Genomic DNA, 55,610 nt, shown 5'->3' on the forward strand with positions numbered 1-55,610 from the left:
TTCCATGTCGCGTCTGTTAACATTAATCTTGGCATGAGGGTTCGGTGTAACGTTTTTTAGCGAATTCAATTATACCTTATCCTCATGCTGTTTGTTTTTTATACCGCAAAGATCAACACGCCCTAGTATCAGTTAAATTACCCGAGAAAAACGCGTCGCATTTATTTGTTTTTGTAAATGAGCATCAAAGCACATGCAAATAATACGAATAAATAAGTTACCGCGTGGCGTTACGCTAATTTTATTATCAATTATAGTGACTAGTTCATCTTTTATAAGTGGCGCAAGCGCTACTAATGCATCCTCAAAGTAGTCATTAAATATAAGTGCATGCTTTTCGCTAAACACTTGTATATCTAATTCAAATTGGCAAATGAGCTGTTTAATTGCATCAGCACGAATTACATCATCACGTGTTAAGTGCATACCTTTATTAAGAGCACAGCCGCTTTGTGTTTCTACGCTGTGGTAATAATGTTTTAATTCTTTTTGATTTTGTAAAATAGCAGTGCCAATTTGCGAAATTGATGACACGCCCAAGCCTAATAAATCGCAATTTCCATGTGTTGTATAACCTTGAAAATTACGATGTAGCTTGCCTTCATTTTGTGCAACAGCTAGTTCGTTATCGGTTTTTGCAAAGTGGTCCATACCAATAAATTGATAGCCAGCTTGCGTCATCTGCTCTAGCGTATTTTTAAACATGGTGAGTTTATTGTGTGCATTAGGTAAATCTGCATCTTTAATTTTACGCTGTGCGGCAAAGCGCTCTGGCAAGTGCGCGTAATTAAAAACGGACACACGATCAGGGCTTAGCTCAATAAGTTGCTCTATAGTTTGCTTAAAGCTCTGTGGTGTTTGCAGTGGTAGCCCGTAAATCATATCTGCATTAATCGATTGAAATCCCAACTCGCGAGCTTGTGTAATTAATTGCTTAACCGTATCTGCATTTTGCGGGCGATTAACAGCAAGTTGCACGTCGTCGTTAAAGTCTTGAATACCAAACGAGACACGATTAAAGCCAAGCATCCTTAAATCAACAAGCATATTATCAGCAAGTGAGCGTGGGTCTATTTCAATGCCGCGCTCCGTGGTACTTGTAAAATTAAAGTGCTCCTCTAAAAGCTTAATTAGACGGGTCATTTGTTTTGCGGTTAAAAAGGTGGGAGTACCGCCACCTAAATGTAATTGCTCAACCGTGTAGCTTTTAAATAAATGCGCTTGGGCAGTAATTTCTTTTGCTAAAAAGTCGAGATACGTATCTGCTTTAGATTGATGGCGGGTAATTATTTTATTACAGCCACAGTAGTAGCAAAGCTGACTACAAAACGGGATATGAATATATAAAGAAAGTGAACGACTCGTTGACGATTCTATAGCGCTTATTAAGTCTTGTTGCTGGTACCCGTCACGCAGTGATAGAGCGGTGGGATACGAGGTATAACGCGGGCCAGACACATTATATTTGTTTATTAGGGTTTGATCCCATTGTGGAAGTTTAATCATCACGCGCACCTAAGTAACCAGAGTTCAGGTTAAGTATTTATTTAGATGGTGATTATAAAAAAGTATGTAAGAAGGTGGTTTGATCTATAACAAAAAAGGCGCCGAAGCACCTTTTTTAATAAATATAATTTAATACGACCTAATTAATACGTAACGGTATGAGCATCTTTGAGATATTGAAATAACTCTTTATAACCTTTACCTGGCTTTTCAGCTTTCGCTTCTTTTGCCGCATTACGAACCAGTTGACGCATTTGCTGACGATCAAGAGACGGAAACTGCTCAATAGTCTCATTGATAAGGTCATCGCCTTGTTCAATTAAATCTGAACGTAATTGCTCAATTTTTTTGACCAATACTTCAGCTTGGTTATTTTTATTAAGCATTACATCGATAATCGCTCTAATAGCGTCAATGTTTTCTACAGTACGCAACGTTTTAGCAATGTAGTTTAAGTGACGGCGGTACGCGTCGCTTTTATTGCTAATTTTATCCGCAACCACCATTGCTGCTTTTAAATCGTCATTTAATGGCAGGCGTTCGCGCTGTTTTTTACCCATTTTGGCAATTTCAGTACCTAACTGATGAAACTCTTGCGCTTCGCGCTTAAGCTCCGTTCTTGATACATATTCAATTTCTTCTTCAATTTCAGCAGGCTTGCCTTTTTTCTTTGCCATGGGGTGCTCTTAAATAAAAATAACTTTTACCATTATACATGAATATGATACTTAGGAATATTAGCTGATGTGATGCATTGAGTGTGTTAGCATTTAAATATAAGAAATGTGTGCATTATGCCTCTAAGGCTCAGGACTTAATTTATGAAAAGCCAACAAAACGATCCAATATATTCTCAAATATCGCAAGTTAAAGATGCGGTAGCAGAAGTACTCGAACATGCTAAAAAATTAGGCGCTACAGCTGCAGAAGCGGCAATGTCTAGTACGTCTGGTTTATCGGTTAGTACACGAATGGGTGAAGTAGAAACCATTGAGTTTAACCAAGATGGCGGCTTAGGCATTAGTGTATATGTTGGTAATAATAAAGGCTCGGCGTCTACGGCTGATTTAAACCCAAAAACATTGCGCATGGTAGTCGAAAAAGCGATTGATATAGCCAAATTTACATCTGATGACCCATTTAACGGCGTTGCTGATAAAGAGTTACTTGAATTTAATCCTAAAGATTTAGATTTATACCATCCTTGGGATGTAAGCCCTGAGGAAGGCATTGAGCTTTGTCATGCTGCTGAGCAAGCTGCACTAAATGCAGATGAGCGTATTGTTAACTCTGATGGTGCGAGCTTTTCATCGCATCAGGGGCTACGTGTTTATGGTAACAGCCATGGTTTGATAACTGGCTTTCCACGCACTCGTCATAGTATTAGTACGATGGTAATAGGTCAAGATGGTGAGCAGATGCAACGCGACTCTGCTTATACTGTTGCACGCGATCAAGCGGGTTTAAATGACGCAGCGGCAGTTGGGCTTGAAGCAGCAGCTGAAACATTGGCTAAATTAAATAGCCAAAAGTTAGGCACAATGAAAGTGCCTGTTATTTTTAGAGCCGATATTGCAAATTCATTGTTTGGTCACTTAGTGTCGGCAATTGGTGGTGGTGCGCTTTATCGTAAATCAAGTTTTTTACTTGATAGCTTAGGCACACAAGTATTTAGTAATTGTGTGAATATTGCCGAGCGCCCACATATTTTAAAAGGGTTGGCGTCGTCACCGTTTGATAGCGAAGGTGTTAAAACATTCGATAGGGAAATTATTCAAGGCGGCGAGCTACAAACTTATTTATTAGCAAGTTATGCCGCGCGTAAAATGAATATGACCCCAACAGGGCATGCTGGCGGTATACATAACTGGCTTGTTGAGCAAACTCATAACGATTTAACTGCACTATTAAAAACGATGGGCACCGGCTTATTAGTTACAGAGCTAATGGGGCAGGGCGTAAATACCGTAACGGGTGATTACTCTCGTGGTGCTGCTGGTTTTTGGGTTGAAAATGGTGAAATCCAATATCCTGTAAGCGAAATTACCATTGCTGGTAATTTAAAAGATATGTTTAAAGGCATATCTGCTATTGGTGGTGACATAGAACGCCGTGGTGGTATTCAAACTGGCTCAGTATTAATAGAGCAAATGCAAATAGCCGGCGCGTAGTATTAATACGCAGTGTATACTTAGACCTAGAGTATTATCTCTGGGTCTAAGTGAGCTTTTACGAGGTGTAAAATGGCTAAAGATAGATATGCACCAAAACCGCTAACCGATATTATGGCGGGGTTAAATAATCGTTTATCAGCTTATGCAGGCAAAAGCCAAGCACTTGATACACAGCAAACCCTATTAAAAGATTTTTTGGGTCCTAAGTTGGGTGATAAATGCCGAGTCAGTAATTACCGAGACGGCACGCTAATGATAGAGGCTGTATCTGCACCTATCGCGCTTAGACTTAATTATTTGAAAATGGATATGCTTTCACATTTTAGAGCTGCCGGAATGGCAGAGCTCGGGCAAATAAAAATAACTGCAAATCCTCAAGCAACTCAGAGATTAAGTACAGCGAATAAGTCGGGCAGTCCTGCAGTTACCAACTCACGTAAAATGAGTGAGCAAACAGCGGATTACTTAAACGCGATAGCATCTTCTGCACCCCCTTCTTTAAAAGAAAAACTAGAGCGTTTAGCGCTTCACGGAAAAAATAAAAGTAAGTCTTAACTACCCACCATCTTGTTATTGGTGGGGCTAATTTGGCAGCTCACCGCATTCAAAATACTTTGTTACATATTCCATTTTATTGTTGGCTTAATGAGGTTTATGATACTGCGTGGGCTTTATATTGATCGAAAGCTCTTTGATACCCATTCCATTAAGTAAAAGCGTGTAGGCAGTGCTATTTTTACTCCTGCTATATTCAAGAATTTAATGGAGTTGGTATTAAATTCTAACTAACAAACGGAATCATTATGAATAAAGTAACAATGGCTGCTGCAAGTATCGCACTTGCGCTTGGCTTAGTAGGTTGTGGTGAAAAACAACAAGAAACTAAAGTAACCGACACTCCTGTAGTAACAGCACCCGCTGAAAAACCACTAGAGCTTGGTATTGAATTAGCTAATATGGATAGTTCAGTACGCGCACAAGACGATTTTTACTACCATGTAAATGGGCAGTGGTTAGCTAAAACTGAAATACCAGGTGATAAATCTAACTACGGTTCTTTTTCGCAGTTATATGATGAGTCGCAAAAAGCGATGAAAATAGCCCTTGAAAGTGCAGCCGGAAACAAAGCCGCTAAAAAAGGCAGTGATGAGTACAAAATTGGTGCATTTTATAAAAGCTATATGAATAAAGATGCGCGTAATGAGTTAGGTATTACGCCATTACAACCGTCATTAGATACAATTGATAGCGTTAAATCTAAAGCTGATTTAGTGGGTTTAATGGCTAAAATTCAAAAACAAGGCGGTACTTTACCGTTTGGTTGGTTTGTAAATAACGATGCTAAAAACTCAAGCGAGTATGCATTGTATTTATCTCAGTCGGGTCTTGGTTTACCTGATCGTGACTATTACTTAAAAGATGACGAAAAATTCACTAAAATTCGCGCTTCTTACGAGCAATACATCACTGATGTTTTAACAAAGTCAGGCGTTAAAAATGCAGCAGAAGCTGCTAAGAGCGTACTTGCATTTGAAAAAACACTAGCTGATGCTCAATGGAGCCGTGTGCAAAGCCGTGATGCAACTAAATCTTATAACAAGATGACAGTAGCAGATGCAAGCAAGTTGATGGGTGACCTTGATTTAGCTGCATTCTTTAAAGATGCAGGCGTGAGTGCAAGTGACATTATTGTACGTCAACCAAGCTACTTAGAAGCACTTGCTACTATTTACAAAGACACTGATTTAGCGACGTGGAAAAACTACTTAAAATTTCATTTTGTAAGTGGTTATGCAGAGCTACTTAGTGAAGATTTAGTTAACCTTAACTTTGACTTTTACAGCACAACACTTCGTGGCGTAGAAGAACAAGCACCTCTTTGGAAGCAAGCGGTTGATGCATCTAACAGTGTACTTGGTGAAATTTTAGGTAAGGTATACGTTAAAGATAACTTCCCGCCAGAAGCGAAAGCACGCATGGAAGAGCTAGTTGATAACGTAATTAAAGGTTACGGCGTTGCTATTGAAAATCTTGAGTGGATGAGCCCTGAAACAAAGCTTGCAGCGAAAGAAAAACTAGACAAATTTACGCCTAAAATTGGTTACCCAGACACGTGGAAAGATTACTCAGAGCTGGATATTAACTCAGATGAGCTAGTAGGTAATTACATTCGTTATAGCGAATGGGCATACGCAGACATGATCGCAAAATTGGGTAAACCAGTTGATCGCTCTGAGTGGCATATGACTCCGCAAACAGTAAATGCGTATTACAACCCAGTAAACAACGAAATTGTATTTCCAGCCGCTATTTTACAACCGCCATTCTTTAATTTAGAAGCGGATGATGCAGTAAACTACGGTGCAATTGGCGCAGTAATTGGGCATGAGCTTGGTCATGGTTTTGACGACCAAGGCGCTAAATACGACGGTGACGGCAACTTACGTAACTGGTGGAGTGAGACTGACCTTAAGCAATTTGAAGAGCGTACAGCGGCTTTAGTTGCACAGTATAACGAATATAAACCGTTTGAAGATGCAAGTGTTAATGGCGAGCTAACGCTTGGCGAAAACATTGGTGACTTAGGTGGCTTAACGGTTGCGCATAAAGCGTATATGTTGTCTTTAGGTGATAAAAAATCACCAGTGATTGATGGTTACACAGGCGATCAACGCTTCTTTATGGGTTGGTCACAAATTTGGCGTCGTAACTATCGCGATGAAGAGTTACGTAATCGTTTATTAACAGACCCTCATTCACCAAGCCACTACCGTGTAATCGGTATCTTGTCGAATATGCCTGAGTTTTACGAGGCGTTTGACGTAAAAGAAGGTGATAAAATGTATATCAAACCAGAAGATCGCGTAAAAATTTGGTAATTTACTAAATAGACCGATTTAAAGTTAATAAAAAACCAGTAAGTTTTTAGCTTACTGGTTTTTTTGTATCTTGAATTTGTAAATAACCTGAACTATGGATAATAAATCTATCTCAAGCAGCTATTTTCAGCGCTAACTGCGTTGAATTTACTTGCAATAGGCCAGCTATTGACGCGTAAATTCGCCTTGTTTTCACTAAAAATCTCTGGCTAGAGAAAATAAATTTAAATATCACCATGATTCAATACGTTAATAAATCTCTTAACCAGAGTTCAGGTTAAATAAGCTTTAGCTCATCAAGCACTCATGCATCCATTTTTCGTTACTGAGTATGTTTTTATAAAGCGCTAGTTGGTTTTGTGCTCGCTCTAAATTATGCTCTGCATGAGCCACTTTAAAGTACACATCGTTATTTAAGTAATCAGTTAAAAAGCGCACACTTAACATGAGCGGCATTATTTTAGCGCCTAGTAGCAGGCTTTCTTGTTCTTGTTTACTCATGCTACTTTTTAATGGCGTTACATAGCCTTTAACAATGGCTGAAAATATATCTTTTCGAATAACAACGTTGTGTAAGTTTGTTGAATCCTCGGCTTCGGGGGAGCAGAAAGTGCGTACCATGTCGCCAAAATCATAAAGCCTAAATCCTGCCATACAGGTATCTAAATCAATAACCGCCTTTGCTTTATGAGTTGTATTACAAAATAGCATATTATTTATTTTTGTATCGTTATGACACACTCTAAGCGGTATCTGCTTGGCAATGTTGCTAAGCTCGGTAATTAAATGCTGCTGCGATAAGCAATATTCTATTTCGTCAGCGCAGTGCTTTACTCTATTTACAGGGTTATTTGTGATTGCGGTATTTAATTGCTCAAAGCGCATCGCTAAGTTATGAAAATCAGGAATTACAGAGTGTAGTTGTTGTGCATCAAAATCTTGTAATGCATGAGAAAATACGCCAAAGGCATAGGCTGCTTGCTCGCTCTGTTGCGCATTTTTAACAACGTCTTCGCTGTAACTGTCACTAATATAGTTAAGGATACGATAGTACGCGCTATCAATTTTTATTAAGCGCTCGTCGCTTTGTGTCGCTATATGTTTGATTATTTCAAGAGGGTAATTATTTTGCAGTTGTTTAGCATTTAGATGCTGCTCAATTAGTTTTGCATTACTTACTAACTGAGCAGGGTTTTTAAATACTTCAATATTAAGTTTTTGCACAATAAACTGTTTATCAATACATCTAAGTAGCCATGTACTATTTATATGACCGCTACCAATTACACTAACTTGAGTTAACTCAGGGGGCAGTGCTAACAGTTCGCTTAGCTTATTTTGTATTGAGATGTTCATTGTGCTCACTTATGCCCATTTATTATGCGTATCGGGCAACTATTTTTTCGATAATTCCAGCATTCGCTTCAGGAAAATTATAATTTTCTAATTCACTAATTGCTACCCATTCACTAGGTTGCCCTTCAGCGCCATGTGCTTCACCGCTAAAGTTACTTACTATGTGTACATCTAATTTAACGCACTTATCGCCGTAGTCATGTTCAATCACCATAAGTTGGCTAGAGCTATGAATTGTTAATCCAACTTCTTCAATAAGCTCGCGTTTAAGTGCGACAAATACACTTTCACCTGCTTCTACTTTGCCACCAGGAAATTCCCATAAACCGCCTTGATGTTGTTCATCTGCGCGTTTACAAATGAATATAGCGTTATTTTTCTTAATAACGCCAACAGCTACATGTACAATTTCTATAGTCATTACTTTAAAACTCCATAAAAAAAAGCGACGCTAGCGCCGCTTTTTAATAAGCTAATGACAATATTGGGCTATTTTAATTTACCGCAACATTGTTTGAATTTTTGACCTGATTTACAAGGACAAGGGTCATTACGACCTACTTTTGGTTCTGTACGAGCCATAACTGTGGCTGTTTCAGGTGCTTCACCACCTACTTTCTCAGCTTCTTCATGTTGGTATTCACGAGGAGCACTTTCACTTTTACGGTGTTGCTCTTCTACTTTCTCAACATCTTCTTCTGCACGTACTTGTACTTTACTTAGAATGCTTACAACATCTACTTTTAAGTTTTCAAGCATTTCAGAGAATAGCTCAAACGATTCACGCTTATACTCTTGCTTAGGATTCTTTTGCGCATAACCACGTAAATGAATACCTTGACGTAAGTGGTCCATAGCAGCAAGGTGATCTTTCCAATGCTGATCAAGACTTTGTAACATAATCGCTTTTTCGAATTGACGTAAAACAGAGTCGCCAACTTGCTCTTCTTTTTGCTTGTAAGCTTGCTCAACAGATTCTTCAATACGCTCACGAAGTTTTTCTTCGTATAGTTTATTGTCATCTGCTAACCACTGAGTAATTGGTAATTCAATTAAGAAGTCTTGTTTTAAGCGTTCTTCAAGTCCATTAATATCCCACATTTCAGCAAGGCTTTGCGGTGCAATATACTGGTCAATTAGATTACTAAGAACGTCAGCACGAATTACAGTAATAGTCTCTGAAATATCGCCTTCTTCAAGTAGTTCATTACGTTGAGAGTAAACAACACGACGTTGATCGTTTGCTACATCATCGTACTCAAGTAATTGTTTACGAACATCAAAGTTGCGTGCTTCTACTTTACGCTGTGCATTTTCAATTGCACGATTTACCCATGGATGTTCAATTGCTTCGCCGCGTTGCATACCTAGTTTACGCATCATGTTAGTCATGCGCTCACCAGCAAATATACGCATTAACGAATCGTCCATCGATAAGTAAAAACGGCTTGAGCCAGCATCACCTTGACGACCAGAACGACCACGTAATTGGTTATCTATACGACGAGACTCATGACGTTCAGTACCAATGATATGTAAACCGCCGGCATCAATTACTGCATCATGGCGAATTTTCCAAGCTGCTTTAATGTCAGCAATTTGCTCAGCAGTTGGGTTCTCAAGTTTTTCAACTTCACTGTTCCAGTTACCACCTAACACGATATCGGTACCACGACCGGCCATGTTAGTTGCAATAGTTACTGTGCCTGGTAGGCCTGCATCTGAAACGATATCAGCTTCTTGCGCATGAAATTTAGCATTAAGTACGTTGTGCTTAATTTTTTCTTTACGTAAAAACTGTGATAAATACTCAGAGCTTTCAATCGAAATAGTACCTACAAGCACCGGTTGTCCACGGTCTTGGCAGTCTTTAATATCAATTAAAATAGCTTCGTATTTTTCTTCTTGCGTTAGGTAAACTAAATCAGCGCGATCATCACGAACCATCGGCTTATTAGTTGGCATAACGACAGTATCTAGACCGTAAATAGATTGAAACTCAAAAGCTTCAGTATCGGCAGTACCTGTCATACCTGCTAGCGTTTCGTATAAACGGAAGTAGTTTTGGAACGTAATAGATGCAAGTGTTTGGTTTTCGTTTTGAATATTTACACCTTCTTTAGCTTCAACAGCTTGGTGTAAACCTTCTGACCAACGACGACCTTCCATTGAACGACCAGTATGCTCATCGATAATGATTACTTCGTTTTCTTTTACTACGTAATCAACATCTTTTTGGTATAGCTTGTGAGCACGAAGGGCTGCATAAACATGGCTTAGTAGCGTAATACTTGCTGCTGAATAAAGCGAATCGCCTTCTTCAATTAAGCCGCGTTCAGTAAGTAGCTCTTCTACTTTAATTTGACCGCGTTCTGTTAAGTGAACTTGTTTAGACTTTTCATCGATAGTGTAATCGCCGTCGCCTTCAACACCTTCTTCGTCTTCTTTTTCTTGAAGTTCAAGTAAAGGAACGATGGTATTTATTTCAGTGTATAACTCTGAGCTATCTTCAGCTGGGCCTGAAATAATAAGCGGGGTACGTGCTTCATCTATTAGGATTGAATCCACTTCATCCACAACAGCATAAAATAATGGACGTTGTACACGTTCATCAATGCTAAATGCCATGTTGTCACGAAGGTAGTCAAAACCAAATTCGTTATTTGTACCGTAAGTAATATCAGCTGTGTATGCTAGCTTTTTCTGCTGTGGCATCATACCTGGTACGTTACAGCCTACACTCAGACCTAAGAATTCAAATAATGGACGGTTTGTTTCAGCATCACGTTTAGCAAGGTAGTCATTCACGGTAATTACGTGAACGCCTTTCCCAGTTAAGCCATTTAAGTAAGCTGGTAGGGTAGCTGTTAGTGTTTTACCTTCACCGGTACGCATTTCTGCAATGCGACCTTGATGTAAAACCATGCCGCCTAATAGCTGTACGTCGAAGTGGCGCATGCCATTTACACGATTTGACGCTTCACGTACCACAGCAAAGGCCTCTGGTAGTATGTCGTCAAGACTTTGCCCGTTATCGTAACGTTCTCTAAACTCAACTGTTTTAGCTTTTAAGTCTTCATCAGAAAGCGCTTCTAATTGCGTTTCTAGTGTATTGATTAGCGCGACCGTCTTTCTAAAGTTTTTAATAGTGCGGTCATTGCGACTACCAAAAATTTTGGTAAATAAATTAGATATCATGATAAAACCGTTACAATGTATTCTTTGCTAGCCGAGTATCGGCTAACCCATTTTTAACAATTGGCAATTAATATGTACTTTTAAGTAACACTTAGAACATATTAATTAGCAATTTTGTATTAAACTGCTTAAAAGTACTGTTTACTACGTGCGCTACTATACCAGACTCTGCCAAACAACAAACTATCTCAACAAAAAGATGTGTATTTAAAATAGAAAAATTTGATCTGGTTCGTAAAAATAACTTAATGCCTTAAATTACATTTAAATAGCCATTAACGCTAAAGATATGGTGGTAAATAAATTTAAAACAAGGGCTGTGTGCCTGCTTAAACTTTAGACTTAAACATGCACACAAAATCTCCGATTTTATAATTTAAATTGATTAACCGTTTTGTTTAGTGCAGCTGCTAAATCACTCAGGTCGCGTGCTTCATCAGCGAGTACATGAGCATGATTAGCTGTGCTATTCACTAAGTTATTAATTGCCGATAGACTCGTGTTTATATCTTCTGCTACCACTGTTTGTTGCTCTGTTGATGTTGCAATTTGATGACTTTGGTCTTGCACTTTAGTTACCGATAATGCAATGTTTTGCAGTGAAGTCAGTACTTCTTTTGTTTGCGAGACAGAGCCTTCTGTTTGTTCTTGACCTTGTAGCATCATGAGCGATGCTTGCTGGGCAATTTGTTGCAAACGCGAAATCATATTACGAATATCATCGGTTGATTCTTGTGTTCGACTCGCTAGCGAGCGTACTTCATCAGCAACCACCGCAAAGCCTCTACCATGTTCGCCAGCCCTAGCTGCTTCAATAGCTGCATTTAGCGCAAGTAAATTAGTTTGATCAGCAATGGAGTTAATTACGTCGACTAGCGCACCAATGTTATTACTTTCTTGTTCAAGCCCTGCAACGACTTTAGATGCTTCACCGATATGAAGTGCAAGTTCAGTCATTACTTTTTGAGCTTGTGCTGAGCGGTTAGCGCCTTCAGCGGTAATAGCTTGTACTTCTTCGGCTGCGTTATTTGTATTTTGTGCATTGCGTGAAATTTCAAGCACGGTAGTCGCCATTTCAGTTACCGCAGCACTAACGCTATCTACTTGTTGCTTTTCTTGCTGAATTTCTGAGTTTGTTTGCTCTGATACCGTTTTTAATTGAGCCGCAGCGTTACTTAATTGCTCTGCTTGAGCTGCTGTTTCTAGCATCATTACGCGTAACTTATCAATAAAGGTATTCATATGATTAGCTAACTGGCCAACTTCATCTTGGCTATCAATATTAATTTTTTGTGTTAAGTCGCCTTCGCCTGATGCTATGTCGCGCATAATATTAGTAAGCGTAGTTATTGGTTTTGAAATCATTTGTGTAGCCCATAAAATCATGGCTAAAATAATGATCAAAATAACAACAACAGCTGTGGTTGTGGTTGTTACTGCTGCATTTACAGGTTCCTCAATCATGCTTGTTGGAATGAGCAAACCTACGTACCAATCTAAATAAGGTGCTTCTAGCTGTAAACGATTATAAACCACATAAAATTGCTCACCTTTTAAGGTAACTATTTGGCTGCCTTTTAAGTTATTACGCATTTGTGTATTTAGGGTTTTAAAACCTGTGGTATCTGTAAATTGTTGCTCAAGCGCATCAAGCCCTTCCTTTCCATTAGGGCCTTCGTCTGTAATTGAAAGTTTATGTCCCGTCGCTTTTGAAAAATGCACAACCTTTTGATTACCGTCCAGCAAAAAACCATAACCTTTACCGTTAAATCGGATATTTTCGACCATGTCGTTAATTTTATTAAGCTGTAAATCAACTCCACCCATACCAATTAGCTTTTGTTGAGTGTTATAAACGGGTTGTTGTACTACTGCAGATGCATTTCCAGTAGTTAAATCTACAGATATAGGACCTACATAGAGCTTATTGATTTGCATTGCTTCTTGCCACCAACCTCGCTTATAAGCGTAGTAAGGTTTGCCATCGTAGTGAGTGGTGCGCTCGTTTTCTTTAAAATATTCACCAGTTGAAGCTGAGGCAAAAAATGCGGATAAAATATTGTCATCATTTGCGCTTATACGTACAAAATCTTGGTTTATTTCGCTGTAACCAGGCGCATTTTCAATTGTTTGGTCACGGGTATTCCAGTTTTCAAAAAAGTTTATTAAATGTGGATTATTAACAAAGGTTGATACCATTTTACCGTACATTGCAAAGTAACTTTGCATTGAGAGTTGCTCGGTTTGTAGGTAACTTTGTGCTTCGTTTTCTATGTTTAGTCTGGAGAGGTTAGCGATGTGTTTAACAAAAAAAATGGAGGTAATAATCAGTAAAATAGTAATTGTTCCACCGATCAATAATAATATTTTCTTCCGTAATGATAAATTATTCAGCATGGGTACACATATTTTTATTATTTAGTAGATTATATCTAATCATATCTCGTTGAAAATCTCTATAAAGTTAGATAGAAAGCAATAATTATGCGTTTAAAATTAAGGTTTATACAAAAATGGAAGATAAAATTAATAAATTAGTAGTACTAGGTGCTGGTTGGTTGGGTCATGCTTTATGTTTAAGTGCAAAGCAAGTTAGTTGGCAAGTGCAAGGTACACATAGAAGTAATGAGCACAAATACGATTTCGAACGACAGTTTTTGCTAAAAGACGAGCAATTAACACATCAAATTGACTTACAAGATGCTTACTGGGTTTGTGCTATCCCGCCGCGTAGTCGACACAGTGAAAGCAATTATCCGGAAACACTTACCGCAGCATTAAAACTTTCAAAAACGTTAAATGCAAAAGGCTTTTTATTATGCTCATCAACAGGTGTTTACGATCAAGAGGCTGGTGTATACACCGAAAGTAACGATATTTCATGCACTAACGAGCGACAAATAAAGCTTTATGAAGCTGAAGAACAAGTGCTTTCACAAGATGGAAAAGTGCTGCGTTTAGCTGGGTTATTAGGTCCAAATAGAGAGCCGGGTCGTTTTGTTGCAGGTAAAGAGCTTAATACCTCAAGCCAGCAAGTAGTAAATATGGTGCATCAACAAGATGTAATTAATGCAATTTTTGCGGTTATAGAGCACTGGCAAGTAGGGCAAAATATTTATAATGTGGTTAATCCTTCGCACCCAACAAAAGCGGATTATTATGCCGAAAAATGCGTGCAGCATGGTGGTGAATTACCTCGTTTTACCAGTAATGATAAAGCTGAGCGTAAAGTTGTTGGCTCAGCTATTGAGGCGTTAGGGTTTAGTTATCAGTATGGTATTTAATGTATAGAAAGCTTTAGGATTAAAGACTGTTGTGGACTAAAGACTGGTGATTAGGTCGATACTGTAGATTAGGGAATAAATTTCTTATCATAACTAAGTTATCAATTTTGCGTAAATAAACTGTTAAAATTATGGATTTTGGGTAAACTTAGTTAGTTTGTATTAATTTTATCCATAATAAATATTTTTTAACTGATTTTTTGATAATACGAGTGGCGCTAATTTGAGTGTATTAACCGACAGTAACTTTCCTATATTTTTTAGTGGTGCGCTATTAATGGCAATGATCGCCACTTTATTTACGATCAAAAATAATAGTATTAAATTTAGCTATTTATGCACTGCGGCTATTGGTTTGGCTATTCTAAGCAGTGGTACTGCTTGGCTTGCTATTTTACTCGCTTTTGGATTTTGCTTTCATTTATGGCAGGCTTTTGAGCGTAATAACTGGAGTATGATTATAGTAAGCGCCACGGCAGGTTTGTTGTTTGTAGTGCTATTTTCTGCATTTTTATTATTACAAGTGCCTTTATTTTGGGTAATACTGGCTATTTTATTATTATCTATAGTGGGTTTTATTAATGATGATTCACCTATTACAAAGACAATAGCCGAATTTGAGCCTGGGCAAGAAGCATTTATTGAAAATTCACCATTAACAGCGTTTGCTGATAGAAAAACATTACGTCAAAGATATTATATGTGGCGTGGTGACAAGCAAATAAAAGCCACTTTGGTTGTTATTCGCTTAGAGGGGTTTGATGAGGTTAATCAGCATATTGGACGCAATTTTGGTGATTTACTGTTGGCGCAATCTGCTAATAGAATTAAAAATTTATTAGAGAGTGACGACATAGTCGATTTAGGCTCAAAGGAGAAGCTGGCACATTTGGGTGGGCTTAACTTCGCATTTATTTGTAGTCTCGAAAATCAAAAATATCTTCATGAACAATTAATAAAACAAATATTAGATGCAACGCTTAAGCCTTTTAATGTTGCTAATTGCACGTTAGAAATAAAAGCGAGAGCTAGCTATGTTGATTGCGATGAGCAAGGCGATGACTTTGATAATTTAATTTCTTACGCTTACCTTGCACTAGATAGTCACCCGCAACGTCAAATTGTTGCATACCATAAGCAAATGACAGTTGAGCAGCAAGAACAGCAAGCTCGTTTAAAAGAGCTCGCTAATATCGACTTTTCGAGTGAGTTAGAGCTATATTTTCAACCTATCATTTGTAATGAGAGCGGTCAGATTGAATTTTTAGAGTTACTTCTGCGTTGGCAGCATCCTAAGCAAGGTATTTTATCAGCAAACCGATTTATTGATGATATTAGAATTGCAGGGCTAGCTTACCCATTAGCTACGTTTGTTATAGAGCGTGCAGCAGAGCTTGCAATGGCATTGAGAATGGAAGGTATTGCAATACCACTTAGTATCAACGTATTCGGTCCTGAAATGCTTAATGAAGAGTTTGTTGAGTTTGTTGATAAAGTGACAAGTAATCATCATTTAGAGGCAGGAGATTTAATTGTCGAATGTCCATTACATGTTTTTACCAGCTTAGATAATAAGGGTAGGGCAATGATTGCTCGCCTTAATAATATAGGCTTAAAAGTATGTGTAGATGGTTTAGGTGATAATCCCGTATTACTATCTAAGTTATCGAGTTTAGCCGTAGAGTATATTAAAGTGGCGCCGTCATTAACGGCTGATTTTAGCAATCAAAATAATATACGTAGTTTAGTAGGTGGTATGGTCGAAATGCATAACCAGTTAAAAACAAAAGTGATTTTTGAAGGTGTAGAAACGCTTGAGCAGCTTAAATTTGTTAAAAGCTTAAATGGATACGCGGCACAAGGTTATTACTATGGTCACCCACTGAGTAGTATAGGTTTAATGAGCTGGTTAAAAGAGTGGCGACTAGCTCAGAATTAAATATTATATTTACTTTGAAGATAACTATTTACGAGTGCACTAATTACTTGCCCGCAATGATCTATTCCACTATCTAATCCATTGGGATGTTGGCTTGGTGCTGCTTCGCTTAAGTGTAAATATTTAGATTGGCACTTTTTAGCGGCTAAATACACAAAATGCTCAGTGTCACTTACGCTAAAACCACTGCATATGTACGTACTTGCTGGCATATAAGCAATACTGCTTACATCAACTTCGACACCTAATGGGGCTTCATTAAAGCCGCTAAGTGCACTATTAATAGCTTGGGTGAGCGTTACTTCTCGTTTAATGTGTATTGACTGATAGCTTGTAAATTTAAAGTCTGCTTTAGCCATTTCATTAATAACAGCTTGATTGTTTTTTAGCTCGTGCAAGCCAATAACATGATAGTTATTTAAGTATTGTTCGTTGTAAGCATAACGAAAGCTATTGTCACTATGACGACCTTCAGGTTCTCTAAACCCAGCATGAGGACCAAAATTTATAGCATTGATAGGCGTGTTTTTATATTTGCTTAATGCACGGATAATACCTAGAGAGTTGTTATGTCCGCCGCCAATAATAATTGGTTCGAGTCCTGCTTTAAATATAAGGTTTAAAACGCTCTCTACGCGCTCATCAATGTATTGGCATAACTCTCTTAGTTTAGTAAGCTGAGATGGTTGCTGATTATCAAGTTGATTGCTTTGAAGCATTAAATTATCAACGTCAACTTCGCCAAGTAATAATACTTTTTGAGTGTTGATAAATTGGTTATGAGGTTGATTTAAAAACTGCTGTAAAAAAGCTGGCCATGCTTGGGTAGCACCACCATTACCTAAATTAGCTTTAGGACCTATATCCTCGCAAATACCAAGCAATACATAGCGAATACCAAACTGTGCGGCATCAATAAGTGCTTGTTGTACATTTACTTGCGTATCAAGCAAGGCCATTGACTGCCAAGCCTTAGTTTCGTTTTCGCGGCTAGAGCAAAGAGCTTTAACCGCGCTTTCGTCATATACTTTTAAGTGGGTGGTCACGTTAGACTTCTACGATTTCCAATTCCAATTCTTCAGCTGATAAAACGATGCCTGTGCTGTCAGCATAAATAAAGTCATCATCAAAAAACGACACACCAGCAAAGTTAACGCCAATAGCATCTTCGCCTGCACCTTCACTATCAGCCGCAACAGGAATAGAAGCTATTGCTTGAATTCCTAAATCTAGTTCTTCAAGCTCATCAACATGACGTACCGCACCGTAAACAACAATGCCATTCCAGTTGTTTTCGCAAGCGAGTTCAGCTAATTCAATATCGATAAGTGCGCGGCGAGTAGAGCCACCCCCATCAATAAGAAGCACTAAGTCTGTACCATCTTGAGAAAGTAATTCGCGGATCAGTTCATTATTTTCAAAACATTTAACCGTTTTAATGCGACCACCAAAACTGTGTCGACCACCAAAGTTGATGAACATAGGTTCTAGCACGTCAACCACATCAGCAAAGTGGTCACATAAATCAGAAGTGCTGTAATCCATTATTTTACCCTCAAAAGATACATTAATTTATACCTCAGTATACCCTCCTTATATTCAATAACAACGACTTAATCGCAGTAAATTTAAGCAAAACAAGGGCTAAAACAATAATAGCAATAATAGTGTCTCAAAAGCGTCACTCAATTGTTATTTACGACATCTAAGCTAAATAAGTGTTCATATATTATGCAGCAAGGAGTAAGTGATGGATGACAATAGTATGTTAAAAAGAGTCGCTCAAATGGATGAACAGCTCTTTTTAATTTTGTTTAATTACAACTCACCTAAATGGGTTAAAACAATAGCACTTGGATTATCGAAAAGTGGCGATGGCGGTTTGTACTTATTTACTTGCGCTACTATTTGGTGGCTAGGTACAAACGAGTACCATCAGTTGTTACCCATGACTGTGCTGCTTGGATTTGTTATAGAAAGACCTATTTATTTATTAGCTAAAAATCGTTTTGCTCGTATTCGCCCATGTGATTGCTTGGTAACTAATGCTTATATAATACCAAGTGATAAGTTTAGTTTACCATCGGGTCACAGTGCTGCTGCATTTTTAGTGGCGATAATAATAAGCCATTTTTTCCCTGAATATACTTGGTTATTACTTGGCTGGGCTTGTGGTGTTGCTGTTTCTCGGGTTGTATTAGGAGTGCATTTTCCGGCTGATATTATTATTGGCGCCATTATCGGTAGCTCGTGTGGCTTACTTGCTTTAGCGCTGGTGATCCCCGTATGAAAATATTATACGGTATTCAAGGGACAGGAAATGGGCATATAACACGTGCGCGTGTAATGGCTAATTGCTTTAAAAAACTAGGTGTTGATGTTGATTATGTTTTTTCAGGTCGTGCTGAACAAGATTACTTTGATATGCAAGAGTTTGCTCAATACAGGCGTTTTCGCGGGTTATCTTTTAATACTACAAACGGTCAAGTTAACAATCTACAAACACTTAAAAATGCCCGTATATGTAAGTTGATAACAGATATAAAATCACTTAACGTAAAGCCGTATGACTTTGTACTAAATGATTTTGAGCCTATTTCTGCATGGGCAGCAAAGCGCGCTGGTGTTCCGGTTGTTGGCATTAGTCATCAGGCTGCATTTTTGTCAAATAGCGTACCTATGTTTAGCAAAGGCATTTTACGAAAATCGTTTATTAAATATTACGCCCCTGCGAATATATATCTAGGGGTACATTGGCAACCATTTGCAGATAATATTATTCCACCTTTTATTGCCAATCATCAACATGAAAACCCCGTTGCGGTAATAAATAAAATATTAGTCTATTTACCATTTGAAAACCTAGACAGTATTATTGATTACTTAAAAGATTTTCCCGAAAAAGAATTTTACTGTTATCACCCAAATGCGAAAAACCAGTCAATAAGGCATATTCATTTACGCTCGCCTTCGCGGGCTAGTTTTTTAAATGATTTATCTAATACAAGCGGTGTTATTGGTAATGCTGGGTTTGAACTTGCTAGTGAGGCGTTAAAGCTAGGTAAAAAATTATTGTTAAAGCCACTTAATGGACAGTTTGAGCAAGCAGCTAATGCACAGACGTTACTCGCTATGAGGATGGCGCATGTAATGAATTACCTAAACCCTCAAGCATTGGACGATTGGAATAGTGCACCACAAAATAAAAAAATTAATTACCCGAGTGATCCTACACCTTTAATTAGATGGCTTGTAAAAAAACAATGGGGTGATACGCAATCACTCCATAAAGGGTTGTGGGGGAGCGTAAATCTATAATGAAAGGAAGGCAGTGAATAAAATGCATTAATTTTAAGTTGTGATTTACCAACTTAAAGTGCAATAAAACTTACGAGTAGTTTAAAGTTAAGGAACAAATTTTATTGGCACACTATCTTTATTATTTTTGTGCTCATTCACACGTTTTAAGTACTCATCCCACAATGTATCTTGTTGTTCTTGTAGTTTAGCAAAATACTGCCAGCTGAATAATCCGCTGTTATGCCCATCATCAAAGTCTAAACGAAGAGCATAGTGACCTACGGGCTCTATGTTTTTAATTTCGACGGATTGCTTGTTAAGCACCAACTTCATTGGGCCTGACCCATGTCCTTGCACTTCAGCAGAGGGTGAGTGAACGCGCAAAAATTCACACGTAAATACAGACTTGGTGTCATCGTCAAAGTAAACATCTAAGTTTTTACTTACGCTGTGGTAATGTACTTTTGTTACGTGTTTCATTTTTTATCTCATTAAAAAGCCCCCATAACGGAGGCTTTCAGTATAACTGTTTGTAACGTCAATTAAAGAATAAAGCGGCTTAAGTCTTCATCTTCAACAAGTGCACCTAGGTGTTTTTCAACGTAAGCTGCGTCAATTACAACCGATGAACCTGCTTTCTCTGATGCATCGTATGAAATTTCTTCCATTAACTTTTCCATCACAGTATGCAGACGACGAGCACCGATGTTTTCGGTTTTTTCATTAACTTGCCATGCTGCTTTAGCAATTCGTTCGATTGCATCTTCACTAAACTCAATATCAACTTGCTCTGTTTTAAGGAGCTCACGTTGCTGCTCTGTAAGCGAGGCATGTGGTTCAGTTAAAATGCGTTTAAAGTCATCAGCCGTTAGTGCTTCAAGCTCTACTCTAATTGGTAAACGGCCTTGCAGCTCAGGGATCATGTCTGATGGCTTAGCCATTTGAAAAGCGCCAGAAGCAATAAATAGCATGTGGTCTGTTTTAACCATGCCATGCTTAGTATTTACAGTTGAGCCTTCAATTAGTGGTAATAAATCGCGCTGAACACCTTCACGACTAACATCTGGACCTGAAGAATCGGCGCGCTTACAAATTTTGTCTATTTCATCAATAAACACAATACCGTTTTGTTCTACTGCAAAAATTGCCTGCTCTTTTAGCTCTTCTGGATTAACAAGCTTAGCTGCTTCTTCTTCCGTTAATAGCTTAAAAGCTTCTTTAATTTTAAGTTTACGCTTAGTACGTTTATCGCCGCCCATGTTCTGAAACATGCTTTGTAGCTGGTTGGTCATATCTTCCATACCAGGAGGCGCCATAATTTCTACATTTGGCTGGACTTGCGCTAAGTCAATTTCAATTTCTTTATCATCTAATTGACCTTCACGTAGCTTTTTACGAAACGCTTGGCGAGTTGAAGAATTATCATCAACTTGATTTTCGCCATATTGGTCTTTAGCAGGTGGCAACAGAGTATCTAAAATACGCTCTTCTGCAGCTTCTTCAGCGCGATGTTTAAACTTTTTAGTTTGTTGCTCACGCGTCATTTTTATTGAAACTTCCACTAAATCGCGGATTATTGTTTCAACTTCCTTACCAACATAACCAATTTCAGTGAACTTGGTTGCTTCGACTTTAATAAATGGTGCGTTAGCTAATTTAGCTAAACGGCGTGCAATTTCAGTTTTACCAACACCGGTTGGACCAATCATTAGAATATTTTTTGGGGTTACTTCGCCACGCAAATCATCATTTAGTTGCATGCGGCGCCAGCGGTTACGAAGTGCAATAGCAACAGCTTTTTTTGCATTAGCTTGACCAATAATGTGTTGGTCTAACTCGTGAACAATTTCTCTTGGGGTCATAGCAGACATAGCGGTTCCTATTATAATTCTTCGATAGTTTGGAAGTCGTTAGTGAATACGCAGATATTGCCTGCAATAGTGAGACTTTTTTCTACAATTTCGCGGGCACTTAAATCAGTGTTTTCTAATAAGGCCGTTGCTGCAGATTGGGCAAAGTTACCACCACTACCAATAGCAATTAGGTCATTCTCTGGTTGAACTACATCGCCATTACCGGTAATGATAAGGGATGCTGTTTCATCAGCTACAGCAAGGAGGGCTTCGAGTTTTCGAAGTGCTCGGTCGCTTCGCCAATCTTTTGCCATTTCAACGGCTGCTTTGGTGAGGTTACCTTGGTGCATTTCTAATTTGCTTTCAAAGCGTTCGAAAAGCGTAAAGGCATCAGCAGTACCGCCAGCAAATCCTGCGATTACTTTGCCATTATAAAGACGTCGAACTTTGCGGGCATTACCCTTCATTACGGTATTACCAAGTGAAACTTGGCCGTCACCGCCGATTACAACTTTGTCGCCGCGGCGTACACTTACGATAGTGGTCATGTTATTCCTCATCAGCGAGTTGCAGAGGCAACTCGTAAAAAACGATTATGATGAGGTTATATGGGTGAATGCTTTATTTTCAAGTCCAGCCCCAAATTCCACAGCCGACAATTCTTACTCGCTTGAGTTTATTTTTGTCACTTTCGGCATGGCGTTTGGTTTTATATGGACCTAGGCGAACTTTGTACCATTTACCATTGGTACCTGAGGCTTCTTTAATTTCAGAAATTAACCCAGCGAACGCAATTTTTGCTTTTAGCGATTCGGCTTGTTCGTGTGTTCTAAACGAACCACACTGCATGACATAAGGACCTTTTTGCTCAAGTTTTTTTACTTCAACTTGAATTTCATGGTTTCTGATTTCTTCAATAAACTCGGGTGTACGAGGTACTACAACTTTTACCGGAGGAACTGGGTTCGCTTGTTTTTCAACGAGTTTAGGATCGGCGTTACTTTTAATAAACCATAATCCATAGACAAATCCGCTTACCAATAAAATAGCGATAACCACTAAAATAATAGGAAATGGTTTTTTAGCGGGCGTTTGCTTATTATTTTTTCTGCTTGCTGGTTTTTTGTTTATGTAATCGTGCTGTGCCATAGCTTTATTTTGGCCTTAACCTAAATCATGTCTATAGGGTCTACATCTAGGCTCCAGCGAACTTTTTGTGCAAGTTTACTCGAACTTAAATAATCAACCATTTGCGCAAGGTACTGATGTAATATGCGGCGATCTTGCGCTTGAATATGTAATTGAAAACGATACATGCCTGCAACTTTTTCAAGTGGAGCAGGGATCGGACCGAGCAATTGTATACCAGATACCCCATTCACAGGAACCAAATCCGTCAAAAAATCGACGACTTGCTTAATACTATGTCCCTGAGCGCGAACTATTGCCATATTTGTGATGGGTGGTAGGTCGGCGTCATCGCGTTCACTTAGTGCAAAACGAGCAAAGTCTTGATAACCATTATTAACTAAATCTTGTAAAAGTGGGTGCTCGGGGAAATGGGTTTGTAGCAGCACTTGCCCAGGTTCGCCGGAACGTCCGGCGCGACCAGCTACTTGCGTAACAAGTTGTGCTAAATGCTCTGTCGCTCTAAAATCACATGAATATAAGCCGCTGTCTACGTCTAAAATAAGCACTAGGCTTACATCTGCAAAGTGATGTCCTTTAGCTAGCATTTGTGTGCCTACTAAAATACGCGCACCACCTAAATTTATTTCGTCGAGCGCTTTTTCAAGGCTGCCTTTACGGCGGGTTGAGTCACGGTCAATACGAGTAATAGGCGTATCGGGAAATTCGGTAGTTAAAAATTCTTCTATTTGCTCTGTGCCTTTACCATTAGGGAATATTTGTGTACTTCCACAATCAGGGCATTGATGAGGAACATGATATTGATCGCCACAGTGGTGACAGATCATTTGACCAATTGCCTTATGAAAAGTTGCGCTGGTACTGCAGCGTTTACATTCACTCAACCAACCACATTCATGACAAATAAGTGTTGGCGAAAACCCACGACGATTTAAAAACACCATTACTTGTTTGCCACGATTTAAATGCTGACGCATAGTTGCAAGGCTTGCATGAGCAATACCTGCTTGGTCGGGTTGTCCTTTCATATCGAGCAATTTAAATTGGTTATCGGTCGCTGTTTGAGCGCGCTCAGTTAGGCTTAATAATTGGTATTTATTATTTATAGCTTTATGGAGTGTTTCGAGCGCTGGTGTTGCGCTACCTAATATAAGTGGAATTTTATGTTGGTAGGCGCGATACGCTGCTAAATCGCGAGCGTGGTAACGCAATGTATCTTGTTGTTTAAATGAAGAGTCGTGCTCTTCATCCACTACAATCATGCCGAGCTTTAAAAATGGTAGAAAAATACTCGAACGTGTGCCAATCACTACTGCACAACTGCCTTTCTCGCAAAAACGCCATGTTTGTAACCGCTCGTTGTCGGTAAGGGCTGAGTGCCAAAGCATGATTGGCGTATCAGGAAAGCGGCGGCGAAAACGGTTAACTGTTTGTGGTGTTAAGCCTATTTCGGGTACTAATACGAGAGCTTGTTCGCCGCGTTTTAATACCTCTTCAAGGCATTGCAAATAAACTTCGGTTTTACCGCTCCCTGTAACACCTTCTAATAAAAAGCTGCTAAAACCTGTACTTTGATTTATTGCAGTACAGGCTACCGCTTGCTCTTTATTAAGTGTTGGCTTGCTACCAACAGTAGGAGCGACGCTTTGCCATTGGTTATCGTGTTCAATAGTTTGTGTTATTAGGTCTTTATCGATAAGGCTATCAATCGTTTTTTTACTAAATCCTAAAGCTTTTAGCTCAGTTAATGACGATTTACCCGATTGCGATAATTGCTTTAATAAGTTGAGCTGCGTTTTTGCTTTTAACGAAGGTACTTTGGCGCCTTTTTCTGTAAGTGCGACCATGTTAATACTGGTTTTATCTGGCGACTCACCTTGGCGTAATGCACTTGGTAATGCTATGTGGATAGTTTCACCTAGCGGATAACAGTAATAACGGGCAGTAAAACTAAGTAGTTCTATATGCTGCGATGATAAAATAGGGGTATCGTCAATAACTTCAAAAATACTTTTAATTTTGTTTTCAGGTACTTCAGTCGTGTTTTTGAGTGCCAGTACTACAGCAACTTTACGTTGATTACCAAAAGGCACTAAAACGCGCATACCAGGTTTTAAGTCTGAGGCAATATTAGTGAGTTGCTCGTCTATTTTATAATCAAAGGTGCGTGGTAGTGGAACCTTTATTGCAACTTCAACAAAACGCATAACAACTCTACCTATAAAATTAATGCTGTAATGTACTAAAAATATAGCTAAAAACCTACAAGCAAATTGTAGTTGCTTTAGTATTTGATTACTTTTTTAGCAAAAAATATAATTAAAACTTGTGTGCGGGGTTGTTGTTGGATAAAATCCGGCTCCAACAATTTGTTTTAACGACGTATGGTACCAAACTACGGGTTTGGAGAGCGATGCGGCCTTAACTAGAGGTTTCTATGAAAGAAGGTATTCACCCTAAGTACGAAGTAATTTCAGCAACATGTTCATGCGGAAATGAATTCGAAACAAGCTCTACTTTATGTAAAAACATTCACTTAGACGTATGTTCTGCGTGTCACCCGTTTTACACTGGTAAGCAAAAAGTTTTAGACACTGGCGGACGTGTTGATCGTTTCAACAAGCGTTTCGGTGCACTTGGTAGCAAGAAGTAATTATTGCTGTCTAGTTGAGAAAAGCACCTTAGGGTGCTTTTTTTATACCTATAATTTATCTCATTTATTTATTTTTTATTTTAATTATCCCCTTTCTTCTTCGTATCACTATTTTCTGCTTTTATTATGAGTATGCATAAACCTCTGCAGACAAACTGCATAATTGTCTCTATATTTTTAATTATCTAATTTTAACTACGTTGTTAAATGCAGCTAACATGAAGATAAATGTTTTAAAAGTAACGATTTAAGTCATTTAATATGGTTTATATTAAAGTCTCAACTGCGCGCTACATCAAAAATCACAACACGCTAAAAGTGCTTTTAAAACTATATTTTAGATGAATTTTTGCTCATGAAATGTTGCTGTGTTTTAGCTGTTTTTTAAAAAAACCTCTTAAAATCAATGCATCTAGCAGATAACAGGATAGATCTGATATTACTTGGAATTTAAAAATAATAAGGGTATCGTAACCCAGACAACACCTCTCACTTTAACTTAAATTGCAGGATACAATCGCGTTATGTCAGACTTTCGTGAACAAGCACTACATTATCATTCTCATCCCGTTCCAGGCAAAATCAGCATTGAGCTAACTAAGCCAGCTGAAACGGTTCAAGACTTAGCGTTAGCATATAGTCCAGGGGTTGCCGAACCTGTGCGTGAAATTGCCGCTGATCCTGCAAATGCTTACAAATATACCGGTAAAGGCAATATGGTTGCGGTAATTACCAATGGCACTGCCATTTTAGGGTTAGGTAATTTAGGTCCTCTTGCATCTAAGCCGGTAATGGAAGGTAAAGCTTTATTATTTAAACGTTTTGCGGGTCTAGATTCAATCGATATTGAAGTTAAGCACAAAACAACAGAAGATTTTATTAACACGGTTGCTAATATTGCCGACACATTCGGTGGTATTAACCTTGAAGATATTAAGGCGCCAGAGTGTTTTGAAATTGAAAAAGCACTCATTGAGCGCTGTAGTATTCCTGTTTTTCATGATGATCAACATGGCACTGCAATCGTTACCGCTGCGGGTATGTTAAATGCACTCGAAGTACAAGAAAAATCAATCGAAGATGCTACTATTGTATGCTTAGGTGCTGGTGCTGCGGCCGTTGCATGTATGGAGCTATTAATAAAGTGTGGCGCACTGCGTGAACACATTTACATGCTGGACCGCAAAGGAGTTATCCATACTCGCCGTGAAGATCTAAATGAGTATAAAAAATTATTTGCTAATAATACAGATAAACGCACATTACAAGATGTAATTGCAGATGCAGATGTATTCGTTGGTGTATCAGGTCCTAATTTATTAGGAGCTGAAGATTTAAAGCTTATGGCAGATAAGCCGGTTGTGTTTGCGTGCTCAAACCCTGATCCTGAAATTGATCCTGCACTTGCACACAGCGCACGCAATGATTTAATTATGGCGACAGGGCGTTCTGATTATCCAAATCAGGTTAATAATGTTTTGTGTTTCCCGTTTATTTTTCGTGGTGCGCTTGATGTACGCGCAAGTGCTATTAACGATGAAATGAAAATAGCAGCAGTAGAAGCTATTCGCAGCATTGCAAAAGAGCCTGTACCTGTTGAAGTGCTAAAAGCCGCTGGTGTAGATAAGCTAGAATTTGGTGCGCAGTATATTATTCCAAAACCAATGGACCCACGTTTATTACCACGCATAGCAAGAGCGGTTGCTCTTGCTGCTGTTGAATCTGGTGTAGCGCAAATTGAGTTGCCAGAAAACTATATGCAGTAAACCTATACAGTAGCGTTACACAGTAAAATTTAGTCATAAAAAAACCTCAGTAATTACTGAGGTTTTTTTGTTTTACTTTATCTATTTATTCGTCATCTAAAACAGGGACTTCTAACCCCATTTCTTGCATTATTTTTTTCACTTCTTCTGGTACTTTTTCTGCGTTATCTTTACGTAGGTCGTCGTCATTAGGTAACGGTTGACCTGTAAATGCATGTAAAAACGCTTCACATAATAACTCACTGTTTGTTGCATGACGCAGGTTATTAATTTGACGGCGAGTACGTTCGTCAGTTAATACCTTTAATACATTTAGTGGGATCGAAACGGTAATTTTCTTAACTTGTTCTGATTTTTTACCGTGTTCTGCGTATGGGTGAATATACTCACCATTCCATTTAGCCATAAGATGTATCGTTGCCTCAGATTATTAATTGCTCACACGGCATAAAAAGCGTGTGAATATGCGTGAAATTCTATCGATTTAAAAAAGATAGTCAAATACTTGTTGTTTAGCCATCTAGAGGTTTAAATGTTTTGACTTCTTAAATTGAATAAATTACTCTTTTAGACGTCTAAACATCCAAATTAATTAGGTGACGAATATGAGCGAAAAAAACAAAGCAACCATTGCAGTTCGTAGCGGTGTAGAAGCCGATAAACATCATGGAGCAGTGGTAGCACCAATTTATTTATCGACTACTTATTCGTTTGCCGACTTCGATACTAAGCGTGCATATGACTACGGTCGCAGTGGTAATCCTAATCGCGATATTTTAGCTGAGACGCTTGCAGAGCTCGAAGGTGGAGTGCGCGGCATAATTACAGCCACAGGTATGGCGGCTGTGCATTTAGCAACTCAGCTGCTTAATCACGATGATACATTAGTGATCCCACACGACTGCTACGGTGGAAGCTACCGTTTATTTACTTCGTTACAAAAACGTGGCTTGCTAAAGCTTGAAGTTTTAGATTTAACAAAGCCAGAAAGTCTTCAAAAAATATTAGCAATTAAACCAAAACTAATTTGGATCGAAACACCAAGTAATCCAGTGCTACGTTTAACTGACATAAAAGCAGTAACCGATATTGCAAAGCAATGCGGGGCATTAGTGGCTGCCGATAACACGTTCTTGTCGCCAGCCCTGCAAAACCCAATTAAGTTTGGTGTAGATATTGTGGTGCATTCAACCACTAAATATATTAATGGACATTCCGATGTTGTGGGCGGCGCTGTTATTACTGCAACACAAGAGCTTGGTGATGAGCTTGCTTGGTGGGCTAATAATATAGGTATTACAGGTGCTCCATTTGATAGTTATTTAACACTGCGTGGTTTACGTACTTTGAACGTGCGCCTAAGGCAGCACCAAGAAAATGCATTAGCAATCGCTAAATATCTTGAAAACTCTGAATTTGTTAGCCAAGTTTATTATCCTGGCCTTGAGTCGCATCCTCAACATGCACTCGCTAAAGCACAACAACTTGGCTTTGGTGGCATGGTTAGTTTTGATATTAAAGGCGACATAAACGATGCCGCAGCATTTTTAACAAGCTTACATGATTTTAGTTTGGCTGAATCACTTGGCGGGGTAGAGAGCTTAATTTGTCACCCTGCGACAATGACTCATGCAGCAATGGAGGAAAAAGCACGTTTAGAGGCGGGTGTTGGTGATACGTTGATTCGAATTTCGGTTGGTATTGAAGATATACAAGATTTACTCGCTGATCTGGAGCGTGTGTTTAGCCTTGTTAAACCAGGTCAACAGCTTAATGCCAATCGACTAGGTAAAGGTGCTGGGTAGTCTAACGGTAACGTTAAGCAAAGTGCTGCTCATCCTGCACTTTGGTAATTAGCACCCATAAAATGGATTGGTAGAATATGGTTAATTGCGTACATAAATTTGGTGGTTCGAGTTTGAGTTCGACCGAGCGCTATCAAAGCGTTGCAAAGATTATTTTAGCTCATACTCAACCTAGTGATTGTGTGGTGGTATCTGCATCAGGTAAAACAACTGATACTCTAGTAACGCTATGGCAAAGTTATCAGCAACAAGATATGCAAGTTGTGGCTGATATATTATTACAGCTAAGTAATCACCAAAGTGATTTGATTGAGCAATTGTTACAAGCGGATCTTAAACGCAGTGCACTTAAAACATTAAATGAAGAATTAAGTTTAATTACAGAATTAGCTAAAAATAAGCAATTGCAAGAAGCTGTGTTACTCGCTCATGGTGAATTATGGTCGGCGCGTTTATTAGCAACTTATTTACAGCAACTAAATATTGATGCCTGCGCGCAAGATGCTAGAGAGTTATTTTCTTTAAATAATGGGCAACTATTACATACACAAAATGTTAAGCAATGCAGCGACTTAATCGATCATAGTAAAATTAACGTAGTAACAGGATTTATTGCTAAAAATACTAATGGCGATACTGTAACGTTGGGCCGTAATGGCAGCGATTATAGCGCGACCTTATTAGCAAGTTACTGTAATGCAAAGCAAGTATGCATTTGGACTGACACTCAAGGCGTGTTTAGCGCCGATCCTCGTAAAGTTAGTAAAGCGATTAAATACGCTAAAATATGCCGAGGGCAGGCTAATTTATTAGCCAGATTGGGTAACCCTGTACTTCACGCAAAAACGTTATCTCCACTTAAAAATACAGATATAAAACTGGCTGTTCGCAGTAGTTTTGACGTGCAAGCAGGTCAAACAGATATTGTAAAAGAGGGTAGTGTTAAACAAAAGCGCTTTATAACAACGTTACATAATGTGGACTTATTAACGATTGATGAGCTTAGTGAAGGAGAGGTTGCAGATATCAGCCAGCTTATTCAGCATAGCCTTCATCATTTCAATCAAAGTGGGGAAACTTATTTAATCGTACCTGCTGCTGCAACAAATCAGATTGTAAGTTATTTTTCAGGCAGAGCTAATATTAGTGAGTCGAATTTAAATGGTTGTGCGGTTATTGCATCAGAGCAAGATATTAATGCGTTGAACTTACAAGCTCTCGATGTATTAAATCAACAAAGCATTAAGCCTAGGTTTGTTCATCAAGGGTGCGGCTATGCACTGTTGCTGACTGATCAACTTATTGATAGTGATGTACTGAGTATATTGCACGACCAACTGATAAATAAAGGTCAAGAAATAGCATTAATAGTGGCAGGGCTTGGCAATGTAGGTAAGGTTTTTATTGATCAGTTGTCTTCGCAAATTAAACGCTTGCCAAATGATTATAGTATTAAACTGGTAAGTTTAGTTCGCTCAACACAAATGCTATTTAATGCCAGTGGTATTAATACCCAGCAGTGGGATACGCAATGGCAGCATGAAGCATGCAAATATAATAAGTCTGATTTATTACATGTGATTAGTGAGCTCGATTATGAGCATAAAGTTGTTATAGATATAACTGCTAGTGAACAATTTAGTTTGTTATACACAGACTTTGTTGAGCGTGATTGTCATTTAATTAGTGCTAATAAATATGCCGGTACAGCACCTACTACATGGTATGAGTTGTTACGTAGTCGTATAACAGATAAAAATTTGCATTGGCGTTACAACACAAGTGTAGGTGCTGGTTTACCTATTAATTTTGCGTTAGCAGATTTACAAAATAGTGGCGATAAAATAACGCGAATCGAAGGTGTTTTTTCGGGTACTTTGTCGTGGCTATTCAGTAAATATGATGGATCAAAAGCATTTTCTGATTTGGTAATTGAAGCGCAAAACATGGGATTTACAGAACCCGATCCGCGAGAAGACCTGTCAGGTCGAGACATGCAACGTAAGTTACTTATCTTAGCGCGAGAGCTAGGTCTTAAGTTAGACCTTAATGATATAGAGCTATCTGCACTTATGCCTGACAAATTGGCTAAAGGTAGCTGGAAGGATTTTATTGATCAAAAAGATGAGTTAGATTCTTTTATACAAGTACACGCGAGTAAAGCACAATCACAGCATTCAGTGCTTCGTTACACTGGCTTACTAGAAATAGAGCAAGGAAAAGTAACTGCAAAAGTGGGAATAGCTTACGTGGCTGAAGGTCATGCTTTAGCTAACTTAACGCCAGGGGATAATATTTTTGTGATTAATAGTAAATGGTACCGCGATAACGCACTCGTTATTCAAGGACCAGGCGCAGGAAAAGAAGTAACTGCAGCGGGTATTCATTCGGACTTATATTGGCTTGTTCAAAACTTAAAGTAAGCTTTATATAAAGCCTATACAAATAAAAACGGCAGCCTAAATTGGCTGCCGTTTTTGTTTAAAAAACTATTTAGAATAGCTCTTCTTCTGTTTTTGTATTTTCCTCAAAAACATCAGTAGGCTGCGACATAACGTATTTAGTCGGTGCAGTGCCTTTTTCAAAGTATTCAAAACGGCTAGTATAGTCGTTTTTATGGCTTAGCAGACCTGTTGCTAAATCAATCCTGATAGATACAAGTCCTTCTGGCGGTTCTATAGGTGCCTCTGGTGTGCCTTCAAGTGCAGCTTTCATGAATTCAACCCAAGCCGGTTGAGCTGTTTTAGCACCAGATTCAGCACCTGATATTTGATTCCCACTGAGATTGCTGTTGTAAGCTGTTCGACCTAGAGAGTTACCTGGATTATCGAACCCAACCCAAACCGAGGTAAGTACATTATTATTAAAGCCACTGAACCAAGTATCAACAGAGTCATTGGTTGTTCCTGTTTTACCTGAAAGATCACGGCGTTCTAGAGCCTGAGCTCGCCAACCTGTACCACTCCAACCAGTGTTATGCGCCCAACTACCACCACCCCAAACTGCACTGTTCATTGCATCTGCAATTAAAAATGCATTTTGTTTAGAGATTACTCTAGGTGCACATTTGATTGGTTGAGTAACTTCATTACTTCCACTGCTTTGTGTTGTTAGGTTGCTAGCACTTACTGCAGATTCATTCATGTCTTCATCGCATGCAATAGCAGGATTAGTTTTAAATAATACATTGCCGTAAGCATCTTGAATTTCAGAAATAAAGTAAGGTTCTATTAAATGCCCACCATTTGCAAAAGCGCTCATACCACGCGCAAGCTCAAGTGGTGTAATAGATGCACTACCTAAAGCAAGTGATTCACTGCGATTAATATCTGAATTTTTAAAGCCAAATTTTAGTAAATGATCTGCAGTACGTTGAAGCCCTACACCACGAAGTAAACGAATTGAAATAACGTTTTTAGATTGCGCTAGGGCACGGCGAATACGTATTGGACCATTATAAATAGCAGGACTGTTTTCTGGACGCCATGCTACGCCTTGGCCTTTATCCCATAAGTTTATAGGCGCGTCGTTTAATATAGACGCTAAGGTATAGCCCTTTTCAAGCGCTGCTGAATAAATAAAAGGTTTAATGTTTGAGCCTACCTGGCGTTTAGCTTGAACTGCACGGTTGTACTGGCTTTGTTCAAAGCTATAACCGCCAACTATTGCTTTTATGCGCCCATCTTCTGGAGCAAGCGACACAATAGCACTAGAGGCTTCTGGTATTTGGCTAAGTAAATAACTATCGTCGCTATTTTTGCGAAGCCATATTTGCACACCCGGTGTTAATATATCTGATGCAGTTTTAGGGGCAAAACTTTGGCGATAACGAGTGATGTATTTACGAGCCCATTTTAAATTATCCCAAGTAAGGGTCGTAACCTCACCATCTTTAAGAATCACATCAGCAGTTTTTTCATTAACAGCTAATACAACAGCCGCCTTTAATGGACCAATTTCTTTTGTGCTTTTTAATTCACTCAGTATTTGTAATTTATTTAAAGCGGGTTGTGTTTCGGATTCCCATAAAACTTTAACCGGTCCTCTGTAGCCATGTCGCATATCATAGTTATGTAGGTTATTAACGAGTGCAGTTTGTGCAGCTTGTTGTACTCGAGATTCAACAGAGGTAAATATTTTATAACCTGAGTTATATGCTTTATCGGCGCCATAACGAGCGACCATTTCAGCACGTACCATTTCAGAAATGTAAGGGGCGTACAAATCAATTTCAGCGCCATGGAAATAAGCCGTAATAGGTTGGCTTTTCGCATCATCATATTGTGATTGCGTAATATAGTTTTCAGTTAGCATTCGACCAAGAACAACATTTCGACGAGACTTTGCGCGTGTAGGGTTACGAATAGGATTGAGAGCAGAAGGTGCTTTTGGTAAGCCTGCAATCATCGCCATTTGGGCAAGTGTTAAGTCTTTTAATTCTTTTCCGTAATATACTTGTGCTGCTGCACCAATACCAAAAGCACGATTACCCAGTTCTATTTTATTTAGATAAAGCTCAAGAATTTCGTCTTTAGTTAATAATTTTTCAATATGCAGAGCTATAAATATTTCTTTTACTTTACGAATATATGCTTTTTCTCGGGTTAAGAAAAAGTTACGCGCTAGCTGCATAGTAATAGTACTTGCACCTTGTTTTTTTTCACCTGTAGAAATAAGTACTAGTGCGGAGCGTATTATTCCTATTGGATCTATACCAATATGATCGTAAAATCGGTTATCTTCAGTCGCTAAAAAAGCATTGATTAAAGGTTTTGGTATTTCATCTATAGTGACTGGAATGCGCCGCTTTTCACCAAATTGATTGATCAAAAGACCATCTTTAGTGAATACTTGCATGGGAGTTTGTAATTGTACGTCTTTTAAAACTTGCACACTGGGGATATCAGGTTTAACGTAATAATAAAGACTGATTAAAGTAATTAGCCCTAAAATCGTGCAAATGATAAAGAATTGTAAAGTTCGTTTTAATAAAATCACTTATATTTCCCTAAATAGGCTCCCAATTATGTATGGAGACTGCTAGTATATATTGATTAAAAAATGAATAATATTTTTTAAGATAACAATTATAACTTGTTTATTATTAAAACAAAGGTCAAGTTGCAAACATGCTAAGTCAACTATTTCAAAAGCCGTCAAAGATGATGGTAGGAATTGATATTGGATCGCACTCTATCAAAGCGGTGCTTTTAAGTGAAATTGAAACTGGATTTCGACTAGAAGCGCTTGCAATTGAACCCATGCCTAAAGGCGCAATGAGCGAGCGAGCAATTCAAGATATTGAAGCGATTGGTAATATAATAACTAAATTAAAAAGAAAACTGCCTAAATCGCTAAAATCTGCGGCTGTTGCAGTTTCGGGTCAAACCGTTATTACGAAAGTCATTTTCATGGATGTATCATTAACTGATGCTGAACTCGAATCACAAATCGAGATTGAAGCCGATAGCTTAATTCCATACCCACTTGATGAAGTGAGCCTCGACTTTGAAAGGCTTTCAACAAACGAAGCTGATCCAAGCAAAATGAATGTATTACTTTCAGCTGCGCGAACAGAAAGTATTGAAGCGCGTGTTGGTGCTTTAGAGGTTGCCGATTTGGAAGCAAAAGTTGTTGATGTAGAAAGCTATGCTCTTAGTCGCTCTATGGATATTTATTATCAGCAATTACCTACTGATGCATTTAATAAATGTGTTGCTGTGGTTGATATTGGCGCAGTGTTAATGCTTGTTAGCGTTGTGCAAGGTGGTGAAACTATATACACCCGAGACCAAGTTTTTGGTGGTGATCAATACACAAACAGTATTGTTGCATATTATAATAAAGGGTTTGATGAAGCTGAAATAGGTAAAACATCTGGTGACTTACCTCCTAATTATACCTTTGAGGTGCTAGCTCCTTTTCAAACATCATTGCTTCAACAAGTACGCAGAGCAGTTCAAATGTTTTTAACAACTAGTGGCAAAGATCAAATTGATTATATTGTTTTAACTGGCGGGACTGCCATGATTAATGGCTTAGATCGCTTGTTAATAGAAGAGCTTGGTATCCATTCTGTTGTAGCTGAACCGTTTGTTAATATGGAGGTTGCGCCAAAAGTTGACCGCAATGTGATGAAACGACACAGAACGCAGTTTGCTATAGCCACAGGATTGGCTTTAAGGAGCTTTTCATCATGCCATATATAAATCTACTACCTTGGCGTGAGCTGAAACGCGAAGAGTCAAAAAAGAAATTCTTTACTATATTAATTGCAATTGTGATTTTGTGTTTTGCAAGTATGTACTTACTAAGTGCGATATATGCAGGATACAAAGACGGGCAGAATATAAAAAATAATTATCTAAGTGCAGAAATTGGCACATTAGATAAAAAAATAAGTGAAATAAGAGAGCTGGATAAAAGAAAAGAAAATTTACAGCAACGCATGCGCTTAATTGAAGAGCTACAAAGCAGTCGTAACTTAGGTACTCAAATAATGGATGAAGTGGCAAAAATAGTGCCAGGAGGCGTTTATTTAACTAAGCTTGAGCGTAGAGGTAATCAAATTCATGTATTAGGACGCAGCGAGTCTAATAACCGTTTATCAACGATGCTTCGTCAAGTACAAGGTTCATATTTATTAGAACGTCCTATAATGCAAGGTATTGTTGCAGGCGACGAGTCTTCGCGTTTACTCAGCGATTTTAATATGGAATTTTATGTAAAACCATTTAATAAAATTGGTGAGGTTTCAGATGAGCCTTAATTTAAAAGCGTTTAGCGAAGTTGATTGGAATGAGATTGAGCTTGATAATATAGGTGAGTGGCCTATTGTCGTAAAAGTTATATTTTGCTCTTTTATTGCTGCTTTAATATTGTATTTCAGTTATAGCTTTTTAGTTTCGGATGAAATTGATAGTTATCATAATGCCGTAGCAAAAGAAGTTGAGTTACGTACTACGTATCGAACAAAGTATGCCGTGGCAAGTAAACTTGAAATATATCGTGAACAAATGGTTGAGATGGAAGATAAGTTTTCTCAACTATTAAAGCGCTTACCAACATCAGATGAAACTCCTGGTTTATTAGATGACTTATCGTATGTTGGTACTACAAGCGGATTAACATTCTTAAAAATTGGCTGGCTTCCAGAAGTAGAAAAAGAATTTTATACTGAGCTACCAATTAAAATTGAAGTAGTCGGGACTTATCATAATTTTGGTGAATTTGTAGGGAAAGTAGCTCAGCTTCCTCGTATTGTTAGCTTGCATGATTTTTCTATTTTATCATCGGGCGATAAACAACTAACATTTAGCGTAGTAGCAAAAACATACCGTTATGAAGAAGGGGTGAAAAAATGAAACTCCTCCCTTTAATACCAATATTAGTATTAGTACTGAGTGGTTGTAACGACGACACCTCAGAGCAAAAAGAGTTTATTGATCAAGTAAAAGCGAGTACAACACCTAAAGTTGATGCGATACCTGATCTTATAAAATTTGAGTATTTTGAATATAGTGCAAAACAGTTGCGTAGTCCGTTTGTGGCACCGCAACCAGAAATAATTCAAAATAAACTTACGCAAGTTAAAAATTGTTTGCATCCAGATCCTGAGCGTAGGCGCGAGCCTTTAGAAAAATACCCGTTAGATAACTTAGCAATGAAAGGCACTATGGGATCTAATGGACAAGCTTGGGCACTTATTACTGCCGCTGATGAAACTTTACATCGTGTGACTGTTGGAAACTACTTAGGCAGTTATGATGGAAAAGTAAGATTAGTAAATAGTGATTACATTGAATTAGTCGAATTAATCCCTGATGGGTCTGGTTGTTGGAAAGAACGCCTGACTAAATTAGAAATGCTAGAGGCGGCAACAGATGGCGCAAATTAATAATAAAAAAGGTAAAAACAACATGTATAAGGATGTACTTTGGCTTAATCGCATTTCGCGAGTTCTATTTGCCATGTTAACTCTCGTCGTAGCAAATTCGGTTATTGCTGCGCCATTACTTTACGATGTTCGTTACAACCCATTGCTTAAGGGCGAAACAGAATTGCAGTTAGTCTTCGATGAAGAATTAACCCAAGAGCCAACAATACAAGTATTTAATAGCCCAGCTCGAATTGAGATGCTATTTAGTACAGCGCAATTAGAACAAGGTTTAGAAAGTGTTCCTGTAAATCAAGCCGGAATTACTAATGTTACTAATGTCATTACTGATAATGGCTTAAAAGTAACAGTGAACCTTGATAGATTAAAAATTTATGAAACTGAAGTCCAAAACAACTTAGTTTCTTTGCGTGTTTCTGATAACCCATTAACTGAGCAATCGGTGGGTAATGAAAGTAGCGACTCAACAGAGGTTGCTGGTAATTATATTAACCGTATTCAATCTATTGATTTTCGCCGTGGAGAGAAAGGGGAAGCTAAGGTCCTTGTATTTTTACAAGACACTCAGGCTGCTATTGAAGTTCATGAAAGTGGCGGCAAAATTATTGCTGATTTTTACCACACAGATATTTTAGATGATTTACTTTATGAATTAGATGTTTTGGATTTTGGTACGGTTGTAAGCAACATCGAAACGTTTAAAGAAGATGGGTTTAGCCGAATAGTGATAGAGCCAAATTCAGCGTTTACTTTTACTTATCAGCAAATAGATAGCATACTTACTCTTACAGTAGAAAAAGACGAAACACAAAATGCCTACTTAGATGGCGGTAAAGAATATCAAGGTCGTCCAATGACCTTAAATTTCCAAGATATTTCTATTCGTGCTGTGTTACAAATTATTGCAGGTTATAACGACTTTAATTTAGTTACCAGTGATTCTGTGACTGGTAATATTACACTTCGCTTAGATGGCGTACCATGGGATCAGGCTCTAGATGTTGTATTGAGAATTAAAGGTCTTGATAAGCGTATGGATGGTTCTATTTTAATGGTCGCTCCGTCAGAAGAGCTTGCAGCACGTGAAGCTAAAGATTTAAAAGCAAAACAAGATGTTGAAGACTTAGAGCCGCTTTATAGTGAATATATTCGTTTAAATTATGCCAAAGCTGAAGATTTCGCTGATTTATTAAAAACAGATATAAACAGTATTATCAGCCCACGCGGTAGTGTTTCAGTTGATAAGCGTACAAATACATTATTGCTTAAAGATACGGCTAAAAGTATTGAGAGCATTCGTAAAATGATTGAAGTACTTGATATCGCCGTAAAGCAGGTTGTTATTGAGGCGCGTATGGTAACCGTACGCGACAACGTAACAGAAGATATTGGCGTACGTTGGGGCTTTAGCGACCAACAAGGCAGTGACGGTATATCTGGTTCGCTAGAAGGTGCTGAAACCATTTCTAACGGTACTATTCCAAGTATATCAGATAGATTAAATGTGAACTTACCAGCCTCTAGTGGTTCCGCTGCTAGTATAGGAATGCATATTGCTAAACTTGCTAATGGTACTTTAATTGATTTAGAACTAAGCGCGCTGGAAGAAGAAAATAAAGGCGAAATTATTGCTAGTCCTCGTATTACGACGGGTAATCAACAAAAAGCGCGTATAGAGCAAGGTACCGAAATTCCTTATGTAGAATCTGCGTCAAGCGGTGCAACAACAGTTAGCTTTAAAAAAGCAGTACTGAGCCTGCAGGTAACGCCTCACATTACTCCAGACAATAAAGTAATATTAGATCTTATTATTACTCAAGATACTCGAGGTGATACAGTTGCAACCGGTACAGGTGATGCCGTGTCGATTGATACACAACAAATTGAAACCCAAGTGTTGGTTGATAACGGTCAAACAGTAGTGCTTGGGGGAATATTTCAGCAACAAATAATTAATGCTACGAGTAAAGTACCAATTTTAGGTGATATTCCTTACCTTGGAAGATTATTTAAAACGACAAGTGAGTTTAACGAAAAACGTGAATTACTAATTTTCGTGACACCAAAAATACAAATCGATTAAAATACAGTACTATTTTGTTAACTAATGGGCGATTATTTATATTAATTGCTCGTTATATAGCTTTTTATGCTAATTGACTTGAAATACCCCCTCAATTACTGAGATAATCCCCTCCTTAATTTTGGGGCCAGGTCGTTAGGCGGGGTTTTATTTCTAATTTTAGAGTTCGTTTGTACTAAAAGATATGGCTGAGAAACGTAATATATTTCTAATTGGCCCCATGGGGGCTGGAAAAAGCACAATTGGTCGTCACATTGCCGATCAATTACACCTTGAATTTGTTGATTCTGATCAAGAAATCGAACGCCGTACCGGTGCAGATATTGCCTGGGTGTTTGATCTTGAAGGTGAAGAAGGCTTTAGACTTCGTGAAGAATCTGTTATTGGCGACTTAACCGAAATGCAAGGTATTGTACTTGCAACCGGTGGTGGTTCAGTAATGAGTAAAGAAGTTCGAAACAAGCTTTCGGCTCGTGGTATCGTTGTATACCTAGAGACACCTATTGAAAAACAAGTTGCACGCACACAACGCGACAAGCGTCGCCCATTACTGCAAACTGAAGAAGCACCTCGTGATGTATTAGAGCGCTTAGCAGAAGAACGCGAACCGTTATATAAAGAAGTGGCTGATTTTGTTGTACGCACTGATGAGCAAAGCGCTAAAGTTGTTGCTAACCAAATCATCGAGAAACTAGATTTTTAAAAACCAATAATAAGAGGAACAACTGAGCATGCTTGAATTAACTGTTAATTTGGACGAGCGAAGTTATCCTATTTATATTGGTCAATCTGCAGTTCAAGATAATGGCCGCCTAGTTCACCACGTTGGTGATTGTCGGCCTATCATCATTACTAATGACACAATAGCGCCTTTATATTTGCAAGGCTTACTTGATTCATTAGACGAATTAAATCCACTCTCTTTTATTATTCCTGATGGTGAGCAATACAAGTCACTAGAATGGTTTGAAAAAATATCTGCATTTTTACTTCAAAATAATTGCGGTCGCGATACGTGCTTAATTGCATTAGGCGGTGGAGTAGTGGGTGATTTAACCGGTTTTGTTGCAGCGTGTTATCAACGCGGTGTGCCGTTTATTCAAATTCCAACTACATTACTATCTCAAGTTGATTCCTCTGTTGGCGGTAAAACAGCTGTAAATCATCCATTAGGTAAAAATATGATTGGGGCTTTTTATCAGCCACAAGCCGTTTTTATCGATACACAATCACTCCACACTTTACCAGCAAGAGAGTTTGCTGCGGGCATGGCTGAGGTTATTAAGTATGGGCTGATTTATGACACTGAGTTATTTGCTTATTTAGAGAAAAATGTAGAAAGCTTACAGCAATTAAATGAAGTGTGTTTACAGCACATTATTTTTAGATGTTGTGAAATTAAAGCATTGATTGTTGCTCAAGATGAGAAAGAACATGGTATTAGAGCACTTTTAAATTTAGGCCATACATTTGCGCATGCGATTGAAGCACAAATGGGCTATGGTGTTTGGCTACACGGTGAAGCTGTAGCTACAGGAATGGTGCTTGCTGCGCAACTTGCTCATACACGTCAGGACTTAACAGTTGACGAAGTAGCACGTATTGTAGATGTTATTGCACAGTACAACCTGCCAACCACAATACCAGCAGAAATGACGAGTGAGCAGTTTTTAACGCACATGCGTAAAGATAAAAAGAATAAAAAAGGTACAATCCGTTTTATTCTACCTACCCAATTTGGACAATGTACATTAGTCGATAATGTATCCGATGACCAAGTAAGAGCCTTAATCGAGCAATAAATGCAGCTACAAATTTTACCAAGCCGTGCGGCTTTGGTGGATAGAATCGCACTGCAATTCGAATATGGGCAAAACCTCATTGTTTTATTAGGTACTTCTGGGCTCGGCAAAAGTTATATGCTCGAAACCTTTATTACCGATAAGTACAACGACTTTAATAAAGCGTTTGTACAAATAACCGCAAAAATGACAGATGCTCAGTTAATGAGTGACTTGTTAGAGCAAAGCTTTAATGCCCCTCTGGTTGATCATAGTTTAAGTTTATCTGAAAATTTTTATCAATTATCTCAGCAACAATCATGCGGATCTTGTCTGTGGGTGCTCGATGGTGGTCGACATTTATCAGATGAGTTTTTGATTGAGCTAGAATTACTGGCAAAAAGTAGCCCAAGCACTTTGTATATTATGCTCGCTTCCCCATCAAAATTGCCTTTAAATAATGCCATAGAAATTTACTTAGAGCCACTTACCCTTAGTGAAAGTAAACAATTGTTGGGCTGGTATTTTACAGATTTACCTTATGATGAAGACCCTGTATTTCAGGCTTTTTTAACTGAGGCACGCGGTAATCCAAGTTTACTATTAGCCTGGCAGGCTAATGAGCATGTTGTGGATGTAGTTATAAAAGATAAAGTGTCATGGCGTTTACACTTAATTGTTTTAATGTTTATTATTATGTTTTTAATTATAGGTTTTCTATATAAATCAGATATGACGCAATGGTGGCAGCAATACTATGAACAAGAAGATATTGAAGTCAGTACAACAGTTATATCCACTAAACAAATTAATGAACAACGACTAGAGAAAGATGAGCTTAAAAATACAGTTGTAGAACCTGCTGAGCCTAATATAGTAAAGAGTGAAGGTGCCATTGATACTAAACCTCACCACAATGATGTGCCAGCAATAATGGAAAGTTTAGATCCCAGCGTACACGCTCAGCAGTTAAACATTAGCAAAGAAGAAGTAGAGCCTACTGCTACAATCGATCTTGAAATAAACAAAGAGGTTGTGAATGCATCTACTCAACCTAAAAATAATCCCCTGAGTGCTTGGTATCAACAACAACCAGAGGCTAATACAGTAATTCAATTATTGGCTGTTACTCAACAGCAAGTTAGTGAAGAATTTATTGCTCAACATAAATTACAAAAAATTGCTCATACTTATCAAACAAAAAGAAATAACCAAGTTTGGTGGGTAATAACATTAGGAAGTTTTACTAATTTAAGTGATGCTAAGCGGGCTATGAAAAACTTGCCGGCTGGTATTTTAAAGAATAAGCCTTTCTATAAAAAAATTAGTAAAATAAAACAAGAAATAACACTACTTGATCAGTAAATTACACTGCTTTAGTGTAAAATCGCGCAACACCGAATTGAAGTAAAGAGCCCAATGCAGCAAAAGAGTAGAGCCTTCCTTAAATGGGCTGGCGGAAAATACAGTCTAGTTGATGATATTAACGCGCGATTAAACCAAGCAAGTAAGCATGCTGATACTTTGGTTGAACCTTTTGTTGGTGCTGGCTCCGTTTTTTTAAATAGTAATTTTAAACATTATATTCTTAATGATATTAATGCTGATTTAATTAATTTATATAAAGAGCTCAGAGATTCACCTGATGAATTTATTAGCGACGCTAAAAAATTATTTGTAGATTTAAATAATCACCCTGATGCTTATTATGAATATCGTGTGCAGTTTAATCAAAGCCGCGATATATACGAACGCTCTATGTTATTTTTATATATGAATAGGTATGGCTATAACGGTCTGTGTAGATATAATTTAAAAGGTATTTTTAACGTACCTTTTGGAAAATATAAAAAACCTTATTTCCCTGAAAAAGAAATGTACTTTTTTGCTAAAAAAGCCCAGCAAGCTACATTTACATGTCTAGACTACGATGACGTGTTTAAATTAGTACCTGAGAATGCAGTTATATATTGCGACCCACCTTACGTGCCGTTAAGTAAAACAGCGTCGTTTACCTCTTATGCAAAAGGGGGCTTTAATTTAGATGACCAAGCTAATTTAGCTAATCTAGCTGAAAAGGCTGCGTTTGAAAATAATACACCAGTGCTTATATCTAACCACGATACAGTATGGACTCGAAAAATTTATAGCCAAGCTTCGCTCGACCAAATTCAAGTAAAGCGCACTATTAGTCCTAAAGGCGGGTCTCGTAACAAAGTTGATGAGTTAATGGCAATGTATTTACCACTAAAGAATCAATTGCGTAAACCTAAAATACAAAAGTTATAATTAAGTATAATCGCAATTATAATAATTGAAGATGGAAAGTGCAGTTTTAAGTCTAAACTGCGTTTGTATCTGATTAAATATAAAATATTGCTAGCGCAATTTTAATGCGCTAAACATTATAAAATTATTTAAAATAATGGTTTTAAAGATGGGGTCTTTTTTGAGTCTTCAGAGCTAGTAAGTAATTCTAATAGATCAAGGTAGTGAAATTGTGCACTACGGCTATCACCTGTTATCCACGAAAACCAAGATGAATCATCTTCAATTTTTATACATGCATGAGCAGTATTTTGAGCACTGCTAGCTTGCTCTTGGTTATGGCAATTATTTACAGAGCTTAATTCTTGCTTTGTAGTTGGAGCAAAGCTAAATGCTCCAATAAATAATAATGCCGACGCAATTAATATCCCAGCTTTAAATGCACGCATAAATAAATCCAATAATTTGTTACTTTTTTAAGCATAACAAATATCGGTTAAATAACAAACTTAAATTTAGCTGAATATACTGAATAATTATAAAAAATAATGACTTAACTATTAAATAATTAACTTTAAAACTAATAATATTTCGCTCTGGTGACTTGGGTAACATCACTAATTAAGTTACATTAACGAATATATTACTGATTGATGGATTAACTATGTTTACCCCAGAACAAAAATATTTGATTGCCCCTTCAATTTTATCTGCTGACTTTGCAAAACTAGGTGAAGACGTCGATAAAGTCTTAGCAGCTGGTGCTGACGTGGTTCACTTTGATGTAATGGATAATCACTATGTACCTAACCTTACAATTGGTCCTATGGTGTGTAAAGCACTAAGAGATTACGGCATTACAGCCCCTATCGACGTACACTTAATGGTTAAACCTGTAGATAGTCTTATTCCGTTGTTTGCAGAGGCTGGCGCATCAATTATTACTTTTCATCCAGAAGCCAGTGAGCATGTAGATCGTACAATACAGTTAATTAAAGATCACGGCTGTAAAGCCGGCTTAGTGTTTAACCCAGCTACAAGCCTAAGTTATTTAGATCATGTTATTGATAAGCTAGATACCATTTTACTTATGTCGGTTAACCCAGGTTTTGGCGGGCAAAGCTTTATCCCTCATACGCTTGAAAAATTACGCCAAGCTAAGCAACGCATTATTGAATCGGGTCGAGATATTCGCTTAGAGGTTGATGGTGGTATTAAAGTCGATAACATTGCAGCCGCAGCACAAGCGGGTGCGGACATGTTTGTCGCAGGCTCAGCTATTTTTAACCAACCAGATTACAAGGTTGTGATTGATCAAATGCGTGAACAGCTTGGAAGTGTTAAGTAATGAAATACGATATAGCCTTATTTGATTTAGATGGTACTTTGGTTGATAGCGTTTACGACTTGTATATTGCTATTAACCTAACCTTGAGTGGCCTCGCTTTTCCTATTGTTAGCCAACGCTTGGTTGAAAGCTGGGTCGGTAATGGTGTTGAAGTCCTCGTTAAACGCGCTTTGAGTGGTGATATGCAAGTGAGTGAGCATCTAGATGAGTCACTTAGTAGTAAAGCAATATTACAGTTTTATAAGCACTATGAGCAGCAAGTAGGTGAATATAGTGTGTTATATCAGCATGTCGAAACCGGACTTGCAGCGCTTCGTGGCATGCCAAAAGCATTAATTACAAATAAAGCCCGTATATTTACAGAAAAGCTGCTTGATAAACTTGCTCTAACAAGTCATTTTGATGTGATTGTATGTGGTGACGACATGGCAAAAAAACCATCGCCAGATCCATTGTTATTTGCTTGTAAAAAACTAAAGGTTGAACCTAGTAAAGCGATAATGATAGGTGATTCTAAAAGCGATATACTTGCAGCTAAAGCCGCTAATATAGATGTAATCGCACTTAGTTACGGCTATAACCAAGGTGAAAACCTTGGGGATTATAATCCACAGTACCTATGTGATAACTTCTTAGATATAATACCTGTTCTAACGCAGCGTTAAATATTATTAATTAAGCTAAATAAAGGAAAATCATGAGTAAACCAGTAGTATTAAGTGGCATGCAGCCAACCGGTGGTATGACAATAGGCAACTATGTTGGCGCTATTAACCAGTGGGTTAAGCTACAGGAAGAATGTGATAGCTACTTTATGCTTGCAGATTTGCATGCGATTACGGTACGCCAAGACCCTGAATTACTTCGCGCTCGCGTACTGGATGGAGTTGCGTTATATACAGCATGTGGTATTAATCCGGAAAAATCGGCATTATTTGTACAATCTCAAGTGCCTGAGCATGCTCAACTTGGTTGGGTTTTAAACTGTTATGCGCAAATGGGTGAGCTTAATCGTATGACGCAGTTTAAAGATAAGTCAGCAACACACGCTAACAATATTAATGTGGGGCTATTTGCTTATCCAGCTTTGCAAGCGGCTGATATTTTATTATATCAAGCAGATAAAGTGCCAGTAGGGGATGATCAAAAACAACATCTTGAATTAACGCGCGATATTGCTACACGATTTAATAATGTATATGGCGACATTTTTACATTACCAGAGCCGTACATTCCTGAGTTTGGCGCTCGCGTAATGAGCCTGCAAGATCCACTTAAAAAAATGTCTAAGTCTGACGAAAACCCAAATGGTTTTATAATGATGCTAGACGAGCCTAAAAAGATTGAGAAAAAACTTAAAAAAGCAGTAACAGATTCAGACGAGCAAGCGCGCATCTATTTTGATCGCACAGAAAAGCCAGGCGTTTCAAACTTACTTACTTTACTAAGTGTTGCGACTAAACGCTCAATTGAAGACTTAGTGCCAGAGTATGAAGACAAAATGTACGGTCACTTGAAGAAAGACACTGCCGATGCAGTAGTGAGTATGTTAGAGCCAATTCAAGCACGTTTTAAAGAGATCAGAGAAGATCGAAACCTACTTAATAGCATAATGAAATCAGGTGCTGAAAAAGCAAGTGTACGTGCTGAGAAAACATTGAAATCGGTATACGATGTACTAGGTTTTATACCTCGTGGTTAAATAATAAAGATTGAATATTTATAAAATACCGCTATTTAGCGGTATTTTTTTGTCTAGTAAAAATTTCAATTGTTACGATGATAAAAAGTAAATTAGAGTACAAAAAGTGAGAAGTGATTATTTACAAAGAAATTAATTAGGTGCTTTGAATGCCGGTGACTCACAGGCTTTAACTATAAATTTATAACCGTAAGGCATCGTATTATCAGGTGTGATTTCGACAATTTCGTAGTCGTTAATTTCGATTGATTTACTGTTGTTAGCTTTTTTACACCGCGAGAATCCATCGGCTTCATAGTTAAAAGCAAAAAAAGCAATAAGGCGTTTACTGCGTTCAAAGTACCCTTGAGTATTTAAAAACAAAGTCGTCGATTCGGTTGCTTTTGCTATCCCTTCAATTTGAGTGTCTAGTGATTTAATTTCAGGATCAACACTAGAATCTGGTTTTTCTAATTGTTCCTTTAAATCTATAAGTGCTTTTTCTTTATTTACTGAAGAATCATTATTCATTTCTTGCCCAAAGTAATAGCCACTTTGAATATCAGCCAAAAAAGTTTCTTCATCTCTACCATCTATTATTGTAAATAACGCACTTAAAACGACTAATGATAAGAAGAACCGGAGAGTTGCGGTTATTAATGGTGAATAACTTTGACTAATAAACTTAACTCGTTCTGAGCCAAATGGTTTTAGTAGTAATAAGGCTATAATATAAAAAGGTAAAATTAACTGAAACAATAATAATGTACTTAGCGTGATACCTAACGCCCACGGTGGTAAATAAAGCAGGGTGGCAAAGTTATGAGTGTAATTGAATTGTGTGGCAGATACGTGGGTTACATCGTTTACAATGCCGCTGGCATTTGCCAGTACAAAGTTAGCAATACTCGCATAAAAAATAAGTATTAATGCTTTACCAGCTAACGAGTGCCATAACTTATCAAATTTAGGCCAAAATTCGATGACTAATGCCGTAATCGTTATAAGTGCGCACAACCAGCCCGATTGAAAAACGAGCAAAACCATTAGCGCAATTAAATAGAGCTTTTGTGCGGTGTTAAGATTAAACCAAACCGTTTTAACACGTTCATGTAAACGTATTTTATGTGGTTGCCAGTTTTTTTGTTGTTGCTGTAGCTGCTTATTTGCACGCCATTTTACAATTTTAAAATACCTTAACACCGGCTTTCCTTATCGAAGGGTGTAAACCTCTATTTTTGCAATAGAGGTTTTAAGTAATGCCCAGTATGTGAACGCTCACATTCACCAACTTCTTCTGGCGTGCCTGCAATGAGTATTTCACCACCACCAGCACCGCCTTCAGGTCCTAAATCGATAACCCAATCTGCTGTTTTAATCACATCAAGGTTATGCTCAATAACAACAATAGTATTACCGTGATCGCGAAGCCTGTGCAATACAACAAGTAGCTGTTCTATATCGGCAAAGTGTAAGCCAGTAGTTGGCTCGTCCAATATATAGAGTGTTTTACCTGTGTCACGCTTTGATAGTTCACGCGCTAGTTTTACACGCTGTGCTTCACCACCAGAGAGAGTCGTAGCGGCTTGACCTAAACGAACATACGACAAACCAACGTCCATAAGAGTTTTAAGCTTACGTGCAATAGCCGGTATTTTATCAAAATACTCATGAGCGTCTTCAACCGTCATTTCGAGGACTTGATGTATATTTTTGCCTTTGTATTGTACTTCGAGTGTTTCGCGGTTATAGCGTTTGCTCTTGCAAACATCACACGGTACATACACGTCTGGTAAAAAGTGCATTTCAACTTTAATTAAGCCGTCACCTTGGCAAGCTTCACAGCGTCCGCCTTTAACGTTAAAGCTAAAGCGACCAACTTTGTAGCCACGTGAGCGCGCTTCTTGTGTGCCTGCAAATAACTCACGAATGCCAGTAAATATTCCTGTATACGTAGCTGGATTTGAACGCGGCGTACGACCAATCGGGCTTTGATCAATATCGATTACTTTATCAAAATGGTCTAAACCGCTAATTGATTTATATGGTGCAGCTTCGGCTGTCGTTGCGCCATTTAACTCCGTATGAGCAAGCTTAAATAAGGTATCATTTATTAATGTTGATTTACCTGAGCCCGATACACCGGTAACACAAGTCATTAAGCCAAATGGAATTTTTAAATCTACGTTTTTAAGATTGTTACCCGTTGCACCAAACAGCTCTAGCCATTTGTCGTTAGTTGGGTGGCGTACTTTTGGTATTTCTATTTTACGCACACCTGATAAAAACTGACCAGTAACAGACTCTTTGCTTGCTAAAATGTCGTCACGGGTGCCCTGGGCAATAATATAACCACCATGAACACCAGCACCAGGACCAATATCGATAATATGATCAGCGGCTCGAATTGCATCTTCATCGTGTTCTACCACAATTACAGTGTTACCCAAATCACGTAAATGAACTAAGGTTTGTAATAGGCGGTCGTTGTCGCGTTGATGCAAGCCAATTGATGGTTCATCAAGTACATACATTACACCAACAAGACCGGCACCAATTTGACTCGCTAAACGAATACGCTGCGCTTCACCGCCAGATAGAGTGTCGGCACTACGTTCAAGTGATAAGTAATTTAGACCTACATTAATTAAAAATGATAAACGGTCGCGAATTTCTTTTAATATTTTTTCAGCTATTTGGCCTTTTTGTCCGGTTAGCGATAACCCTTCAAAAAACTCCATAGCCTCACCAATACTCATGCAGGTAATTGCAGGTAAGTTAGTTTTACCAATAAATACATTGCGAGATTCTTCGCGTAAACGCGAGCCATTGCAACTAGGGCAGGCTTGGCTTGTTTGGTATTTAGCAAGTTCTTCACGTACAGAGTTTGATTCTGTTTCGCGGTAACGGCGGTTCATGTTATTTAACACGCCTTCAAACTCATGGTTACGAGTAATTAAATCACCACGGTCGTTACGGTAATTAAACGCAATTTTAGTGCTGCCAGAACCATCTAAAATAATTTTTTTAGATTCGTCATCTAGCTCTTGATAAGGTACATCTAAATCAAAATTATAATGTTCAGCAACCGCTTGTAGCATTTGGTAGTAGTAGAAACTGCGTTTATCCCACCCTTTAATAGCACCGCCAGCAAGGCTCAACTCAGGGTTTTGTACAACACGAGTGGGATCAAAATACTGACGTATACCTAATCCATCACAAGTTTGACACGCACCCGCTGGGTTATTAAACGAAAATAAGCGAGGCTCAAGCTCCGTCATTGCGTAACCACAGGTTGGACACGCAAAGTTTGCTGAAAATAAAACTTCTTCAGCACTGCTGTCGTCCATGTATGTTACTTTGGCAACTCCATTTGACATTTCAAGTGCAGTTTCAAACGATTCAGCCAAACGCTGTTGTAACCCATCTTTTACTTTAAAGCGGTCAACAACGACTTCTATTGTATGTTTTTTATGAAGTTCAAGCGTTGGTGGATCTGATAAATCACATACTTCACCATCAATACGAGCGCGTATATAACCTTGGCTAGATAACTGTTCTAATAACTTAACGTGTTCACCTTTACGCTCTTTTACTATTGGCGCAAGCAACATTAACTTACTGCCTTCAGGCAGCGCTAAAACGGTATCAACCATTTGGCTAACCGTTTGTGCAGCAAGTGGTAAATTATGCGTAGGGCATCGAGGCTCACCCACACGGGCAAACATTAAACGTAAATAGTCGTATATTTCGGTAATAGTTCCCACAGTAGAGCGTGGGTTATGAGACGTTGATTTTTGCTCTATAGAAATAGCAGGAGAGAGGCCCTCGATATGGTCAACATCGGGTTTTTCCATCAGTGATAAAAACTGTCTTGCATATGCAGAAAGAGACTCAACATAACGCCTCTGTCCTTCAGCATAAAGTGTATCAAATGCAAGTGATGACTTCCCTGAACCAGATAGCCCAGTGATAACAATTAATTTATCACGTGGGATGGTTAGGCTGATGTCTTTTAAATTGTGCGTTCGTGCGCCTCTGACTTCAATGTTTTCCATGCTATCTCGTTTATTACCAAAGTTATTTACTCAGTATCGCATAATACGTAGCAAGATTAATCCTTGATCAATGAAAAAATCCTTACTTATAGGCGATTAATTTTTGCCAAGCTTATGGTAGAATCCCCTTCTTAATTTTTCATACTGTAAGATCACATAGATAATGACTGCATCTTCACTTAATTCACGAGAAAAACGCGCTGCAGTGTCGCTGGCAAGTGTGTTTGCATTTAGAATGCTTGGCTTGTTTATGCTGATGCCTGTAATGGCTATTTATGGGCAATCGCTTGAGGGTTTTTCACCTATTTGGATAGGCTTTGCTATTGGTGCTTATGGATTAACACAAGCTGTGTTACAAATTCCTATGGGTCGGTTATCAGATAAAATAGGGCGTAAAAAAGTAATTGTAGGTGGCTTAGCTGTATTTGCGCTGGGCTCTGTAATTGCAGCCTTAGCTGACTCAATTCAAATGGTAACTGTAGGGCGAGCTTTGCAAGGCATGGGAGCAATAGCAAGTGCATTACTTGCCTTTGCATCTGATTTAAGCCGAGATGAGCAGCGACCAAAAGTAATGGCTGTAATAGGTATGAGCATAGGTATGAGCTTTGCTTTTGCTATGTTACTTGGACCAATAGTCGCGGCATCTTGGGGAATTTCAGGTGTATTTTGGTTAACGGCTGTGTTGGCTGTTGTAGGCATATTTATTGTCACGCTATTGGTTCCTAAAGCCGTTAATAAAGCCCCCAAAGGCGATACACTGGCAAGCTTTAGCGATATTAAAAAATTAATTAAACACCCGCAATTAGCGCGATTAAATGCCGGTGTGTTATTGCTACATTTAACACTAACCACTATTTTTGTTGTTCTTCCGAGTCAACTAATTAAAGATGGTTTGGTGGCTAACCATCATTGGTATTTATATATACCGGTGTTGTTTTTAGCATTTTTATTAATGGTACCAATTATGATTATTGCCATTAAAAAAGAAAAAGAAAAACAGGCATTCATAGGTTCAGTTGCATTGTTAAGCGTAAGTATGCTTGCCATGTCTATTTGGGTTAATAGCGTAATAGGTATTGCTGTTTGTATGCTGCTTTATTTTGTCGCATTTAATTTTTTAGAAGCAACTATGCCAGCACTTGTATCGCGTATTGCACCAGCAAGCCAAAAGGGTTCTGCAATGGGTGGATATTCAACCAGCCAGTTTTTAGGTGCCTTTTTAGGCGGTATGCTTGGAGGTTACGTAGCGCAAACAACAACAACGCAAGCTGTGTTTGCGGCAGCAGCACTTGTTGGGTTAATATGGCTTATTGTTGCGTGGAAAATGCAAGTTCCACCTAAAAGCAAAGTTATTAGCTTAATAACCAAATTAAGTTCTGAGGAGCAAGCTCAAACGCTCGCTTCTCAATTGGTTGCATTACCAGGCGTAATAGAAGCAACCGTAGTTCGCGATGAAAGCCGCAGCTATTTAAAGATTAATGATAAAGAATTTGACCTAGACCAAGCACGTAAAGTAGCTGGTTTAATCTAACGTTTATAGGAGATGGTTCCATGGCACGCGGTGTGAACAAAGTAATTTTAGTTGGTAATTTAGGACAAGATCCTGAAGTTCGTTATATGCCTAACGGCAATGGTGTAGCAAATATTACTCTAGCAACTTCAGACAGCTATAAAGATAAAAACACTGGCCAAATGGTTGATAAAACGGAATGGCATCGTGTTGTGTTTTTTGGCAAGTTAGCAGAAATTGTTGGCGAATATTGCCGTAAAGGTTCACAAATTTATGTTGAAGGTAAACTTCAAACGCGTAAATGGACCGATCAACAAGGTCAAGAGAAATACACAACAGAGATTGTTGTTGATGGCTTTACTGGTCAAATGCAAATGCTAGGCGCACGTGGTGGCGATCAGCAAAGCAGTGGTGGTTACCAAGGTAATCAAGGTCAAGGCGGACAACAAGGTGGTGGTTATCAAGGTAATCAACCACAAGGCGCTCAGCAACACAGTGGTTATGGTCAAAACAATCAGGCTCAAGGTGCACAGCAAGGTGGCTATACTCCACAGCAGCAAGCCGCTCCTGCAGCACAACCAAAACCAGCCGCAGCACCACAGCAACAAAGCAACCAATATCAGCCGCAAGGTGGTTTTGCACCACAACAAAGCAGTGCACCACAAAAGCAAGGCGGTTTTGCTCCTAAACCACAAAATGCACCACAAGGCGGCGCATCAAATCCAATGGAACCAACAATAGATTTTGATGACGATATTCCGTTCTAGTTTTCCAACCTTTACAGTGTAAAGATTTATTACAGAAAAGCCTCGTTTATACGGGGCTTTTTGCTTTTCTAAAGAAAAATTATTATTTAATCAGTTACTTTATTGATATATGTGGAGTTGCAAACTACGCTAAATAAAATTTTGTTAACTTTATTTATGAGAAATATGAAAAACTGTGCCGCTATTTTATTTCTTGTTTTTCAACTGTTCAGCTTCAATTTACATGCATCCTCATCACTAATTGCTACTTCAGATACTTTAGTTTTAAATACGTTAAATCCAAAAATATCGTCTTCAAAAAAAACCACGCATATTTTACTTATAAATACCTTAAATCAAGACTCACCATGGGAAAAAAGTGTTGAAGTTGGATTACGTGCTGAACTTGGAAAGCGAGTGTCTGGCTTTGATTTATTCGTTGAAAATATGGATATAGAGCGATTTGATGAAGCTCAACAAAAGCGTGTTATGGAGTTATATTTACAGCAAAAGTATGCAAATAAACGTATAGATGTAATTATTACTCAATCTGCTTCTGCCGCTGTATTATTATCCGATTTTACAAATTTATTTACTGATGTACCAAAAATATACTTAGAGCCAGGCACGCAATTTAAGGTATTAGAAAGTGGGAACATCATCCAATCTAAATTAGATTATAAACAGGCTACATCAGATGCTGTAAATTTAATGAATGCGAAAAAGCTCATTGTTATTTTAGATACAACAAATGATATGGGGTTTAATTTTCAGCAAGATTTTATGCCTACAATTACTAAAAACTTTTCTCATTTAGCTATTGAAAAGTGGTTTGATGTGCCTACAAAAGAACTTATGGAGAGAGTTAAACATACCTCATCTGATTCTATTATTTTATTCACCCCCATTTTTAGGCGTTACAATAATAATGCACTTAGCCCATTTCAGTTTGTAAAACTATTAACAAGTAATAGTAAAGCGCCTATTTTTAGTTATTGGCATTCATTGTTGGGTTCTGGAATCGTTGGTGGGTATTTATTGTCAGGTGAAAAGCTTGGAGAGAAAGCAGCTAATTCAATAATTTCATTTCATGATAATAAAGGTTTAACGTCTGTTATGGGGGAAGGCTTGAGCGCTTATTACTATGATTGGCGACAATTAGATCGGTTTGGTATAGAGCTTGAAAGCTTACCAAAGGATGCAATAGTTACTTATTACGAACCTTCATATTTTAGACAAAATAAAGTACTTATTTATAGTGTCATTTTTATAATTGTTACATTAAGTAGTTTTTTAGCTTTTGTTTTGGTTTTAAATGGTAAGCGAATTCAGTTATTAAATGCGCTTGATAGCGAAAAGTTAAAATTAGAATCTCGAGTAACACGACGAACCGAAGAGTTACTAATAGCAAAAGAAGAGGCTGAACATTTAGCATCAGTTAAATCAGCATTTTTAGCTAATATGAGTCATGAGATAAGAACACCTATGAACGGCATTATTGGGCTTACCAATATGCTACTAGATAGTGGATTACCACTAGAGCAAAAAGAATATTTAAATAAGATAAAATACTCCTCTGATCAGCTACTTTCTGTAATTAATGATATTTTAGATTTTTCCAAAATTGAGTCTGGCAATATTAATTTAGAAGAATATCCTTTTTCTATCAACTCTGTAGTGGACTATATAAAAACAACATTTGAAAACCAGGCGCAAAAAAAAGGAATAGAGTTTGTAGTTAATGTTTCACCGAATGTAACACCTGATTTAATGGGTGATGTTGTTAGAATTAATCAGGTTCTGTTAAATTTATGCTCTAACGCGATTAAGTTTACATCTCAAGGACAAGTGTCAGTTAGCATTGAAGCAGAAACTAATTTAAATGAATATGAACCAATACAAATGCACTTTATTGTTAAAGATTCAGGTGTAGGGATCGCGCCAAAAAACTTACCTCATCTATTTGAGGCCTTTACTCAAGAAGATACCTCTACCACCAGAAATTTTGGAGGGACAGGCTTGGGATTAACGATAAGTAAGCGTTTATGTAAACTAATGGATGGTGATATTTCTGTAAAAAGTACATTAAATATTGGAAGTGAATTTATAGCATCGATTAAAATAAAACCTAATAATCAAGTGATTATATCGGATAAACACAACTTAACGTTTCCAGATGCTTTTGATGTGTTAGTTGTTGATGACAATATGTTAGCGCTTAACGCGATTGAGATACAACTCACTTTAATGGGGTTAAGGTGTACTTTGTGTAAATCAGCGCAAGAGGCACTTTATATTCTTGAAAAAGAAGTGGGTAAGTTTAAAGTTATTATTACAGATTGGACTATGCCAATTATAGATGGCGAGCATTTTTTAACACGTATAAATTATATGGATTCTAAACCTTGCGACGTTATTATTGTACTTACAGCTTACGATAAAGATTCAATAAATCATTTAGCAAAAAAATTAAATATAAATACAATTTTACAAAAACCTGTTTCAACAAGTGTTTTGCATAATGTAATTGAAACAAATATTTTAGATTCAACAAAATTGGCTCTATCATCCAACCAAGACTCTTTGGCAGGCTTAAAAGTATTAGTTGTAGAGGATAACGGAATTAACCAATTAATTATTGCTGATCTTTTAGAGAAAAGAGGTGTAATAGTTCATTTAGTTGAGAATGGGCTCGAATGTACTGAAACTGTTAAATCAGGAGAGTTCGATATGATACTGATGGATATTCATATGCCTGTTATGGATGGTGTTGAGGCAACAAAAATAATCCGAAGGGATCCTGACAAAAGGATTGCTAATATTCCAATCATAGCCTTAACGGCAAATGTGATTGAGGAAGATATTACGCATTATTTATCAATAGGTATAAGCGCTCATGTAGCTAAGCCTATAAAAATAAAAAAATTGCATAGTACTATTATTCAGTGTTTAAAGAGCAACTCAGATTATTTGGATAAAATACAGTAATCAAAAAATTTTAGAAAAGCGGATAATATATATAGGCTGATTTTAATTGCCGTTATATTTAATAATTATGAGTGAGTCCGTTTTATAGCATTAAATTTAAACGCGACTTAAATAAGCGATCTTACAAAAAACTGGCAAACAACATAATATTTAAAATAGTTAGAATTAAGCCAATTAATAACAATAATAAACGCATCACTTTTGAATTTTTATGCTTGCCCATTACTTTTTGCGATGATGTTAAATAAATCTGTAAAAAGACGGTAATGGGTAATTGAATGCTTAATACCATTTGAGAAATGATTAAACCTCCTAGATTCAAATTGTAAGTGCATAACTTGTTTTGGCTAGATTAAATGGTCAGTTGCTCATAAGCTAACTGCTTTTT

At 38.0% G+C, this 55,610-nt stretch carries 45 protein-coding genes; 26 read left to right on the forward strand and 19 right to left on the reverse strand.

Annotated elements, in window-relative coordinates; all coding sequences use genetic code 11:
• Positions 1–132: 132 nt before the first annotated feature.
• Complete coding sequence (gene hemN, locus I6F65_RS15490; RefSeq protein WP_166109451.1) at positions 133–1,506, reverse strand: oxygen-independent coproporphyrinogen III oxidase; 1,374 nt, start codon at positions 1,504–1,506, stop codon at positions 133–135.
• Positions 1,507–1,649: 143 nt separating this feature from the next.
• Entirely contained in the window at positions 1,650–2,183 is a 534-nt protein-coding gene (gene yjgA, locus I6F65_RS15495) for a ribosome biogenesis factor YjgA (protein WP_007582068.1), read from the reverse strand.
• A gap of 144 nt (positions 2,184–2,327) precedes the next feature.
• Between yjgA and pmbA the strand changes: the two genes are divergently transcribed.
• The 3 genes from pmbA to I6F65_RS15510 all read left to right on the forward strand — a co-directional run bounded on the left by pmbA (position 2,328) and on the right by I6F65_RS15510 (position 6,559).
• Positions 2,328–3,677, forward strand: coding sequence for a metalloprotease PmbA (gene pmbA, locus I6F65_RS15500; RefSeq protein WP_007582066.1), 1,350 nt, complete (start codon positions 2,328–2,330; stop codon positions 3,675–3,677).
• Positions 3,678–3,749: 72 nt separating this feature from the next.
• Positions 3,750–4,235: a DUF721 domain-containing protein gene (locus I6F65_RS15505; RefSeq protein WP_024589904.1), complete on the forward strand. Its 486-nt coding sequence runs from the start codon at positions 3,750–3,752 to the stop codon at positions 4,233–4,235.
• A gap of 248 nt (positions 4,236–4,483) precedes the next feature.
• Positions 4,484–6,559, forward strand: coding sequence for a M13 family metallopeptidase (locus I6F65_RS15510; protein WP_197113752.1), 2,076 nt, complete (start codon positions 4,484–4,486; stop codon positions 6,557–6,559).
• Positions 6,560–6,847: 288 nt separating this feature from the next.
• Here the strand turns inward: I6F65_RS15510 and I6F65_RS15515 are convergent, their stop codons facing one another.
• From I6F65_RS15515 to I6F65_RS15530, 4 genes are all read right to left on the reverse strand, one after another.
• Positions 6,848–7,915, reverse strand: a complete 1,068-nt coding sequence (locus I6F65_RS15515; protein ID WP_197113755.1) for a phosphotransferase enzyme family protein — start codon at positions 7,913–7,915, stop codon at positions 6,848–6,850.
• Between the two features lie 22 nt (positions 7,916–7,937).
• Complete coding sequence (gene mutT, locus I6F65_RS15520; RefSeq protein WP_024611864.1) at positions 7,938–8,336, reverse strand: 8-oxo-dGTP diphosphatase MutT; 399 nt, start codon at positions 8,334–8,336, stop codon at positions 7,938–7,940.
• Between the two features lie 68 nt (positions 8,337–8,404).
• Positions 8,405–11,113: a preprotein translocase subunit SecA gene (gene secA / locus I6F65_RS15525; protein WP_166109447.1), complete on the reverse strand. Its 2,709-nt coding sequence runs from the start codon at positions 11,111–11,113 to the stop codon at positions 8,405–8,407.
• A 369-nt stretch (positions 11,114–11,482) separates the two neighbouring features.
• Entirely contained in the window at positions 11,483–13,510 is a 2,028-nt protein-coding gene (locus I6F65_RS15530; RefSeq protein WP_197113756.1) for a methyl-accepting chemotaxis protein, read from the reverse strand.
• Between the two features lie 116 nt (positions 13,511–13,626).
• On the opposite strand from I6F65_RS15530, the gene I6F65_RS15535 reads away from it, so the two are divergent.
• Positions 13,627–14,397: an NADP-binding protein gene (locus I6F65_RS15535; protein ID WP_197113758.1), complete on the forward strand. Its 771-nt coding sequence runs from the start codon at positions 13,627–13,629 to the stop codon at positions 14,395–14,397.
• 277 nt (positions 14,398–14,674) lie between these two features.
• Positions 14,675–16,336, forward strand: coding sequence for a GGDEF domain-containing phosphodiesterase (locus I6F65_RS15540; RefSeq protein ID WP_197113776.1), 1,662 nt, complete (start codon positions 14,675–14,677; stop codon positions 16,334–16,336).
• Here I6F65_RS15540 and I6F65_RS15545 read toward each other — a convergent pair.
• Together I6F65_RS15545 and rraA are read right to left on the reverse strand one after the other, a co-directional pair.
• Complete coding sequence (locus I6F65_RS15545) at positions 16,333–17,382, reverse strand: formimidoylglutamase (RefSeq protein WP_197113760.1); 1,050 nt, start codon at positions 17,380–17,382, stop codon at positions 16,333–16,335. The two genes, I6F65_RS15540 and I6F65_RS15545, sit on opposite strands and share 4 nt — an antisense overlap.
• Position 17,383: 1 nt before the next feature.
• Positions 17,384–17,881 carry a ribonuclease E activity regulator RraA gene (rraA, locus tag I6F65_RS15550; RefSeq protein WP_166109439.1) on the reverse strand — a complete coding sequence of 166 codons (498 nt, stop codon included), beginning with the start codon at positions 17,879–17,881 and terminating at the stop codon, positions 17,384–17,386.
• Between the two features lie 205 nt (positions 17,882–18,086).
• On the opposite strand from rraA, the gene I6F65_RS15555 reads away from it, so the two are divergent.
• Both I6F65_RS15555 and I6F65_RS15560 read left to right on the forward strand, forming a co-directional pair.
• Complete coding sequence (locus I6F65_RS15555; protein ID WP_166109437.1) at positions 18,087–18,626, forward strand: phosphatase PAP2 family protein; 540 nt, start codon at positions 18,087–18,089, stop codon at positions 18,624–18,626.
• Positions 18,623–19,654, forward strand: a complete 1,032-nt coding sequence (locus I6F65_RS15560) for an MJ1255/VC2487 family glycosyltransferase (RefSeq protein ID WP_197113761.1) — start codon at positions 18,623–18,625, stop codon at positions 19,652–19,654. The genes I6F65_RS15555 and I6F65_RS15560 overlap by 4 nt, the downstream gene beginning before the upstream one ends.
• A gap of 87 nt (positions 19,655–19,741) precedes the next feature.
• Here the strand turns inward: I6F65_RS15560 and I6F65_RS15565 are convergent, their stop codons facing one another.
• The 5 genes from I6F65_RS15565 to priA all read right to left on the reverse strand — a co-directional run bounded on the left by I6F65_RS15565 (position 19,742) and on the right by priA (position 24,845).
• Positions 19,742–20,116, reverse strand: a complete 375-nt coding sequence (locus I6F65_RS15565) for a gamma-butyrobetaine hydroxylase-like domain-containing protein (protein ID WP_024611856.1) — start codon at positions 20,114–20,116, stop codon at positions 19,742–19,744.
• Between the two features lie 62 nt (positions 20,117–20,178).
• A complete protein-coding gene (hslU, locus tag I6F65_RS15570) occupies positions 20,179–21,507 on the reverse strand; it encodes an HslU--HslV peptidase ATPase subunit (RefSeq protein WP_024611855.1) in 1,329 nt (442 codons plus the stop codon).
• Between the two features lie 11 nt (positions 21,508–21,518).
• A complete protein-coding gene (hslV, locus tag I6F65_RS15575; protein WP_008169919.1) occupies positions 21,519–22,037 on the reverse strand; it encodes an ATP-dependent protease subunit HslV in 519 nt (172 codons plus the stop codon).
• 79 nt (positions 22,038–22,116) lie between these two features.
• The gene (locus I6F65_RS15580) at positions 22,117–22,638 is read right to left on the reverse strand and encodes an SPOR domain-containing protein (RefSeq protein ID WP_024611854.1); all 522 of its coding nucleotides are present in this window, start codon (positions 22,636–22,638) and stop codon (positions 22,117–22,119) included.
• Positions 22,639–22,658: 20 nt separating this feature from the next.
• On the reverse strand, positions 22,659–24,845 hold the full coding sequence (priA, locus tag I6F65_RS15585) for a primosomal protein N' (RefSeq protein WP_166109434.1): 2,187 nt from the start codon (positions 24,843–24,845) through the stop codon (positions 22,659–22,661).
• Between the two features lie 230 nt (positions 24,846–25,075).
• Here priA and rpmE point away from each other — a divergent pair, with 230 nt between their 5' ends.
• Positions 25,076–25,291 carry a 50S ribosomal protein L31 gene (rpmE, locus tag I6F65_RS15590; RefSeq protein WP_007377245.1) on the forward strand — a complete coding sequence of 72 codons (216 nt, stop codon included), beginning with the start codon at positions 25,076–25,078 and terminating at the stop codon, positions 25,289–25,291.
• Between the two features lie 524 nt (positions 25,292–25,815).
• The gene (locus I6F65_RS15595; protein WP_024611852.1) at positions 25,816–27,057 is read left to right on the forward strand and encodes a malic enzyme-like NAD(P)-binding protein; all 1,242 of its coding nucleotides are present in this window, start codon (positions 25,816–25,818) and stop codon (positions 27,055–27,057) included.
• Between the two features lie 85 nt (positions 27,058–27,142).
• On the opposite strand, the gene metJ is transcribed toward I6F65_RS15595, so the two are convergent.
• Positions 27,143–27,463 carry a met regulon transcriptional regulator MetJ gene (gene metJ, locus I6F65_RS15600; RefSeq protein ID WP_007378651.1) on the reverse strand — a complete coding sequence of 107 codons (321 nt, stop codon included), beginning with the start codon at positions 27,461–27,463 and terminating at the stop codon, positions 27,143–27,145.
• Between the two features lie 199 nt (positions 27,464–27,662).
• On the opposite strand from metJ, the gene metB reads away from it, so the two are divergent.
• The gene (metB, locus tag I6F65_RS15605) at positions 27,663–28,862 is read left to right on the forward strand and encodes a cystathionine gamma-synthase (protein ID WP_166109433.1); all 1,200 of its coding nucleotides are present in this window, start codon (positions 27,663–27,665) and stop codon (positions 28,860–28,862) included.
• Positions 28,863–28,939: 77 nt separating this feature from the next.
• Complete coding sequence (gene metL / locus I6F65_RS15610; protein WP_197113762.1) at positions 28,940–31,285, forward strand: bifunctional aspartate kinase/homoserine dehydrogenase II; 2,346 nt, start codon at positions 28,940–28,942, stop codon at positions 31,283–31,285.
• A gap of 70 nt (positions 31,286–31,355) precedes the next feature.
• Here metL and I6F65_RS15615 read toward each other — a convergent pair whose 3' ends face one another.
• Positions 31,356–33,860: a penicillin-binding protein 1A gene (locus I6F65_RS15615; RefSeq protein WP_166109431.1), complete on the reverse strand. Its 2,505-nt coding sequence runs from the start codon at positions 33,858–33,860 to the stop codon at positions 31,356–31,358.
• Between the two features lie 131 nt (positions 33,861–33,991).
• On the opposite strand from I6F65_RS15615, the gene I6F65_RS15620 reads away from it, so the two are divergent.
• The 9 genes from I6F65_RS15620 to I6F65_RS15660 all read left to right on the forward strand — a co-directional run bounded on the left by I6F65_RS15620 (position 33,992) and on the right by I6F65_RS15660 (position 42,912).
• Positions 33,992–35,071 carry a pilus assembly protein PilM gene (locus I6F65_RS15620; RefSeq protein WP_166109430.1) on the forward strand — a complete coding sequence of 360 codons (1,080 nt, stop codon included), beginning with the start codon at positions 33,992–33,994 and terminating at the stop codon, positions 35,069–35,071.
• A complete protein-coding gene (locus tag I6F65_RS15625) occupies positions 35,059–35,631 on the forward strand; it encodes a PilN domain-containing protein (protein WP_166109429.1) in 573 nt (190 codons plus the stop codon). The genes I6F65_RS15620 and I6F65_RS15625 overlap by 13 nt, the downstream gene beginning before the upstream one ends.
• A complete protein-coding gene (locus I6F65_RS15630) occupies positions 35,621–36,226 on the forward strand; it encodes a type 4a pilus biogenesis protein PilO (protein ID WP_024611847.1) in 606 nt (201 codons plus the stop codon). The genes I6F65_RS15625 and I6F65_RS15630 overlap by 11 nt, the downstream gene beginning before the upstream one ends.
• Positions 36,223–36,759, forward strand: a complete 537-nt coding sequence (locus I6F65_RS15635) for a pilus assembly protein PilP (RefSeq protein ID WP_166109428.1) — start codon at positions 36,223–36,225, stop codon at positions 36,757–36,759. The genes I6F65_RS15630 and I6F65_RS15635 overlap by 4 nt, the downstream gene beginning before the upstream one ends.
• A complete protein-coding gene (locus I6F65_RS15640) occupies positions 36,746–38,842 on the forward strand; it encodes a type IV pilus secretin PilQ (protein ID WP_024611845.1) in 2,097 nt (698 codons plus the stop codon). The genes I6F65_RS15635 and I6F65_RS15640 overlap by 14 nt, the downstream gene beginning before the upstream one ends.
• A gap of 184 nt (positions 38,843–39,026) precedes the next feature.
• The gene (gene aroK, locus I6F65_RS15645; protein WP_006793103.1) at positions 39,027–39,545 is read left to right on the forward strand and encodes a shikimate kinase AroK; all 519 of its coding nucleotides are present in this window, start codon (positions 39,027–39,029) and stop codon (positions 39,543–39,545) included.
• Between the two features lie 28 nt (positions 39,546–39,573).
• Entirely contained in the window at positions 39,574–40,644 is a 1,071-nt protein-coding gene (aroB, locus tag I6F65_RS15650; RefSeq protein ID WP_197113763.1) for a 3-dehydroquinate synthase, read from the forward strand.
• Positions 40,645–41,988, forward strand: coding sequence for an AAA family ATPase (locus tag I6F65_RS15655; protein ID WP_197113764.1), 1,344 nt, complete (start codon positions 40,645–40,647; stop codon positions 41,986–41,988).
• Between the two features lie 54 nt (positions 41,989–42,042).
• Positions 42,043–42,912 (forward strand): Dam family site-specific DNA-(adenine-N6)-methyltransferase, encoded by an 870-nt coding sequence (locus I6F65_RS15660; protein ID WP_166109426.1) that lies wholly within the window; start codon positions 42,043–42,045, stop codon positions 42,910–42,912.
• A gap of 128 nt (positions 42,913–43,040) precedes the next feature.
• Here I6F65_RS15660 and I6F65_RS15665 read toward each other — a convergent pair whose 3' ends face one another.
• Entirely contained in the window at positions 43,041–43,340 is a 300-nt protein-coding gene (locus I6F65_RS15665) for a hypothetical protein (RefSeq protein WP_197113765.1), read from the reverse strand.
• Between the two features lie 215 nt (positions 43,341–43,555).
• On the opposite strand from I6F65_RS15665, the gene rpe reads away from it, so the two are divergent.
• The 3 genes from rpe to trpS are packed head-to-tail and all read left to right on the forward strand — an operon-like array spanning position 43,556 to position 45,941.
• Positions 43,556–44,239: a ribulose-phosphate 3-epimerase gene (rpe, locus tag I6F65_RS15670; RefSeq protein WP_166109424.1), complete on the forward strand. Its 684-nt coding sequence runs from the start codon at positions 43,556–43,558 to the stop codon at positions 44,237–44,239.
• A complete protein-coding gene (locus I6F65_RS15675; RefSeq protein WP_024611839.1) occupies positions 44,239–44,904 on the forward strand; it encodes a phosphoglycolate phosphatase in 666 nt (221 codons plus the stop codon). The genes rpe and I6F65_RS15675 overlap by 1 nt, the downstream gene beginning before the upstream one ends.
• Before the next feature lie 32 nt (positions 44,905–44,936).
• Positions 44,937–45,941: a tryptophan--tRNA ligase gene (gene trpS / locus I6F65_RS15680; RefSeq protein WP_024611838.1), complete on the forward strand. Its 1,005-nt coding sequence runs from the start codon at positions 44,937–44,939 to the stop codon at positions 45,939–45,941.
• A gap of 132 nt (positions 45,942–46,073) precedes the next feature.
• On the opposite strand, the gene I6F65_RS15685 is transcribed toward trpS, so the two are convergent.
• Both I6F65_RS15685 and uvrA read right to left on the reverse strand, forming a co-directional pair.
• Positions 46,074–47,123 carry a hypothetical protein gene (locus tag I6F65_RS15685; protein ID WP_197113766.1) on the reverse strand — a complete coding sequence of 350 codons (1,050 nt, stop codon included), beginning with the start codon at positions 47,121–47,123 and terminating at the stop codon, positions 46,074–46,076.
• Between the two features lie 29 nt (positions 47,124–47,152).
• Positions 47,153–49,978 (reverse strand): excinuclease ABC subunit UvrA, encoded by a 2,826-nt coding sequence (uvrA, locus tag I6F65_RS15690; RefSeq protein WP_197113768.1) that lies wholly within the window; start codon positions 49,976–49,978, stop codon positions 47,153–47,155.
• A gap of 163 nt (positions 49,979–50,141) precedes the next feature.
• Between uvrA and I6F65_RS15695 the strand changes: the two genes are divergently transcribed.
• The 3 genes from I6F65_RS15695 to I6F65_RS15705 all read left to right on the forward strand — a co-directional run bounded on the left by I6F65_RS15695 (position 50,142) and on the right by I6F65_RS15705 (position 55,222).
• Positions 50,142–51,509 carry an MFS transporter gene (locus I6F65_RS15695; RefSeq protein WP_197113770.1) on the forward strand — a complete coding sequence of 456 codons (1,368 nt, stop codon included), beginning with the start codon at positions 50,142–50,144 and terminating at the stop codon, positions 51,507–51,509.
• A gap of 20 nt (positions 51,510–51,529) precedes the next feature.
• Positions 51,530–52,255 (forward strand): single-stranded DNA-binding protein, encoded by a 726-nt coding sequence (ssb, locus tag I6F65_RS15700; protein WP_166109417.1) that lies wholly within the window; start codon positions 51,530–51,532, stop codon positions 52,253–52,255.
• A gap of 165 nt (positions 52,256–52,420) precedes the next feature.
• Positions 52,421–55,222, forward strand: coding sequence for a response regulator (locus I6F65_RS15705; RefSeq protein ID WP_197113772.1), 2,802 nt, complete (start codon positions 52,421–52,423; stop codon positions 55,220–55,222).
• A 121-nt stretch (positions 55,223–55,343) separates the two neighbouring features.
• Here I6F65_RS15705 and I6F65_RS22115 read toward each other — a convergent pair whose 3' ends face one another.
• On the reverse strand, positions 55,344–55,544 hold the full coding sequence (locus I6F65_RS22115) for a divalent metal cation transporter (RefSeq protein WP_369122877.1): 201 nt from the start codon (positions 55,542–55,544) through the stop codon (positions 55,344–55,346).
• Positions 55,545–55,610: the final 66 nt, after the last annotated feature.

Source organism: Pseudoalteromonas sp. SWXJZ94C (genome assembly GCF_015864385.1).
GTDB lineage: Bacteria > Pseudomonadota > Gammaproteobacteria > Enterobacterales > Alteromonadaceae > Pseudoalteromonas.

Coding starts and splice junctions, on each gene's coding strand:
- I6F65_RS15580 (WP_024611854.1), bottom strand. CDS start 22,638: ATGGCACAGCACGATTACATAAACAAAAAACCAGCAAGCAGAAAAAAT.
- uvrA (WP_197113768.1), bottom strand. CDS start 49,978: ATGGAAAACATTGAAGTCAGAGGCGCACGAACGCACAATTTAAAAGAC.
- hslV (WP_008169919.1), bottom strand. CDS start 22,037: ATGACCACTATCGTAAGTGTACGCCGCGGCGACAAAGTTGTAATCGGC.
- aroB (WP_197113763.1), top strand. CDS start 39,574: ATGCTTGAATTAACTGTTAATTTGGACGAGCGAAGTTATCCTATTTAT.
- pmbA (WP_007582066.1), top strand. CDS start 2,328: ATGAAAAGCCAACAAAACGATCCAATATATTCTCAAATATCGCAAGTT.
- I6F65_RS15630 (WP_024611847.1), top strand. CDS start 35,621: ATGAGCCTTAATTTAAAAGCGTTTAGCGAAGTTGATTGGAATGAGATT.
- hslU (WP_024611855.1), bottom strand. CDS start 21,507: ATGTCTGCTATGACCCCAAGAGAAATTGTTCACGAGTTAGACCAACAC.
- I6F65_RS15705 (WP_197113772.1), top strand. CDS start 52,421: ATGAAAAACTGTGCCGCTATTTTATTTCTTGTTTTTCAACTGTTCAGC.
- I6F65_RS15505 (WP_024589904.1), top strand. CDS start 3,750: ATGGCTAAAGATAGATATGCACCAAAACCGCTAACCGATATTATGGCG.
- I6F65_RS15640 (WP_024611845.1), top strand. CDS start 36,746: ATGGCGCAAATTAATAATAAAAAAGGTAAAAACAACATGTATAAGGAT.
- I6F65_RS15510 (WP_197113752.1), top strand. CDS start 4,484: ATGAATAAAGTAACAATGGCTGCTGCAAGTATCGCACTTGCGCTTGGC.
- I6F65_RS15660 (WP_166109426.1), top strand. CDS start 42,043: ATGCAGCAAAAGAGTAGAGCCTTCCTTAAATGGGCTGGCGGAAAATAC.
- I6F65_RS15535 (WP_197113758.1), top strand. CDS start 13,627: ATGGAAGATAAAATTAATAAATTAGTAGTACTAGGTGCTGGTTGGTTG.
- I6F65_RS15655 (WP_197113764.1), top strand. CDS start 40,645: ATGCAGCTACAAATTTTACCAAGCCGTGCGGCTTTGGTGGATAGAATC.
- ssb (WP_166109417.1), top strand. CDS start 51,530: ATGGCACGCGGTGTGAACAAAGTAATTTTAGTTGGTAATTTAGGACAA.
- I6F65_RS15595 (WP_024611852.1), top strand. CDS start 25,816: ATGTCAGACTTTCGTGAACAAGCACTACATTATCATTCTCATCCCGTT.
- I6F65_RS15635 (WP_166109428.1), top strand. CDS start 36,223: ATGAAACTCCTCCCTTTAATACCAATATTAGTATTAGTACTGAGTGGT.
- I6F65_RS15565 (WP_024611856.1), bottom strand. CDS start 20,116: ATGAAACACGTAACAAAAGTACATTACCACAGCGTAAGTAAAAACTTA.
- I6F65_RS15625 (WP_166109429.1), top strand. CDS start 35,059: ATGCCATATATAAATCTACTACCTTGGCGTGAGCTGAAACGCGAAGAG.
- secA (WP_166109447.1), bottom strand. CDS start 11,113: ATGATATCTAATTTATTTACCAAAATTTTTGGTAGTCGCAATGACCGC.
- I6F65_RS15620 (WP_166109430.1), top strand. CDS start 33,992: ATGCTAAGTCAACTATTTCAAAAGCCGTCAAAGATGATGGTAGGAATT.
- I6F65_RS15555 (WP_166109437.1), top strand. CDS start 18,087: ATGGATGACAATAGTATGTTAAAAAGAGTCGCTCAAATGGATGAACAG.
- rpmE (WP_007377245.1), top strand. CDS start 25,076: ATGAAAGAAGGTATTCACCCTAAGTACGAAGTAATTTCAGCAACATGT.
- priA (WP_166109434.1), bottom strand. CDS start 24,845: ATGCGTTTTGTTGAAGTTGCAATAAAGGTTCCACTACCACGCACCTTT.
- aroK (WP_006793103.1), top strand. CDS start 39,027: ATGGCTGAGAAACGTAATATATTTCTAATTGGCCCCATGGGGGCTGGA.
- I6F65_RS15675 (WP_024611839.1), top strand. CDS start 44,239: ATGAAATACGATATAGCCTTATTTGATTTAGATGGTACTTTGGTTGAT.
- metB (WP_166109433.1), top strand. CDS start 27,663: ATGAGCGAAAAAAACAAAGCAACCATTGCAGTTCGTAGCGGTGTAGAA.
- I6F65_RS15540 (WP_197113776.1), top strand. CDS start 14,675: ATGGCAATGATCGCCACTTTATTTACGATCAAAAATAATAGTATTAAA.
- I6F65_RS15515 (WP_197113755.1), bottom strand. CDS start 7,915: ATGAACATCTCAATACAAAATAAGCTAAGCGAACTGTTAGCACTGCCC.
- metL (WP_197113762.1), top strand. CDS start 28,940: ATGGTTAATTGCGTACATAAATTTGGTGGTTCGAGTTTGAGTTCGACC.
- mutT (WP_024611864.1), bottom strand. CDS start 8,336: ATGACTATAGAAATTGTACATGTAGCTGTTGGCGTTATTAAGAAAAAT.
- rpe (WP_166109424.1), top strand. CDS start 43,556: ATGTTTACCCCAGAACAAAAATATTTGATTGCCCCTTCAATTTTATCT.
- metJ (WP_007378651.1), bottom strand. CDS start 27,463: ATGGCTAAATGGAATGGTGAGTATATTCACCCATACGCAGAACACGGT.
- hemN (WP_166109451.1), bottom strand. CDS start 1,506: ATGATTAAACTTCCACAATGGGATCAAACCCTAATAAACAAATATAAT.
- rraA (WP_166109439.1), bottom strand. CDS start 17,881: ATGGATTACAGCACTTCTGATTTATGTGACCACTTTGCTGATGTGGTT.
- trpS (WP_024611838.1), top strand. CDS start 44,937: ATGAGTAAACCAGTAGTATTAAGTGGCATGCAGCCAACCGGTGGTATG.
- I6F65_RS15530 (WP_197113756.1), bottom strand. CDS start 13,510: ATGCTGAATAATTTATCATTACGGAAGAAAATATTATTATTGATCGGT.
- I6F65_RS15665 (WP_197113765.1), bottom strand. CDS start 43,340: ATGCGTGCATTTAAAGCTGGGATATTAATTGCGTCGGCATTATTATTT.
- I6F65_RS15695 (WP_197113770.1), top strand. CDS start 50,142: ATGACTGCATCTTCACTTAATTCACGAGAAAAACGCGCTGCAGTGTCG.
- yjgA (WP_007582068.1), bottom strand. CDS start 2,183: ATGGCAAAGAAAAAAGGCAAGCCTGCTGAAATTGAAGAAGAAATTGAA.
- I6F65_RS15560 (WP_197113761.1), top strand. CDS start 18,623: ATGAAAATATTATACGGTATTCAAGGGACAGGAAATGGGCATATAACA.